Genomic DNA, 55,204 nt, shown 5'->3' on the forward strand with positions numbered 1-55,204 from the left:
CAGCAAGCGTTACACCACACTAAGGGACGCAACCAAACCCGCCCGCGGCGCATCACGAAAGACCAAGGTGGTCGGGCCGTATTCGGCGGTGTGTGCACCGGTTTCGGTGCCCGCTACGGCTACGATCCGGTGGCGGTGCGTATCGCGTTTGTGCTCACCGGGTTTATTTTCGGCGGTGGCATCTTCGCCTATCTGTTGTGCTGGTTGCTCATGCCGCGTCTTGGGGAGGACATGAGCCCGGGCCGGGCCATCTTTACCCGCAAGGATCAGCGCAGCCCCATCGAACAGAAAGAGTGCCGCACCGGCTGGCTGCTTCTGCTCGGGCTGATCATTTTCATCCCGGCGGCGGATGACGCGGGCGACAGCCGCGTGACCTACGGCGTGTTCGTCATGTTGCTGTTCATTTGGGTTTTCGCCTACGCCTCCAACCCGACGCCGCCCGCGCAATGGCGTGACGACGACCTCATCTGGCGCGACCAAAAACGCCGCCGCGGGTTCAGGCGCTAGCGGTAGCGCTTCGGCACATCCGGCGCGCCGAGCGTGAGCATGAGACGGTTGGCCCAGTTGAAGAAGGCTGACGAGTTGATCACGTCGATGATCGCCAGATCATCCAACCCGACCTCGCGCAATACCTCGACGTGCTCGGCACCGAATTCAAACGGGGTGCGGGTCAGCGCAACCGCAGCCTGGCGGATCGCGTCCCATTCGTCAGAGCCAAGGTCCGCCTCCACGCCTTCGTCCAGCAGGCGGTCGATCGCCTCCGCGTCGCCGCCTTCCTCCTTCGAACGTGCCTGGTGCACTGATGCGCAGTACTCGCAGCCGTTCAAACGGGACGCGACGGTAGCGGCAAGTTCGCGCTCGGCACGGCCCAGGCCACCTTCGGTGTTGTAGAAGATGTCCAGGTCGGTCAGGGTGCGCGCCTTCAATGCCTGCGGGTCGCGGGCGAGCAGACGGAAGTACTCCATGCCGATGCGTTCCGGCTTGATCAGAGCGTCGCGTTGCTCGTCGGTGAAGTCGGACTCTTCAAGCGGTGCCACCCACGGCTTCCAGCCCAGGGAGTGGTTGACAAACTTCTCGGGTGCAACAACCTCCGGCTGCAGGGTCGCCGCGGCCGGCTCCCAGCCGGGATCGGCGACGCCGGCGGGGCGCTCAACAGCAGCATCGCCAGCACCCGAACCACCCGAGGCAGCAGTACCGCCAGCCAGCACCTGCACACCGTGCACGACGCGCAGCTGGAACGCCACAAAGGAGATGAGTTGGCCGAGCGAGACGATCGCGTCCTCGGTGTAGCCAGCGGTCTGCAGGTGCCCGATCGCCGCCGGCGAAGCATCCTTCGGATGGAAGGTCAGCAGGTGGGCGAAGTCAAAGGCGGCGGCGAGCTGCCCCTCGCCGAAGGTGACAAAGTCCCCGCCCGCGTAGGGGCCGGCGGATACACCTGCGCGCACCGCGTCTTCGACCACGGCAACGAGCGCCTCGTCTTCGTCGACAAGCAAATCCGCGTAAAACTCCGCGGCGCGCTGCGCACCGGAAATGCCGGCGACGAAAGCGGCGACGGCGTAGCGGGTGGATACCGGCAGGGCCTCGATCAGCGCCGGGTTGGCGGGCTCAAACAGGGCTGCGAAGCTGCGCTGGGCGTTTTCTACGGCTTCGGGTCGGCGGCGGCGCAGTTCGGCAAGGTCGGCCGGGGTTTCTGCGAGCAGGTCGATAATGTCGTTAGACAACAAACTCTCCTAACTGTCGGGCACGGAAGACGGTGCCGGGGATGGCGTCGATAAGTTCACGGGTGACGTCGTGGCGCGGGTGTGAGAACACCTTGTCGGTGGGGCCATATTCCACTTGTTGGCCGCGGCTGAACACGCTCACCGTATCCGAAATCTGGCGCACCACCGCCAGGTCGTGGGAGATGAACACGTAGGTCAGCCCCAGTTCGCGCTGCAGGTTTTCCAGCAGTTCCAGGATCTGCGCCTGCACGGTCACATCGAGTGCGGAGACGGCCTCGTCAAGCACCACCAGTTCCGGCTCGACGATGAGCGCGCGTGCGATGGCGACGCGTTGGCGCTGCCCGCCGGACAGTTGCGCCGGGGTGCGCGTGGCGAACCGCTCCGGATCAAGCGCCACGCGCTCCAAGTACTCGTTGGCGCGCGCAAGGCTTTCGCGTTTCGACGCCCCCGCGAGGTTGCGCAGTGGCTCCGCCACAATCTCGCCGACCCGCATCTTCGGATCCAGCGAAGAAAACGGGTTTTGGTACACCATCTGGATGCGGTTGCGGAAGTTGCGCTTCTGCTTCGGGCTCAGCGTGGTCAGTTCCTCGCCGTCGAGGGTGATGCTGCCCTCAGCAGGCTGGTTAAACATGGCGATCGTGCGGCCTGTGGTGGTTTTGCCGGAGCCGGACCCGCCTACCAGCGCGTGCGTGGAGCCGCGCGCGACCTCGAAGGAGATATCGGATACGGCGGTGAAATCGCCGTAGCGCACGGCAAGGTTGTCTACGCGCAGGAGGGTGTCGGTGGTGACAGGGGGTCGTCGATACGCATTTGCCACGGACAGCGACGGCACGTTTGCCAGCAGGCGCTTGGAGTAGTCCTGTGTGGGGTTGGTCAGCACCGTGCTCACAGGACCGTGCTCGACGACGCGTCCGCGCTCCATGATGACCACGTCATCGGCGCGATCGCCCGCCACGGCAAGGTCGTGGGTGATGAAAATGACGCCCAGGCCCAACTCGGCACGCATCTCGTCGAGCAGGTCAAGGATGGTTTTTTGCACGGTCACGTCGAGTGCGGACGTGGGTTCGTCCGCAATGAGCACCTCGGGCTCGAGCGCCACCGCAGCCGCGATAAGCACGCGCTGCTTCATGCCGCCGGACAACTCGTGCGGGTACTGGTTGTAGCGCTTTTCAGGATCATCGATGCCGACGCGCTCAAGCAGGGCAATTGCTTGACGACGACGCGACGCCGCGTCCCCCACCCCATGAATCTCCAACCCATCCTCCACGGATGCGCCGATGGTTTTCAACGGGTTGAGCGAGTTGTTCGGATCCTGCGGAACCAAACCAATCTTTGCGCCGCGCATCTGACGCCACTCGGCAGCGCTCAGGCTGGCAAGGTCTTGGCCCTTGAACCGGATGGAGCCCGCGCGCACGTTGCCGGTGGGACCCAACAGGTCGAGCGCCGCCATGGCGGAGGTGGTCTTGCCGGAGCCGGACTCGCCGACGATCGCGGTCATCTTGCCGGCCTCGACAGCAAACGCGATGTTTTCCACGGTCGGCTCGGCATCACCGTACGCAACGGTAAGGCCGTCAACTTCAAGCAAAGGGGTACTCACTTCGCATCACCTTCTGTCTGAATGACCTGGGAGATGTGGTTGGTGGACATCACGGTGGCCACAATGGCCAGACCCGGCAGCAGGATCAGCCACCAGGCGGTGGACATGAAGTCGCGGCCTTCCGCGATCACCAGTCCCCACTCCGGCACTGGTGGCGGTGCGCCGTAGCCCAGGAAGCCGAGGATGGACAATTGCAGGATTGCGGTGCCGAACTGCAGCGCAGCCAGCGCCAACACTGGGGTCAGCGAGTTGGGCAGCACGTGGCGCAGCAGCACCTGGGTCTGGGTTGCGCCAGAGCCGTAGGCAGCCTCGACGAAGTCCGCACCGGCAATCTGGATCACCTGCGAACGGGCCAAACGAGCGAACGTGGCCACCGATGTCATACCAACAGCAAACGCCGCCTGCAGCGAACCGAAACCGGTGACGATGATGATGGACAGCGAAAGCAAAATGCCCGGGATAGCCAGCAGCACGTCCACGAACCGCATCAGCACGGTCTCTACCCAGCCACGCTGCGTACCTGCAACCAGGCCAATGAGCGTACCCAGGACCAGGCCGACCACCACGGCGATCAGCGCGCCGAGCAGCGATTGGCGTGCGCCGTAGACCACGCGGGAGTACACGTCGCGCCCCACGGCGTCGGTACCGAAGATGTGCTCACCGTTCGGCGCGAGCAGCGCCACATCCACGCCCTTGTACGGGTCGTAGGCGGCAAACACGCCCGGCAGCAACGCCCACAGGGCAGCGATGACCAGGACGATCAGCGACAGGATCGTCGCCGGCGAGCGCCACCGGCGGTTCTTGCGCGACTTCGCCCGCACGCCAGCGCGCGTATTCGCCCGCGCAACAGGATTCGTTGCTGCTTGTGTTGTTTGTGTTGTCATCGGGCGCCCTCCTTCACGGCAGCCTGAGCGGTGCTCTTCTTAGCCTTGTTGCTCTGTGGCCCCGCATCCCGCAGTCGCACATCAAGCACCGGGTAGAGCAAGTCGACGATGAGGTTGATCAGCACGTACGCGGTCGCGGCGATAAGCACCACGCCCAGCAGGACCGGCATGTCGCGGCTAGATACCGCGTTGACGGTCAGCGACCCCAACCCGGCGCGGCCGAAGACGGTTTCGGTCACCACTGCTCCGCCGACAAGTTCGCCGAACAGCAGGCCGGCCATGGTGATGGCGGGCAGCAGCGAGTTGCGCAGCACGTCGCGCCAGAAGATGCGGGCCTCGCTGGCACCGCGGGCGCGGATGACTTGGACGAATGGTTGGGCACGGACTTCGTCGATAGACCGGATGAGCACCTGCATCAGCGGTGCTGCCATGGGCACGGCCAGGGTGAGCGACGGCAGGATGAGCCCCTCGAGCGGGGTCGGGTCGACCACGTTGACCCAGCCGAGTTGGAAGGAGAAGAACTGCAGTAGCAGGATCGCGATCCAGAAACCTGGCAGCGACACCATGAACGACGGCAGCGCGCGGAAGAAATTACGCACCGCACCACCGCCCGGCAGCGTGGCCACATAGGCGGTGAGCAGCGCGACGATGATGGCAAGTCCTATCGAGGTCGCCGCAAGCGCAAACGTGTGTGGTGCGGCGTCGACGATGAGGTCGAACACCGGCGTGCCCGAGGCAACCGAGAACCCCAGGTTGCCGGTAAACAGCCCGGCAAGGGTGGCCAGGTACTGCTCGAACAGTGGTTTATCCACGCCCATCTGCTCGCGGATCTCTTCGATCTCTGCCTGGGCCAGCCCAAGCGCGGGGTCCGCATAGCGCGCGGCCACGCCGTCCGATGGCAGGGCGGAAAGCAGGAAGAACGCAAGCGTGTAGGCAAGCAGCAGCACGAGCAGCGCCTGCCCAACGCGTTTCAGCACAGTGTTACTCATTTAGTTGTCCTCCCCATCACGGTCGAAGTACACCGAGTAGAAACTCGGGCGGGCCACCGATTCGGTAACAAAGCCCTTCACGTGTGGCGCAAGTGCGTACACCTGCGGCTCCTCAAACAACGGCAGCACGTAGGCCTGTTCGGTGAGGTAGTCCTGCACCGCCTTCGACGCGGCCGCACGGCCCGCATCGTCCGGCGTGGAAACCACCTTTTGCAACAATTCCTCGAGTTTGGCATCCGCTGGGGTGCCATCTCCTGCGTTGTTCAGCAGCGAGTCGCGGCGGTTCACCGACAAGTGCGACTCAATCACGTCATAATCCGCACGCCCCACCATCGTGTGCAACAACTGCACTCGGTTGATGTCCTTTTGCGCCGCGTTCTGCGTGGCACGATCCCCGGCCACCATGTTCAGATCAATGCCCAGGTCACGCAGGTCGGACTGCACCATCGTGACAATCTCTTTCGAGCGCGGCTGCGGCAGCGCGTGGTTGACCGACAGGCTCAACCGCTGCCCGTCTTTCACGCGGGTGCCGTCGGGGCCGGGGGTCCAGCCGGCGTCGTCGAGAAGCGCACGCGCACGATCCGGATCAAACGTGTACGCGCCGGGCTGCTCCGCGTAGCCAAGTGCCGTCGAGGTCATCGACGACGTGGCCAGCGGGTAGGAATCCGACAGCAGAATGCGGATGATCTCTTCACGGTTGATGCCGTGGATAATCGCCTGCCGTACGCGGATGTCCTGCAGCAACGGGTGGTTAAACCGCATGGCCAATTGGTTGTTCATGCCGTTGGTGGCAGAGGCAACCACCTGCACACCCTGGTCTTTCAGGTGCCGCTCCACTGGCGGAGAGATCGTGCGCGCGGCGTCCGCTTGGCCGGACAGCAACGCGCCGGAGCGGACGGCTTCTTCGGCGGCCAGGGTGTAGTGGATGCCGTCGATACGCGCAGGTCCTTGGTGCTCGAGCGATGGTGGTGCCCAGTCGTAATCCTCGCGCGTTTTCAGCACGAGGTCAGTACCCAGCGTTTCACTATCGACGACAAAGGGGCCCGAACCGATCACATTCGCCGCCCCGCCTGGGCCGAAGTCCTCGTTGCGCAGCTGCAGGGAGGAATCCGCCAGCAGGCCCGCGTTGTACGAGGACGTAGCCTGCGCGAAGCCCGGAGAAGGTGCGGTGAAGTGGAAGCGAACCGTGTCCTCGTCGACGACTTCGCCGTAGTCGTAGTTGGAGATCTGCTCCGAGACGTTGAGCAGGCGATCCTTGTCGCCCTGGCCGTAGAGGTCGAAGTTGTCCACGATGTTCTGCGCCGTCATCGGTGTGCCGTCGGAGTAGGTCACATCCGTGCGGATATCGAAGGTGAACACGGTGGCATCCTCGTTGATCTCCGGCAGGTCGGTGGCAATCCACGGCTGGAGTTCGAGCGTTTCAGGGTCTTGGTAGAGCAACCTGTCTGTTAACTGATTGACCACACCGCCGTTGGGGTAAAACCCGGCAGCCGGCGGGTAGAGGCTGTTAAACCAGTTGGATTCCAAGTAGGTGAGCACATTGTCACCCTCTGCGTGAGATTCAGCGCCACCCCCTGCGGTGCAGCCGCTCAGCAGGGCAACTGCACCTACAAGTACAACTGGGGCCGCGACCGTTTTCTTCGGCACGTTATCGTCCTCTTTTCCCTTGTGGTTTTCGGCACCATACCACTTTTAGACAATTCGGTTCTTTCTTAATAGACTGCGCAGTCTATACACGTTATAAAGATTCATCGAAATCGTGGAGGTACATCGCTGTGGGAGCAGACATCGCCATCGTCGGAGCAGGACCGCGAGGCATCTCCATCACCGAGCGCATCGCAGCCTTCCTCAACGACCGTGGCGCCACACCACTGACGTTGCACATCATCGACGACGCCCAGCTCGGCGCCGGCCGCATCTGGGACACCGAACAAACCCGCACACTGTGCATGAACACCCTGGCTGGCGCGGTGACCCTGTTCACCGAGCCCGGCGCGACCGTCACCGCACCTGTGCTCGAAGGCCCCACCATGTTTGAGTGGATCCAGGCGCTTCGCGGCGAATTCGCGCATCCGCTTATCAGCGACCACCCGCCGGCCGTCCCCAGCACCTTCGACGCTGAAATCCGTGTGACACGGCCTGAATCTAATCCGTCGCGCGCGTTGTATGGCGAGTACCTGCGCTGGGTGTGGCAGGTTGCGCTGGCCGAGCTGCCGGACTCCGTCACCGTGGTTGAGCACCAGTCCCGCGCGATGTCGCTGTACAGCGACGGAGACCGCGACGCGATCTTGCTTGCAGATGGCACGCTGATCCACGCCGACGCCACCGTGGTCGCCTCCGGCTGGGTGTTGCCCGCCCCGACCCCGGCACAGCAGGCCTTTGCCAAATCTGGCCTGACCTACATTCCGCCCGGCAACCCGGTTGAGCAGGACGTGGAGCGCATCGGCGAGGGCGAGCGCCTGCTTGTGCGCGGTATGGGCATGGGCTTTTTCGACCTCATGGCGCTGACCACCATCAACCGTGGCGGCCGCTTCTTCGAAGACGACACGGCCCGCTCCGGTTTGCGTTACGACGCCACCGGCGAGGAACCCCACTTCATCGTTACCTCTGGCCGCGGCTACCCCTACCTGCCCAAGTCCGAGTACAACTCGCTGCCGCCAAAGGCCGATCTGTCACGCCTGCGCGCCGCTATCGATGCCAACCCTGCCGAGCCCGGCAGCGGCACTTTGTCGTTCGGCCGCACCCTGTGGCCAGCGCTCGCCCGCGATGCCTTCGCCGAGTACTACCGCACCCTCGCCCGCGTGCGCCCCGAGGCGCTGAAGGTGCCGCTCGAGGAGATCCTCACACTTATCGACGACACCGACCTGGCCGTCCACGCCTCCCCCGACGACATCCTGCCGGTCGCCCGCGCGCTGACTCAGGCACTCGAGGGCACGAGCACCGAGCCGTTCGACATGGCCGCCTGGGTCAACCCGCTCGCCGGCACGGAGGAACTCAGCCTGGACGAACTCCAGCGCGTGGTCACCGACGCCATGGCGGGCGACATCGCCGAGGCCGTCGCCGCCTGGGACTCCCCGCTCAAGGCCGGGCTATGGGCGATTTCCGCTGGCCGTAAACCCAGCGCCATCGCCACCGAAAACGGCAAAGGCGCCCCGGAAGTGGCCCGCTCGCAGTACATGGCGTTCGGTCAGATGGTCGGCTCCGGCCCGCCACTGTTCCGCACCCGTGAGCTGCTTGCACTTGCCGACGCTGGCCTGGTGACGTTCCTGGGCCCACAGCCGGTCGTCGATACGCAAGATGGCGCATTCACCGCAACCAGCCACGGGCGCAGCACCACCGCGACCGCACTCGCCGACGCATTCCTACCCGCCCCGGACATCCGCAACACCAAGGACCCACTGGTGCGCTCGCTTGTCGACGCCAACCGCGTCCGCCCCTTCGCCCCCACCGCCTCACCCGAAACCGACGATGCCACCCGCCGCGCCGTCCACCCCGACGGCACCCTGGATCCCCGCCTGCACATCGTGGGCATCCCCACCGGTAAGCAGTGGGCGGACACGACGATCTCACCGATGCCGGGCACGAACCCGCTCATGCTGCAAGAAACCGACAAAACTGCGTTGTCGCTGCTCACCCAGGCGCGCGTGCTCTAGGCCTGTTCTAGGCCGGCACCGGGTCGGCGCTACCCTAAGGCCGGGTCGTAACCGCTGCTGATACAACACGAAAAGAAAGGAACGAAATGAGCCTTGGACGCAGAATGCTGATCATTGCGTTGAGTACGAACATTGCCATGCTTTGTTTAGTGAGTGCTGTTCTCCAGATAGTTCTGCCGAACGATGCACCGCAGTGGCTCATCTTTGGAAATATTGTTGTCTTCGTAGCGTGTGTCTACTACACATACAAAGCAGTGACGGTGTGGCCGGATGAAGAAAAGGCAGCCACAATTAGTTGATTGCCAAATTTCCTGGAGCGCTACCCTAAGTCGCGCGCAACCGCCCACCGGGTCAACTGGTGGCGGTTCGACGTCTGCGTCTTGCGCAAAATGTTGGAGGCGTGCGTCTCCACCGTCTTCACCGAGATAAACAGCCGCTCGGCGATCTCCTTGTAGGTGTAACCACGCGCAAGCAGCCGCAGCACCTCAAGTTCACGCCGGGTCAGCGAGTCCACCGCCGGGTCGTCCTCCTCCACAACCGGACCGGAGGCAAACGCGTCGAGCACGAACCCGGCAAGCCGCGGCGAGAAGTACGCATCGCCGCCACGCACCCGCTCAATCGCCTCCGCAAGCTCCTCACCTGCGATGTTCTTGGTCACGTACCCGCGCGCCCCGGCACGGATCAGCGCGATGACGTCCTCGGCAGCGTCGGAGACACTCAGCGCCAAATACGCAGGCCCCGGCGCACGCTTGAGCACAGCCAACCCGCCGCCGTCGGGCATGTGCACGTCCAGCAACACCACATCCGGGCGCTCCTTTTCGATCCCGCGCACCGCCTCCGCAACCGTGCCCGCCTCCCCGACGATGTCCAGCTGGCCGTCGCCTGCGGCAGCCAGTTCGGCCTTCACTCCGGCCCGAAACACCGAGTGGTCGTCTACGAGAAACACGCGCGTCATAGGTCTAACGCTAGTTCGATCTCGGAGCCATTGCCTATCGACGACACCACGTTAACCTCTCCCCCAACCCGCTCAACCCGGCCCACGATGGAATCGCGCAGCCCGTGCCGGTCCGCCGGCACCGCATCCGGGTCGAAGCCAGCACCCCGGTCGCGCACGAATACCTCGAGCCTTCCCGCGAGGTGTTCAGCGTAGACGTCGATCGTGTCCACTCCCGCGTGCTTGGCGGCGTTAACCATCGCCTCCCGGGCGGCGAGCACGACCGCTTCGCTGCGCTCGTCGTAGGCGACATCCTCGCCCACCGTGACCGGTTGAATCACGACCCCATAGGCGTCCTCCACCTCGCCCGCGGCTTTCTGCAACGCGGCGAAGGTGGTGGTGTGGTTGGACACGGTGTCGTCGAAAAGCCATGCCCGAAGTTCGCGCTCCTGACCACGGGCAAGGCGCACCACCTCGTCCGGATGATCCGCCTGGCGCTGAATCAGCGCCAGGGTCTGCAGCACCGAATCGTGCAGGCGCGAGGCGATCTCCGCGCGCTGATCCGCCACCGCCTTCGCCTCACGCTCCGCAACAAGCGAGTTGGTCAACTTGGCAATCAGCGGCACCACAAGCACCCCGACGCCCAGCACCGTCACCAGCACAGAAACGACCACACCGGCGACCCCGGCGCTCTCCCCGAGGAGTGCCACAGCGAGCACCCCGCTCATGATCAGCAGCGCACCTAAGGACAGTGCGGCGATGTTGCCCCACGAATCCGTACCGCGGTCGTACGCCTGCAACGCAATCACCGCACCGACGATGAGCACGCCGATGATGAACACCACCGTGGCTCCCGCGCCGGAGGAAATCTGCAGCGACGTCAACGCACCAGCAAACCCTGCAATCACCAGGAAGATGTCGAGCGCACTCGGGCGCTGCCGCGGCGCGGCACCTTCAGCAACCGGGGTAAACACCCACAGACCTGCGTACAGCAGCACGCCGAAGCCACCGGCGAAGCTCGCCGCAACCAAAAACAGACGCACCCATTTCACGTCCACCCCGAGCAGGTCAGCCGCCCCGGACGCCACGCCAGCAATGACGCGGCGGGAACGATCACGGGTCAACCGGGGATACAACGCAGACATGTCCCCTATCGTTGCACGGCAACCCCCTCAGGCACATCGGGGTAAACCCTGAGATGAAAAATCAGGGTCGTTCCCGATACCGCGCTTGGCGTTGCCTCGCAACAATAGAAGCCATGGAAACCAACACACTCAAGCGCATGTGGGAGACCCGCCCGCCCCGCATCCCACAAGACCAGGGCGGCAAGGCCGTCGTCGGTGGTGTCTGCGAAGGCATCGGTGCCCGCTACCAAATCGACCCAACGCTCATCCGCGTCCTGTTCGTCGTATTGTCAATCGCCTTCGGCGGTGGCCTGTTCCTTTACCTGTTGTGCTGGATCAACATGCCCCGCTTCGGGCTGACCCGCACCCCAGCAACTTCGATCGCCACCCCGAAAGAGCAGCTGACCAAGGTAGAGCAGAAAGAGCGCGACACCGGCTGGCTGCTGCTTCTCGGTCTTGTCATCTTCTTCCCGTCCGTTGCTGTTGCCAGCGACCTGCGCGGTGTTTTGGTTACCTTCGCGCTCTTCGCGCTCGGCTGGTACCTTGCCTACCAGCGCCAGCCGGAGGCACCGGAGGGACTCGTGGTGGGCTTGGAGTCGCAGACGAGCAAAGGCCCTGTCGTAGACACCTCCCACCTGACCGTGCCGGAGGGCTACGAACACCCCGGGCAGAAACCACCGGCATGGGCCCCACTCGGCGCGGCACCTGGGCTGTGGCACCTGCCGGACCCAGTCGAGCCCGCTCCGGAGCGTGCGCAACCAAAGAAGCGCTACTGGCTGTGGATCCCCGTTACGCTGGTGCTGACAACGGCAACATTCTGGACAATGTCCGTGGTTAGCCAACTTCGCATCGGCTCAATCGGCAACTACGGCGTTGCAAATGTCTCCGCCTACTCCGCGGAGGCTATACCGGAATTTAAACACAACATCGGCGAAGCTCGGATCGACCTTACCAAGCTCGAGCCACTGAGCGAGCCGAAGACAATCAACATCAGCAACGGCGTCGGCAAGATCGACCTCAAGCTTCCCAATCACATCCCCGTCGACGTCAACTGCAAGGTCAACATCGGCGAAGCCGCATGCCCCGAAGAACGGCAAAACGCGGACACAGACAGCGCACTACTGACGATTAACGTGTCGCAGCGCGTCGGATCCGTGTCCGCGTACTACACCCGCGAGGACGCGGGCGAAGGAAACTGACTTACTCCCACTCGATGGTGGCCGGCGGCTTGGATGTCACGTCCAGCACCACGCGGTTGACATCGGCCACCTCGTTGGTGATGCGGGTGGAGATCACCTCAAGCGTCTCGTACGGGATGCGCACCCAGTCCGCGGTCATCGCGTCCTCGGAGGCCACCGGGCGCAGCACGATCGGGTGGCCGTAAGTGCGGCCATCGCCCTGCACACCAACCGAACGCACATCGGCCAACAGCACGACCGGGCACTGCCAGATCTGGTCATCCAGGCCAGCCTTGGTCAGTTCCTCGCGAGCAATCGCATCAGCAGCGCGCAGGGTTTCCAGGCGCTCCTCGGTGACCTCACCGATGATGCGGATACCCAGGCCCGGACCCGGGAACGGCTGGCGGTTCACAATCACCTCAGGCAGGCCAAGCTCGCGGCCAACCGCGCGGACCTCGTCCTTAAACAGCAGACGCAGTGGCTCGACGAGTTCGAACTCGACGTCGTCCGGCAGGCCGCCCACGTTGTGGTGGCTCTTGATGTTCGCAGTACCGGTGCCGCCGCCCGACTCCACAACATCCGGGTACAAGGTGCCCTGCACCAGGTAGTCCACCTTGTGATCCGACAGCACATCAGCCACGGCGCGCTCGAAGGAACGGATGAACTCCGCACCGATCGCCTTACGCTTGGCCTCCGGCTCGGTCACGCCGGCGAGCTTGTCCAGGAAGGCCTTGCGCTCATCCACAGTGACCAGCTTCGCGCCGGTCGCGGCGACGAAGTCCTTCTCCACCTGCTCGCGCTCACCCTGGCGCAGCAGACCGTGATCCACGAACACACAAGTCAAACGGTCACCAATAGCGCGCTGCACAAGCGCTGCCGCCACGGCAGAATCCACGCCGCCAGACAGGCCGCAGATGGCGTAGCCGTCGCCGACTTGGTTACGGACATCGTCGATAAGCTGCTGCGCAATATTCGACGCCGTCCAGTTCTGCTCCAGACCAGCAATCTCCGTGAGGAAGCGGGTCAGCACCTCCTGACCGTGCGGCGAGTGCATCACCTCCGGGTGGTACTGCACACCAGCAAACTTGCGCTCCGCGTTCTCAAACGCAGCAACCGGCGCACCCGGGGTCGAGGCAGTGACCTCAAAGCCCTCCGGCGCCTGCGTCACAGAATCGCCGTGGGACATCCACACCGGGTGCTCATCCAGGCCAGCGTGCAGCACGCCACCCTTGACAGCCATCGCTGTGCGGCCGTACTCGCGGGCACCGGTCTCCTCGACCTTGCCGCCGAGCGCCTGCGTCATCACCTGGAAGCCATAGCAAATACCAAAGATCGGCAGCCCCAGCTCAAAGATCTCCGGATCGAGCTGCGGGGCACCCTCCGCGTACACCGACGACGGCCCACCGGAGAGCACCAACGCCTGCGGGTTCTTCTCACGAACCTCCGCAGCCGTAATAGTCGACGGCACAACCTCCGAGAACACATGCGCCTCGCGCACACGGCGGGCGATCAACTGCGCGTATTGCGCACCAAAATCAACGACAAGAACAGGGCGTTTCTGAGCGGTAGTCACGGCCCAAATACTAGCTGATGGCATATAAATCCGAATATATTGTCCATTCTTCGACGTTTCGCCCCAGAATGATCTGCATGACATTGCGTGCCCCCTCCCCGGTTGAACCCAATGCCGACCGCACCGCCGTGTTGTGCATCCTTGGGTCCTGCCTGTTTCTGCAGCTTGGCGCAGCTCTTGCCACGCAGCTTTTCCCCCATGCCGGAACCTGGGCGACGAGTTCATTCCGACTACTCATCGCCTCCGTCATCCTGCTTGCAATCTCACGGCCAGCGTTTTGGCGCTGGACTCCCGAACAATGGGGTGCAGCGATCGTGCTCGGAGTGTCGCTAGGCTGCATGAACGGCTTCTACTACGCCGGTATTGCAACTGTGCCACTCGCATCCGCGGTAACCATCCAATTCCTCGGCCCGCTGCTGCTCGCCGCGGTGTTGTCCCGTTCGGTACGCGACGGCATCTCCGTCGGGCTTGCGCTTACAGGTATGGCGCTGCTTGGCGTTGATTCGCTCTCCGGTGAGCCGCTCGACCGCCTCGGCGTGTTCTACATCCTGATCGCAGGCGCTGCCTGGGCGGTGTACATCCTTGCCAACAAGCGCACTGGCCGCCTCATCGCCGGCCAAGGTGGGCTCGCGGTTGCCCTTGCAGTTGGTGGTTTGGTGACGTTGCCCTTCGGTTTCGAAGGCGCACTCGTTATCGTTTCCGATACCAATCTGCTGCTCCTCGCAATTGGTACCGCAATCTTGGCGTCGCTGCTCCCAACATCACTGGAACTGATTGCTATGCGACGACTCCGCCCCCAGGTATTTTCCATCCTCATCTCGTTCGAGCCTGCATTTGCAGCACTCGTCGGATGGCTTGTGCTCAGCCAGGGCCCCTCCCCGCTGAAGCTTGCGGCGATTGCCTTGGTTATCGGTGCTTCCGTCAACCAGACACTCGCCGGCAAGCGACTCCGACGTCAGGTTTAACGGACCGCAGCGCTGAGGCTGTCCAGAGCCTCGCGCACCTTCTCCGTCGAAGGTGCCTATGCGAGGCGCTCAGCTGAGCGGTGCAGCTGGTTAATCGAGGCATCAGCAGCAGCCATTGCCTTGTTCACCTGCTCCACCAGCGGTGCGACCTCTTCGCCCATGTCGTTGGTGTTCTCAGACCAACGACGAATCATCTCGAGCGGAATCTTGGTCAGCTCCGTAATGGAGTTAACCTTCAGCTCCACGCGGCGACGGAACGACGAGTGCAAGAACACGGCGTCATCCATGTGCTTGACGTCAGCCTCGAGTGCGTCGACGAGAAGCTGCATCGACTCCTGCACGTTAGCCTCCGTGGAGAACTGTGCGGTCTGTGCGGTGTGCAGACGAGCCAGGGCAATCGCCATACGTGCGTTGGACGTCTTGGCGTAGAGCTCCTGAGCGGTCTCCTCGAGGGTCCTCGCGTTCTCGTCGATAATGCCACGCATCGTCGCCCACACCTGCAGCGGTGCGAGCAGCAGCGTACGCGATGCACCCTCGGTGACCACGTTTTCCATCTCGGCCTTCACGTTGTTGGTCACTGCGTTTTCCTCGACCAGCGTCGCACTGGCCTTGCGCAGCTCCTCAGCAGCGTCCTTAATGGCGGTCTGCACCGTCATGAACTCGTCGAGTTCACGGTAGAGCGTCACAGCAGCATCGTAGATGTCGCCGGAGCCTTCCGGAAGCGTAAAGCCTGCATCCTCACGTGCCTGGACCTCAGCAGGAAGGACTTCGCGCAGGAATGCGTCGTAGTCCGGCAGCAGCTCCGTAACCTTCTCCGCGCCCATCACTGCACGCTCGCGGCGGCCAACACCGTTGGCCTTCGCCTCGTGCTCAACGATGTTTGCTTCTTGGTAAATACCAGCGGCTGCTTCGAAGTTCTCCGTCATCGGACGGGTACGCACCGACAGGTAACCGCCGTTTGGCAGCGGCGTAACAGTGGCAAACACGTCGTACGCGGAGCCGCTCTTCGCCTTATTACGCACATACGCGGCGAAAGGACGGCCCTCCTCGATGGTGTCCCACATGAGTTTGAACGCCGCACCAGGCATCTCCTCATGACGGATGAGGTTGTGCGGCTTACCGATCATCTCTTCGGCGGAGTACTGCGCGTACTTGATGAACACATCGTTCACATGCGTCATCACACCTTTGGCGTCAGTCACCGAAAAGAAGATGTCGTTCACATCAACTTCGTGGAATGGGCCCTCAGGGGCGTCGCGAAGAATCGTTACACGGCTAGACATAGGTCGATTTCATCCAGTTCTTAGTTACGGATTGCCAAATCGGCTTTCTGGAAAGCTTTGATCCCAGTATAGCCACATTTCGCCATAATTCTTTTCAGTCCACCAATGAGATTCATCGCACCCCAAGGATCGCTCGATGGACCGAAGAGCACTACCTCCAGTGGCGCCGAAGAAGTGAAGTCAGGTTCCTTCCGCACGCTACCTCGCGGAAAACGTGGGTGAGCTGTCTGAGCTTCCCAATACACGCCACCGGCAGCAGCCTCAGTTGCCTTCGTCAATGGGTTGCCAAGCATGACAGCATCTGCACCACAAGCGATGGCTGCAGCAATCTCGCCTGCCCCCCAAATAGTGGTATCCGCAAGAATGTGGACATAACGTCCACCAGTCTCATCGAGGTAATCCCGACGTGCTGCCGCGACATCTGCGATAGCGGTAGCCATCGGGACATTCACCACCGTGTCGGCATCGCCCGAACCGACAATGACACCAGCAACGCCAGCGCGCATCAGGTGGGTCGCGGTCGTGTAGTCATACACACCACCGGCAATGACCGGCACGTCGAGCGAACCGACGAACTCTTTCAAGTTCAACGGTTCCCCACCTTTTTGCACGTGCTCTGCAGACACGATCGACCCCTGAATGAAGAGGATTTCTGCACCTGCGGCGATAACTACAGGCGCCAATTCGCGCACGTTCTGCGGGCTCACGCGCACCGCAACAGTCACACCAGAGTCACGCACCTGGGCGATACGTTCCGAAAGCAAGTCGTGATCAAGTTCTGCGGCGTGCAACTCCTGCAAGGTGCGCACGGCACGCTCACCTGCCTCGACAAACTCCTGGTACTTCTCAGCCGTATCGACGTTAAAGGGGTCCTCGCATGAGTCCACCACCTTCTTCACCGCAGCCTCCAGATCAGCGTGTCGGCCCCACAGGCCTTCCGCGTCAATCACACCGAGGCCACCCTGCTTGCCCATCTCGATAACAAACTCAGGGCTTGCCAACGCGTCCGTCGGGTGGGACGCAAGCGGGATATCGAACGTGTAGGCATCAATATGCCAGGAGGTGTCCACATCCTGCGAGGAGCGGGTGCGTCGTTTCGGAACGATCGACAAATCACTCAAGCCGTAAGCCTTGCGGGCTTCGCGCCCAATGCCGATTTCCACGTAGTCACGCATGTTGTGCTGGTTCTCCTACTGGCGGTAGTTCGGTGCCTCGACGGTCTGCGTGATGTCGTGCGGGTGGGACTCACGCAGGCCCGCGGTGGTGATCTGGACGAACTGCTTGGTCTGCAGCTCCTCGATAGTGGATGCGCCTGTGTAGCCCATCGCAGCGCGCAGACCGCCAACGATCTGGTGGGTGATGGAATCCAGGTCACCGCGGAACGGCACGCGCCCCTCAATGCCTTCCGGCACGAGCTTGTCCTCGCTTGCCACATCCGCCTGGAAGTAACGGTCCTTGGAGAAGGAACGCTTCTCACCAGTCAGTCCACGGCCCTGCATTGCACCCATGGAGCCCATGCCGCGGTAACGCTTGTACTGCTTGCCGCCGACAACAACAATGTCGCCTGGCGCTTCCGCCGTGCCCGCCAACATGGAGCCGAGCATGACGGTGGATGCGCCGGCAGCCAATGCCTTAGCCACGTCGCCAGAGAACTGCATGCCACCGTCGGCAATGATCGGCACACCTGCAGCCTTCGCCGGCACGGCCGCCTCGAGGATGGAGGTAATCTGCGGTGCACCAACACCTGCAACCACGCGGGTGGTGCAGATAGAGCCCGGACCGATACCGACCTTGATGGCGTCTGCGCCAGCGTCGATCATGGCCTTCGCAGCGCTACGGGTAGCCAAGTTGCCACCGACAACGTCGACGCGGTCGCCGAATTCCTTCTTCACACGAGAGACCATCTCAAGTACACGGTTGTTGTGTGCGTGCGCGGAGTCGACAACGAGCGCGTCTACGCCCGCCTCAACGAGCAGACCAGCGCGCTCAAATGCGTCCTCACCGGTACCGACGCCAGCAGCGACAAGTAGACGGCCGTTCTCATCCTTCGAGGCGTTCGGGTACTGCTCACTCTTGACAAAGTCCTTCACCGTGATCAGACCGGCAAGCTTGCCTTCGGAGGTCACAATCGGAAGTTTCTCCACCTTGTTGGCGGATAGCAGATCGAGCGCTTCCTTCTTGTCCACACCCTCCTGCGCTACAACCAGCGGCATCGGGGTCATGACCTCTGCAACCTTGCGCTGAGCATCCGGCTCGAAGCGCATGTCGCGGTTGGTGATGATGCCAACAAGACGGTCAGAACCGTCAACTACAGGAAGGCCTGAGATGCGGAAACGGGCGCACAGTGCATCGACGTCGGCGATGGTCATATCGGGGGTGGCGGTAACCGGGTTAGTCACCATGCCGGATTCCGAGCGCTTGACCACATCGACGTGCTCCGCCTGGTCCTGAGCGCTCAAGTTACGGTGCAGCACACCGATACCGCCCTGGCGCGCCATCGCGATCGCCATACGGGATTCGGTCACTGTGTCCATCGCCGCCGAAATAATCGGCATGCCGAGACGGATATTGCGGGTGAACTGGGCTTCGGTGCTCACCTCAGATGGAACAATGTGGGACTCCGCCGGAAGCAGCAGCACGTCATCAAACGTCAGCCCCCTCAGCGCCACCTTGTTCGGATCGTCGCCACCCGTCCATACTCGTGCCTCAGACATCGACATGTTCTCCTCTCCCGCGCGATTGTTTTCAGCAATGATATAACGCCGCGCAAGCTCTGGGGCTATGCGGGGATGACGCCCTGATTGGCCTAGCAAGCGGCCACTTAATAGGCTGGGCACCGTGAATTACGACGACATGATGCCGCTGGACCCGTTCGCGGACGACCCAAACGATCCGGCGTCGTTCATCGAAGACGATGAGATCGTGGAGCCCCTCTCCCCTGAGGAGCGCGTCGCCGTCATCCAGGACCTTGCACACGTACGCGACGCACAACGAATGCTGAAGCCGCGCGGAATTTTGGGCATCCATTTCCTGTGCGAGGACTGCGACCAAATGCACTACTACGACTGGGAGATCATGGAACAAAACATGATCGCCACCCTCAACGGGGAACTTCCCCCGGTGCATGAGCCCAGCGCGCAACCGAACGTCACTGCGTACGTTCCGTGGGATTACGCGATGGGCTACCTCGATGGTCTCGAGGCACGCTAGCTAGAAATTTTCCGACGAGCCCGCTCCGCCCGGCACTACCGGCGCGGGCGTTGCTGCGTACCGCGATGCAGAATCAACTGGGTTCGACGAGACATTATCGCGGACCGTCGGCCGTGCTGGCGGCTGATCTCCTGGGATCGGAGTTTGCTCGCGCGAATCGGACGGCTCCACCACCGTCGGTCGCGGTTGCTCCTGCGGCTGGCGCGGCGGCAAGCTCCCGTTCGAAGGCGCCACGGCATCCGACCCCGGCGCCGGTGCCCCAGCCGTCGGCTGCGCATTTTCCGGAGCAGGCACAGGGTTCTGCTCCGGCGCCGGCGCAGGCTGCTGCACGCTCGGCGGAACTTCAACTTCATGGACCTCCACCACAGTCGTGGTTTCAGTAACCGTGCGTGGCGCTGGCTGCACTACGTCTTCACCGTTGCGCGCCTCACGCATCTTGATACCTGCCATAAGCCCCCTAGCCTGCTCAAGCAGGCTTCGGGCGGCCTCCATATCCCCGCTTTGGTTCGCTGCCTCCAGCTCGTCGAGCGTGGTTGCCAACTCCACCATCGTGGTTTCGTTCGCGGAGCTCTGCGTGCCATACACCGCAGCGCCAGTGCCGACGATAGCCACAGACGCAGCTGCAGCACCGACCACACCTGCGACCCATGGGTTGGCGGTCCGGCGGCGCGCGCGGGCGTCGTCAAGCGATGCAACCGGCGCAACCGGCGCAACCGGGATCACCGTGGGAGCCGCTGGCATCGGGCGATCGACGTCCTGCTTTAGTCCAAGCAGCGCCGCAGCCAGTGGGTCACTGCCGTCACTGGGGTCTACACCACTCGAAAGCGCATCAAGAAACGCATCGTCGCGAACGCACTCTTCTCCAAAGTCGCCGCCACCAAAATCACGCGTCATGGCCTGAATGGTCTCCTTCCAACTGCTCACGCAACTTGGACAGCGCCCTATGCTGCGCGACACGCACCGCACCTGGAGTACTGCCCACTACCTCTGCCGTTTCTTCCGCCGAGAGGCCCACAAACACTCTCAGAATCACAATGTCGCGAGCCTTATCACTTAATGAATCGAGTAATGCGCGAACTTCGTTACTTCCGTCTGCAACAACGGCTGCATCCTCCGGCGTGAACGCAACAACCTCCTGGTCAGGGACATCTTCAGTAGGCGTTGTCTTGTCACGCACCAGGCTGCGGTGCGCATCGGCGACCTTGTTAAACGCAATGCCGTACACAAACGCCATGAACGGCCGCCCGGTATCCACGTAGCGGTCAATGGACGTCGCTACCGCCAAGCAGATCTCCTGAGCGACGTCCTCCGCAGTCGGCATGCGCCCGCCTCCAATGCGCGCCCTGGCGTAGCGCAGCACCCGTGGATGGACGATGGCAATCACACGCTGGAGAGCACGCGCATCCCCTTCGGCGGCACGTGGAACGAGGGTGACAAGTTCATCTTCCTCGTCACCCGCTGTCGCGCCGGTATTGCCAATCACAAGCAAACACTATAAACACTCATTCCCCCGCCATATGAGTTACCGACGCGTATTCAAGAATTCACCAACCTTTAACTCTTGCCATTTTCCCTACTAATTGCGCTTTTATTCACAAGAACGTCCGAGAAACACCCGTGCCGTAACCGCGCGGCAACCCTTTGTTCACCCACCGCCGGAACACTGCACTGCTGGTTGTGTACATCGCGTTTTCCACGGCAAAGGAGATCTCACACCATGACGTTGCCACAGCAACTCCCCGGCCCCAATGCAGACTTTTGGGATTGGCAGCTTCACGGCGCCTGCCGAGGCGAAGCCTCGGAAATCTTCTACCACCCCGAGGGTGAGCGGGGCCGCGCCCGCACGCAGCGTGAGAATCGAGCGAAGGCTATTTGCTTCAACTGCCCGGTGCTTACCCAGTGCCGCGAGCATGCCCTGCGCGTGGCCGAGCCCTATGGCATCTGGGGCGGCATGAGTGAATCTGAGCGCTCCACTGCCCTGCGCCGCGGCCTTGGCAGCGTGAAGTACGTCGCCGCCGTCAAGTAAGCGCACGACAGAAGAATCACGCCAAAAGAAAAACAGTGCCCTACCGAAGTGGGGCACTGTTTTAGCGTATCGACGACACCCTAGTGGGCGTGTGCGTGACCTTCCTCGCCCTCTTCGGCCGGCTTGGTCACCACGGATACCTCCGTGGTCAGCACCATGCGAGCCACGGATGCGGCGTTGACCACAGCGTTGTGGGTCACCTTCACCGGGTCGATGATGCCCTGGTCGATGAGGTTGCCGTACTCGAGCGTGGCGGCGTTGAAGCCCTCGCCGTTGTTCATCTCGGCAACCTTGGACACGACGACAGCGCCGTCGAGGCCCGCGTTGTCAGCGATCCAGAATGCCGGCTTGGACAGTGCACGTGCCACTGCCAGCACACCGGTCTTCTGCTCGCCTTCGAAGCCTTCAGCAAACTCCTCGAGCTGCTTGGCAATCTGCACCAGTGCGGAGCCGCCGCCGGCGATGATGCCTTCCTCTGCTGCCGCGCGGGCAGCGTTGATGGCGTCCTCGACGCGGAGCTTGCGCTCGTTTTGTTCGGTCTCGGTCGCTGCACCGACGCGCAGCACCGCGACACCACCGGAAAGCTTGGCCAAGCGCTCCTCGGCCTTTTCCTTGTCCCAGGTGGAATCCGTGGTTTCGATCTCGCGGCGGATCTGCTCGCGGCGCTCCTCGACTGCCTCTGCCGTGCCGGCACCGTCGACGATGACCGTGTCGTCCTTCGTCGTGGTTACGCGGCGTGCGGAGCCAAGGTGGTCCAGGGTGGCGTCCTTGAGGTTGATGCCAACCTCTGGGTCGATGACGGTCGCGTCGGTGACAACAGCAAGGTCATCCATGAACGCCTTGCGGCGCTCGCCGAAGTACGGCGACTTCACAGCAACGACCTTGATCACCTTGCGGATCGCGTTGACAACGAGCGCCTGCAGCGCCTCGCCTTCGATGTCCTCGGCCACGACGAACAGCGGCACCGACTCCGATGCAACCTGCTCAAGCAGCGGGAGGAAATCCGGCAGAGAGGAGATCTTGCCGCGTACGAGCAGCACGCGGGCGTCCTCAAGCACGGCCTGGCCGGCATCCGGATCGGTCATGAAGTACGGGGAGAGGAAGCCCTTGTCAAAGGAAATACCCTCAGTCAGATCCACGTAGGAATCGATGGACTGAGACTCCTCGACGGTAAGCACACCGTCCTTGCCCACCTTCTCCATGGCACCTGCGATCATCTCACCAACCTCAGGGTCGCGAGAGGACACGGTGGCCACGTTGGCGATCTCAGCGGACGACTTCACGTCGGTCGCGCGAGCCTTGAGCTCCTCGACGACCTTGTCGGCTGCCGCCTTGATGCCCTTATTCAGCTCGATCGGGTTCGCACCAGCAGCCACGTTGCGCAGCCCTTCGGCGACGAGCGCCTGGGCGAGCAGCGTTGCGGTGGTGGTGCCGTCACCTGCAATGTCGTTGGTCTTGACTGCGACGGACTTCACCAGCTGCGCACCGAGGTTCTCAAACGGATCCTCAAGGTCAATGTCGCGGGCGATGGTCACGCCGTCGTTGGTGACGGTCGGGCCGCCCCAGGACTTTGCAAGCACAACGTTGCGGCCACGGGGACCGAGGGTGACCTTCACCGCGTCGGCGAGCGTGTTCACGCCGCGCTGGATGCCCTCGCGAGCTTCCTGATCAAATGCGATGAGTTTTGCCATAGCGTTTTACTTACTTCTCGACGACGGCCAGCAGGTCACGAGCGGACAGCAGGAGGAACTCCTCGCCGCCGTACTTCAGCTCAGTGCCGCCGTACTTGGAGAAGATAACCGTGTCGCCTTCCTTCACGTCCACGGCGATGCGGTTGCCATTGTCGTCGAGACGACCCGGGCCAACAGCGATGACGACGGCTTCCTGCGGCTTCTCCGCAGCGGAATCCGGAATAACCAGGCCGGAGGCAGTGGTGGTTTCAGCCTCAGCGATCTGGACGAGGACCTTGTCCTCCAGCGGCTTGATGTTGACGTTTGCCATGATCAAAAACCTTTCATTGGTGAATGATTCAATAGTTCAGGTCTCACGAGGCGCAGCCGTCGTCGCGGGTGAACAACTGTGCTTCACACAACCTGTCTTAGCACTCTACCTATGAGAGTGCCAGCCAACAACACTGGTGGCGTTTAGCGGTTTTTCACCGCGTTACGCCACAGCTCGAACTCTTCCGGGTTATCGGTGCGGAAGTTTTCCACCGCACGGATCGCGTTGACAACCTCTTCGAGCGTGCCCTCGCTGATACTGCCGCCCCCGCGCGCGGCGAAAATCACCGGTCCACAGATCGACCGGGTGGGGTCCGTAAGAAACTCCGGGGTGTCCGTCTCTGCAGTGTTACGCGCGAGGGACGCGACAGGGTTCGGCTCCGCTCCGACAATTCCAGCGTCAACCCGGTAGATCGCGTGGAACCGGTTGCCGTCGCGGTCAAACGCCACTTCCACAACTCCATCGGTTCCGCCACCGAGCATCTCGCGCGCAGAGTCCTCATCGAACACGATGCGACGGTACGTCAGATCTGGGTTGACGAGCAGCCCGAAGCGTTCGCGTTCGGCCTGCTCTTGGCTAAATTGCTCGGTGGTCACGGAGGATTTCCTTTCACGGGATACAGTTCAGGTGCTCAATGTAGCCCCTCCCTGGTGACCTCGCTCGGCGAGCGATTACACGAGCGGAACCTCTACCTCGAGCGACGTGTCCGTGCCTACACCCAAATCAGACGGCGTGGCCCCTTCGTGGATGAGCTGACCCGCAAGCGCTGCGATCATCACACCGTTGTCGGTGCAGAGTTTGAACCGTGGCACACGCAGTTCGATGCCGCGGTCGTCGCAACGCTGCTGCGCGAGTTCACGAAGACGACTGTTGGCCGCCACACCCCCGCCGAGCAGCAGGGTGTTCGCGCCGGTGTCCTCGCAGGCCATGATCGCCTTGGCGGTAAGCACGTCGCAGACTGCCTCCTGGAAGGACGCGCACACGTCCTCCAGCGAGATCACGCGGCCCTCACGCTCGGCGGCCTCAACGTGGCGCGCGACCGCGGTCTTCAGCCCAGAAAACGAGAAGTTGTAACGGTGTTCGCCGCGCAGATCCTCCGCACGCGACAGCGCCCGCGGAAAACGCACCGCATTCGGATCCCCCTGCGCAGCTAACTTGTCGACGACCGGACCACCCGGGTAGCCCAACCCCAGAAGCCGGGCCACCTTGTCGTAGGCCTCACCAGCAGCGTCGTCGAGTGTGGTGCCGAGTTCCTTCATCGGCTTGCCCACCGCGTCAACCTCGAGCAGCTGCGTGTGCCCGCCAGAGACCAACAGCGCAATCGAGTGCGGCAAGCTTTCCCCCTCGAGGTTGGCCACAGCGACGTGACCGCCAAGGTGGTTCACGCCGTAAAAGGGCACGCCCCAGGCGGCGGCGTATGCCTTCGCGGCGGAAGCGCCAACCAGCAGTGCGCCTGCAAGACCGGGCCCGATCGTGGCTGCTACGGCATCTGGCTTCTCAATACCAGCGTCCGCCAGCGCCTTTTCCATCACCTGCGGCATCGCCTCAAGGTGTGCACGGGAGGCGATCTCCGGCACCACACCACCAAAGCGGGCGTGCTGTTCCATCGAGGACGCGACGACGTCGGCAAGGATTTCCATCGTGCCGTCGTCATGAAGGTTGATGATGCCTACGCCAGTCTCGTCGCAGGAGGACTCGATACCGAGGACAATCATTGCTTACACCCTTTCGCTCTTGCGCGGGCGCGTCATGGTGTACGCGTCCATGCCGGAGGCCTGATAGTAGTTCTTCCGCACGCCGGCGGTGAAAAACTCGAAACGTTTATACAGCGCGATCGCGGGCTCGTTATCCACCCGCACCTCAAGATAGACCGGACCATCCATGAGGTCAGCGGTGTGCATCATCTGGTCCATCAACGCCCGGCCCAGGCCGCGGCGCTGCTGTTCGGGGTCCACCCCGATGGTGTGGATTTCAAACTCTGGGTCGTCGCGCGGGCCCAGCATTGCAAGCCCCGCGTAACCAAGCATCCGGTCTGCTTCAAACGCACCGAGGTAAAACGTGTGGGGCGCAGCAATCTCTGAACGAAATGCTGCCTCCGACCACGGGTTATCCCCGGCGAACAGGACAGCCTCTATCGCTGCCGCCGCGGCCGCATCGCCGACTGTCAGTTCACGGAACTCCATCACGGCAGCGCGGGCGACTTCGGAGCTTGCTTCGGTGGCACCGCATCCGGCCGACGCAAATACAGCGGGACGAGAGGCTCCGGGGTGGCGCTCAGATCCGCCACAGCAACCAACCCAGCCGGGGCCGGCGCATGGTACGCAATAGTGCCTGCTACGACCGTGACCTGCTCTGCAAGGTTGTCGGGCACGCTCAGCACGTCCACCTGCTCCACTGGCAGATCCGCCGGCTTACATACCTCGGGGCCTGCAACACGGGCACCGTCGTTGTACCGGGCCCAGTACACCTCGCGGCGGCGGGCGTCGGTCACCACAAGCACATCGCCTTGGCGGTCTACCGCTACCGCATCGTGGGTGCATACCCCATGCACCGGAATGCCAAGCGCCTGGCCAAGCGCAGAGGCGGTGGCCATCCCGACACGCAAACCGGTAAACGGGCCCGGCCCGCAACCGACAACGATGGCGTCGAGGTCGGCGAAGGTGAGCGAGGCTTCGTCGAGAAGCACCTGCACTGTCGGCACAAGCTGCTCGTTGTGCGCACGCGTAGCAACGGTTGCCTCAGCAAGCGTTTTCGCCGCCTCGGTATCCACGACACCTGCGACCAAATCCGTAGTCGCCGTGTCGAGGGCGAGCACCAGCATTACTGGCCCATCCCCAGAGCCCACTGGCCCTTCGTGTTGTAGAACGGCATTGCGGTGTTCAGCGGGAAAGTCTCCGACTGCGGAACAGTGCAGATGTCGACCTTCTTCAACTCAACCGGGTCGATCAGGGCAGTCTCACCCTCCGCTGGGATCAGCAGCACGTAACCCATCTCGCCGTTGAGGTCCACATCCTCATCCGTCAGCGCGAAGGCTTCCTTCTTCGCCTTCACCAGCTCCTCCGGCTCGCCTGGGCACAGCGTGGTGTACCCCATGTACTCGTTTGCGTCGTACACCCTGGACGGGTCAACGAGCTGCGCGGCAACCATGTCACCGCCCGGACGAGTCTGCGCCAGCGCACGCGTCAGCGAATTCGTCGGCTTCACCTCATCCACTGCGTTCGAACCGCGGGACTGCGGGATGAAGATGATCCCGATCAGGATCACCAACCACAGCACCGCCGCGAGAATGATCCAACCACGGGCTTTGCTACTCGTTTTCAGCATGCGTGTAAGCCTACATCCCCTCCACGACACGCCAGGAAACTATCCTGCCCTCAGTCTCCGCGAGAGTCTCCCGATCCAACTGCACCAAGATGTGGCGCGCCCCCAACTGCTCCATCAAACCGCCGCCCCATTCTGCGACCACCACGGCATCTTCCAACTCGGTATCCAGGTCGAGCGCATCGAGCTCACCCAGCGGATCGTCGCCGAGACGGTAGGCATCCACATGCACCAACGCGGGCCCGCCCACAGTGGAAGCGTGCTGGCGCGCGATGACAAACGTCGGGCTGGTTACGCGTCCCTTCACCTGCATGCCACGCGCAATACCTTGTGTGAACGTGGTCTTGCCGGCGCCGAGCGGGCCATCCAGGATCACTAGATCCCCCGCCTCAAGTGCTGCGCCGAGCTCCTCACCAAGCTGTTGCGTATCGACGACCCCCTCACACACCCGCTTTCCTTCACACGCAAACGTGTCCTTCACTTACTCCTCCCCTACATAGGTGCGAAGCGTTCGGCCCTCCGGCGCGCACACAACCTCATAGTTGATCGTGCCGGCGGCCTTAGCCAGATCAGTTGCGCTGCGACCACCCGCACCGAAGATGATTGCCTCGTCGCCTGCCTGGACGTTGTCCTCGTTTGCGCCGAGCCACACCACAATCTGGTCCATGCTCACACGCCCAACCTGGGTGTAGGTCTGGCCATTGATGGCGATCTCCAACGCACCCTGCCAGCTACGGTGCACGCCGTCTGCGTAACCGGCCGGAATCACTGCGGTGTAGCCGTCCTCGGGCGCTTCCCAGGTGCGTGCGTAACTGGTTGCTTCGCCCTGCTTCATCGGCTTAACCGCGATGACCTGGCCCACCCACGTCATCGCCGGCTTCAGGTCGTGGTCAAGTCCCGCCACCGGCTCGAGCCCGTACAGGCTCACGCCCGGGCGCACCATGTCAAAGTGCAAATCTTTGCGCGTCCAAGTCGCTGGCGAGTTCGCCATGTGGTTTCGCTCCACACGCAATCCGGCCGCACGCGCCGCCTCGATCGCCTTGCGGAAGTTCTCCGCCTGGAAATCCGTGTAGGGGTCGACCGGGTTGTCGGCGCACGCCAGGTGCGTCATCAAACCAGCAACCTCAATCTTGCCGGCCTGCTCCGCCTCAAACGCCATCTTGAACGCCGCTTCCCATTCTGGTTCGTCGATACCGGAGCGGTGCATGCCCGTATCCACCATGAGGTAGACGGTGCGGTGCGTGGGTTCGTCGATAAGCAACTGCAAATGGGCAACACTCGGCGCGCCAAGATCGATACCCTCCGGCAACTCCTCGTGGATACTCCACAACCAGGCGAGCACAGGCTTCTGCGTGACCTCACGGACACGACGAGCCTCAGCCAACGTGGCCACACCGAACGCATCTGCGCCATTGCGATCCATCACCGGAACACACTTTTCGACGCCATGGTTATAGGCGTCCGCCTTCACCACACACATGAGTTTCGCCTCGCCTGCCTGCTCTTTCAGACGGCGAGTGTTGTGCGCAATCGCACCTAGATCAATCGTTGTACGGAGCGGAAACATACGCCCCATTGTGCACCACCTACAGCAGGTGCACGACACCCAGCACAGTCAGCATTACTGCCACAGCCCACGTCGCGGCTGCCGTCACCTGCTGCGGGTGGCTGCGCGCCCACGCAAACCCCCTGCCTGCGAGACTTTCAGGACGAGCGCGCACCAGCCCGACCAGCAGCGCACACAGCGTTGGCAGCGACAACGCCACCGAGGCGTACAGCGGAATCGCCGCGTAACGCACCTGCGCGTCAATACCCGAGGCAGACAGCAACGCAAGCCCGCCGAAAAACGGTCCCGAGGTTGCGGACTGCACCACTCCCAAGACAAAACCCGTAAGCACGGTCAGCGGACCGGGTGTGTGCAGGTGCTGCATGATCTTCTGCGTCAGCGCCTGGTTGTCACCGCCACGCATGGCAAGCACCGCCGTCAGCAGTCCCGTTGCGATCAGCAGCACACCGAAGACAGGGCCGTTGACAAAACGTTCAACGGCGGAGCCCAACCCGTCGAAAATGACAAGCATCAGCAGCGCAAGCCCCGCCACCCCCAGCCAGTCACCGGCAATTAGCAACGATGTCGTCTTGGCGTAGCGGCCGTTTCCCCGCGGCACCGCAATACCTACTGCAACGATGACCCCGATGAGCAGAAGGTTCACCGAATCGACGAATGCGAGCTGTAACGCGCCGAGCATCCTGCCTCCTGAGTAACCCCGCCTGCAACGATGGACTCACCCTAGTCCAGACAAGGATGCAGTAGGATCGTCGGCGTGTCTGCGAAGCTAAAGAAACTCTCTGACCTGTCCAAGCGTGGCCCCCACCGCGTCCTTGAAGGCGACTTGGGCTACACGGGCCTGCCCGGCAAGGTGTACACCCCTGCCGAGGGCAAGAACCTGCCCGCTGTCGCGTTCGGCCACGACTGGACGAAAGACGTCGACGACTACCACGGCACACTGCGCCACCTGGCCAGCTGGGGCATCGCAGTCGCAGCACCCAACACTGAAACCGGGTTTAGACCAGATCACCGTGGCTTTGCTGCAGACCTGGAGACGAGCCTGCAGATCCTCGCCGGCGTGCGACTGGGCAACGGCAACATCTCTGTCTCCCCAGGCAAACTCGGCATCGTTGGCCACGGCATGGGTGGTGGCGCCGCAGTGCTTGCGGCGGTAGACAACCCGAAGGTGAAGGCTGTTGCGACGGTGTACCCGGCAAACGTCGCACCGTCCGCGGTGGAAGCAGCCCGTGCACTTTTCGCCCCCGGCATGGTCATCGGCCCCGGTGAGGACGGCGATTCCTTGTTCGACCCGGGCAACCCCGCAAAGCTTGCCTACAACTGGGCGGGCGATGTGGTCTACCGCGCACCGAAGAAGGGCGATCAGCAGTCCTTCTCCGAAGACGGCATGATCAAGCGCATCCTCGGCCTGGGTAAGTCCGACCGCGCACTGCAAGAAACCGTGCGCGGCTTGCTCGTGGGCTACTTGCTTCACGTGCTAAACGACGAGAAGGCCTACGCCGGCTACGCGGAAGCCGACGCCGAAGGCTCTGGCGTGGTCTCCCTTTCTGGCGAGAAGCTCGCCAAGGCCGCGGGGCTGGCCCGCGACAACGCCGGTTTCTCCCTGTTCTAGGGCGGCGCGCTTCCGCGAGGTTCTCACTCGCGGGTTAGGCCTCTTCGCCCACGCCGGGCTGCTCCGGCGGAGTCCCCCGGGCCTGGCTTTGCAGCACCGCATGCACCTGCGCCCTTCTTGCGCGACGCGCCGCAGACACACGCGAGCGTTCCAAGGTGTAATCCCCACGCGGCGCGACCGGCTTCGGCCGTTCCATCGTCTCGCGCGCTCTGGCGTAGTGCTTCGCAGTTTGTTCCATCTTGTTCTGGTGCTCGCGCATCATGGCCTCAAAATCAGCCATGCGTTTTTGCGTCCTACGTTGGAACTGGAGCACAAACAACTCGTAATCCATTGGTTACCACTCCCCCGTTTTCTTCATTGCCCACGGATCCTGCCCGCCCTGAGCGCCTGATTGTGCCCCGTCTGCGCCACCTACGGAAGCAGCCGTTGTATCGACGTGCTGTGCCTTCTTCGGCGGTGGTGGCGGCTCTTGCACCTGCGACAGTTCTGGCGGTGGGGCGATAACCCCATCCTTAGTCGGTGTCGGTGCAGGTGCAGGCGGTGGTGGTGGCGGTGGCGCTGGTGCCGGTGCTGGAGCAGGTTTCGGTGCTGGTTTCGCCGGTGGTTCAGGCTCCGGCTTCGGTGCTTCCTCCGGCGGGCATTCCACCTCGCCCTGTGCCAGGTCGAGCTCAACGCCCAGCTTCAGCCCCACATCGACCGAGATATTCACGCCGGCGGCCACAGTGCCGACCGAGGAGCTTGCAACCGTGTCGCATGGTTTCTCCACCGCAGGCTCTGGCTGGGTTTGCGCCGCCTCACCGGTGCACTCGGCAATGCTGTCGAGGCACTCCCGGATCACCCCATTTCGGTCCGTGGTCGTTGCTGTTGCACACCGCAGCGCTTCGATGATCACCTCGACGGCGATCTCCACAATCTGAGTGATGCCGCAACGCTGCGCGATTTCGAACACACGGCGCGCAGGTTCCAAGATCGCACGAATCGCCATATCAGCTGAGCGCACGATCGCTTCTATCGCTGAAGAGCACTCTCCAATACGCTGGCCTACCTGCTTGACGTGTTCAAAGTGGTCGGTCTCGCGGGCTTCATTTCGGCACTCCCGATCCCGGATACCCACCTCCTCAAACCATCCGCTGTTATCCGCCGTGCACGTGCGCGCTGGCGTATCCGGACGCTCACAACTCAACGCCAATTGCAGGCCGATCTGTGCGAACACCGAAAGGTCGAGCCCGTTGATGCATGAGGACTCGGACATCAACTCACCGGCAAGGCCTCGCACGGCATTGCGCTGGTGCTCTGGCACCTCAGGTGCAACCTCGACTGCTTCGACGAGGGTACGGACATCATCTTGCACTGTCGGCATCATGGCTGCTCCACCCCCTCAAGCACCTCGGCGGCGAGTGCATCGGCGGCCACGATGTCGTCGGTAAGCGCGAGCACCTGCTCCCAGTTCTCGCTGCGGACCTCTAAAAACCGCTTCGACGTACTGTGAAGCGCCTCAAGTGCCTCAGCAACACGCTGGCCTTGCTCCGCGAAGCCATCGCCGAAAGCTGACGGGTCCACCGTGATGCGCCTCGCGTCGAGGTCGTGCGCCGCAGCACGGTACGCGTTAATCGCGGCACCATACTGCGTTCGAACATTGTCAACGTCAACGTCGACAGCACTGACATGTCGTGTCATTTCCCACCCCTGAAAAGATTCAGTCCAACTATTTCTACTTAGTTAGACTCCCCCAACGCCCCGGCGGTTCCCTGCCGGGGCAAAAAACTTCTTACTCAGAAGTTACACGGCTGCGACGACCGCCGCGAGCTGTCCGGCGACCTTTCGTGCCTGTTCTTCCTCAGCTGCTTCCACCATCACGCGGAACAGCTCCTCGGTACCCGACGGACGCAGCAAGACACGGCCGGTATCGCCCAGCTCCGCTTCAGCTTCGCGGATCGCGGCGGTAACGGATTCGTCGTCAAGAATGCGCGACTTGTCTGAGACCGGAACGTTGATCAGCGTCTGCGGCAGCACGGTCATCACACTCGCCAACTCAGCGAGCGACTTCCCGGTTTCAGCCATGCGTGCCATGAGCATCAAACCGGACAGCACGCCATCGCCGGTGGTCGCATGCTCCGGAACCACAATGTGGCCGGACTGCTCGCCGCCCAAGGAGAAGTCGCCGCGGTTGAGCTCTTCGAGGACATAACGGTCGCCCACTTTGGTCTCCCGCATCTCGATGCCCTCGCGCTTCATTGCCTGCTTCAGCCCCAGGTTGCTCATCACCGTGGCCACCAGCGTGTTGGAGCGCAACGAGTTGTTGTCGCGCATCGCGGTTGCCAGTACAGCCATGATCTGGTCGCCGTCGACAACATTGCCCTCGGCGTCCACAGCCAAGCAACGATCCGCATCACCATCGTGCGCCAAACCAAGGTCCGCGCCATGCTCAACTACCGCGCGCTGAATCTGCTCCATGTGCGTGGAGCCTGCGCCGTCGTTGATGTTGTAGGCGTCGGGCTTGTTAAAGATCGCGGTCACGTCAGCTCCCGCTGCCGCATACGCCTTCGGGGCTACCTCGAACGCTGCACCGTTCGCGCAGTCCACCACAACCTTGATACCTGACAGGTCGGTGCTTACCGCATCAGCCAGGTGTGCCAGGTAGCGGCTCTGCGCATCTGGGGCCTCCTCGATCACACGGCCGATGCTGGTGCCGGTCGGGCCGGTTTCCTCCAGCTCGTCCATGGCGCGCTCAATCTCGTCTTCAATATCGTCGGGCAGCTTGTGACCACCAGCGGAGAAGAACTTGATGCCGTTATCCGGCATCGGGTTGTGGGAGGCGGAAATCATTACACCGATGTCGGCTCCGTAGTCGTCCGTAAGAAACGCCAAGCCAGGCGTCGGAATCACACCGACACGCAGCACGTCCACGCCCTTCGACGCCATGCCGGCTGCCATCGCTGCCGCCAGCATCTCACCGGAGACGCGCGGGTCGCGCCCAATGAGCGCTACTGGGCGACGCTTCCCGGAGCGACGGTCCTTCGTCAGCACCGTTGCCGCAGCTGCGCCGAGCTTCAACGCCAACGGCGCTGTCAACGCCTCGTTGGCCAAGCCGCGAACACCATCAGTTCCAAACAATCGAGTCATGCCCACAATTATGCATGCTTGCTGCAATTGCTTATCGACGAACCCTCGCAACCGGTCCGCTCACCAACAATGACAGAAGAAACGGCAAACGCCGCCACCCGAAACCGGGCGACGGCGTGTGGAGTAAGCCAGCGATTAACGCTTGGAGTACTGCGGTGCGCGACGGGCCTTGTGCAGACCAGCCTTCTTGCGCTCCACGGCACGAGCGTCACGGGTGAGCAGGCCGGCCTTCTTCAGGGTCGGGCGCTCAGCCGGGTTGTAGATGTTCAGTGCGCGGGCAATAGCCAGACGCAGAGCACCGGACTGGCCGGTCGGGCCACCACCGGAGATGTTGGCCTTGATGTCGAACTGGCCCTCGCGCTCGAGCAGCGTCAGCGGGGTCAGGATGTCCTGCTGGTGCAGCTTGTTCGGGAAGTACTCCTCGAACTCACGGCCGTTGACTGTGATCTTGCCTTCGCCCTCGACGACGGTCACGCGAGCGATTGCGCGCTTACGACGACCAACAGTCTGGATCGGGCCCTCGTGCAGCGGTGCGACCTCAACGGTCTCCTCAGCAGCGTCAGCCTCCGGCGCAATTGCGTCACCGATGGTGTAGTTGAACTCCTCGGTTGCTGCGGTTGCGGCATCGATGTCGGTGTCGGCAGCGAGGTTGTCGTAGTTGTTCGGCTCGGTCATTACTGTGCCACCTGCTTAAACTCGTAGGTTTCCGGCTTCTGAGCAGCGTACGGGTGCTCGGAGCCGACGAAGACGTGCAGCTTCTTGATGGACTGGCGGGAGAGCTTGTTGTGCGGCATCATGCCCTTCACAGCTTCCTCGATCACGCGGTCCGGACGCTCGTCCAGTGCGCGGCCCAGGGTCATGGACTTCAGACCACCCGGGTAGCCGGAGTGGCGGTAACGCATCTCGCGATCGCGCTTGTTGGAGGAGATGTGGATCTTGTCGGCGTTGATCACGATGACGTGATCGCCGGTGTCAACGTTCGGTGCGAACTGCGGCTTGTGCTTACCGCGCAGCAGGTCTGCTGCGGTGGAAGCAAGCTTGCCCAGCACCACGTCGGTTGCGTCGATGACGTACCAGTTACGGGTCACGTCACCGCTCTTCGGGTGGTAAGTAGACATGCATGACTCCTTAAAGTCTGTCTAGATTGCTGCCGGCCATACTTCGCATGTTCCTCGACGGTTCCGGCGGCCGGTGGAGACCCGAAACGCGCGTCAGGCGGGACACACAGGGGTTAAACACTACGGCAATCTGGCCACAAAACAAAAACGCCGCCGCAGGTGTTCCCCATAGTCACCTGCGGCGGCGTTTCCCCCGAGTCCCCCTTTTTTCTTTTGTGGATGCGCCGGGGACGGGTCTGCCGCGCCCTATCCCCCGATGGTCGGCGTTGTCGCCCCGACGCAAGTCTGTTGGTTAGCCCCAGCTGTTCGCTGCAGCGTTGTTGACGGCCAACATGGTGGAGTTGCCATCTTCAACGGTCTGCGCGATCTGGGTGAGGATCTGGTTGAGGTCCTCTGCTGCCTGGTCCCACTTGGCTTGGTGTGCCTGGTAGGCGGTGGCGGCGGTACCTTCCCAGGTCTGGACCATGGGCTGGAGCATCTGCTTCAGTTCGGCCAGGTCGCCGTTGATGCGGGATGCGGATGCGCGCATATCTTCGGATGCGCCGGCGATCTGAGCGAAGTCGTATTTGATCTGCATGGTGGTTCCCCCTTGTGGTTAGAGTGCGAGTCCGCCAGCGAGCTGACGGAGGCTGTCGGTGTTGGTTGCGTCGGTGGACTCGTAGTGCTTCGCGTTGTCGCGAATGTTCGCGGAGATCGCGGTCAACGCCTCCGACAAACGCTTTTGAGCGTCGTCGTAGCGCATCATCAGGTCGTCGAAACTGCGCTGCGCGTTGCCCACCCAGTAGTTGCGAGTGGATTCGACTACCTGTTGGATGCGATCGATTTCACGGTTGACGTTTGCGTTGGTGTCGTCGGTACGGTCTGCGGCGGCGCGCATGACCTCCGCTTCAGTGGCGAACAGCTCCATGGTTTCCCCCTTGTGTGTTTAGGTTGGATGAACGGTGTGTGTTTGCCGTTCATATATCTGACTGACATTTGGTGCTTTCGGTTCCATCGAATTCAAAAGTTTTTCATGTCCGCATGTCAGCCCCCTTAAATTCAGCGGTTTCCATGGCCATTCGACACGTTGCGCGTTGCACTGTGGTGGGTTCATGGCGCGTGTGGCAGCCCACGAAAAGCTGGGTGGTGCCGTGCGGCCAGGTCTTCCAGAGCGCCTGCGATCCATCCGCGGCGCGCTCCAGGTAGGTCACCGAGGTGCCGTCCGTGTCCACAAGTTCTGTTTGCGGGTCCGCCTCAACATCGGCGAGGAGTTGCTCGGCCATAGTCTTGGCCGGTAGTTGGTACAGCCTCTCGACGGCGATGTGGAGGCGGAAATTCGGATCATCGCCGGTTGCGCGCCACGTGCCATCGTCGGCCTCAAGCGCGAACCCGGCAGGCAGTTCCACTTGAAGGCCGTCTTGTTCAAGCAGGACGGTCTGCGGTGCTTCTTCGCGTATCGACGACTCCACCGCCACAGACGGCGTTGCCCCCGCCGCAGCTTCAGTAGCCGTCGGTGTCGCAATTGAACTGTCCGTGTTCGCTGCACTGCTGACGCTGCCGGCACTGCCAACGCTGCCTTTCCAGACAACGTTGAAGATGACCACCGCACACACGACTGCGACCACCGCGACGACTGCGGCGATGATCCAGACGCCGATGTTTGACGAGCGGTTGTCCGCAATTGCCGCGAACGTGTCTGTCGGCGGGTCCCGTGGCGGATCCCACGGCGCAGGTGGCGCGGAGGGTGCGTTGAGCGAACGTGGCACGTCTGCCGGATCGGGACCAAGGAGTTCGGTGGTTAAGTCAATGTCGTAGTCCGCCAGGGCGTACTCGAGCTCGCGTAGGCGCGTGTCGTCTGCGGTGATGTGCACGTGTGCCCCGTCTGGGTTCGGCCCCAGCACAGTGCGGATCGTGTTCGCGATTTCACGGCTGCTTGGCGCGTCGAAGCGGTGGACGTCGGCTGCACCGGTGAACACGGTCGACGCATCGGTCGCGGTAATGCGCAGGTCTGTCATTTAGTCCTCCATATTCAGCATCGGCAGTTGGATCATGCCCTTCGGCTCGCCCTGTACGAGCGTTGCGCGCCCTGGTGGCTGCGGTGCCGGTCGGACGCCGAAGAGTGCGCCTTCGTCCTTGGTGCCGTCCAGAATCAGCACGTCTGGGTGAAGGTCTTTCACAGCGGCGAGGAACGGGCCAAACATGGCACGCCCAACACCGCCGAACTTGCGTGCCACCACGATGTGCAAGCCGATGTCACGCGCGTGGGGCAACAAGTCGATGATTGGGCGCAGTGGTTCGTCGCCGACCAGGTCGAGATCGTCGATAAGCAAGTAGAGCTCTGGGCCTGCCCACCAGGACCTGTCTGCCAGTTGGGCGGGCGTGACGTCGCTGCCCGGCAGTCGCGAGGTCAGCGTGGTGGCCAGCGAGCGCACCGCATCGGTGAGCGCACTCGAGGAAGCTGCGTACGCCGCGACCATGTCGCTGTCCGCATGAGCCAGGTGTGCCCGGCGCGGGTCGCAGATCACCATGCGGGCTTGTTCGCGTGGCATCGCTGAAATAGCCGCAATCGTGCTGGCGATGAAGGCGGATTTGCCCGCGCCGCCTGCACCGATGGCCAGGATGTGGCCGGTGGAGTACAGCGGTGCAAGGTCCGCTCCGCCAATGCCGAGTGGGATGCGGGTGCCGTCGATAAGCGGTTGCGCGTCGACTCTTGCTGGCAGCACGCGCAGGCGTGGCACCGGCGTCTGGCTCGCCGCCTGGGCTGCGATGTGTGCGATGTCTTCGGCGCTGGTCAGCGCGACATGCATGACTTTGCCGTCCGGGGTGAGCGCACGTCCCGGCACGGCGGCGAGACGTTCTTGGGCCTTGCGGTCGATCAGCGAATCCATCGGCTCGGTCAGGCGCATCTCGATGCGGGTGCCGATGAGGTCGCGCACATTCGCGCGCACCGCGTTCCACCGCTGTGCAGTAATCAGCAGGTGCACGCCTGCCGCAGGGCCTTCGGAGGCGATTCGTGCCAAAGGATCACGCAGGTCTTCGAGTTTGGAATCGTTGGCCAGCAACGCATGCCAACCATCGACAACGAGCAGTGTCGCGCGCGAGGCAGGCACATCCAGAAGTCCGGTGACCTCGTCGATAACACGACGCGTGCGTTCTTCATCCTTCGCGTTCGCCACACCCGCGACGTGCGGCAGGGACTCGATGTCGCTGTAGTCGCCGCCGCCAGCGTTGATGATGTAAATCGCCACCTCATCGGTTGTGCGACACAGCGCTTGCTTGGCGACGATCGACCGCACCGCCATCGACTTCCCCGTCTGCGGCGCACCAGCAATGGCGGCATGCCCACCGGCACGGGAAAAGTCCACGGCGAAGGGGACTTGGAGTTGGCGATAGGGCTCGTCGACGAGGGCGATGGTGTCGTCGACAAGCGAAGAAAGCGCGAGAGTATCCGGCAACGGTGGCAGCCAGACCTGGTGGGCGCGCATGCTCCGGGTGGCGGCGACGTCGCGGGCTTTCTCCACAACGGCGTCGAACAGGGTTGTCGAATAGTCGGTATCGGTCACGGTTTGCGGAGCGATTTCTATCTCATCGCCGGTAAACACCCGCACTGTCGGGGTGTCGTCGGAGTGCGACAGCACCTGGCGGGTCAGCGGGCCGGAGACGTAAGAACCCCTAAAGCGAGTGAGTTCCATACCTGACTTGAGGTAACCCGAGCCCGGCTCACTGGGCAGTTCATAGGCATCCGGCACGCCGAGGACTTGGCGCGACTCCCCTGCGGAAAACGTCTTCAACCCGATGCGATACGACAAGTGGGAATCGAGCCCGCGCAGCTTTCCTTCCTCGAGCCGCTGCGAGGCGAGCAACAAGTGCACACCAAGTGAGCGGCCCAGGCGGCCCACCGCGACGAAAAGGTCCGCGAAGTGCGGGTGTTGCGAGAGCAATTCTGAAAACTCGTCGACGATGATCACCAGCGACGGCAGTGTGTGCCCGGCGCGGGTGTAGTCGGTGATGTTGGCAAAGTTGCCTGCGGCACGCAGCAGTTCCTGGCGGCGGTTCAACTCGCCGGAGATGGCATCAAACATGCGCTCGACCAGCACGGCCTCGTCTTCAAGGTTGGTGATCACCGCACTGGTGTGGGGCAGGTCCTCGCAGCCGAGGAAGGTTGCGCCGCCCTTGAAGTCCACAAGCACCAAGTTGAGCTCGTCCGGCGAGTGCGTTGCGGCAAGCGCAACAACGATTTCCTTAAGCAGTTCGGACTTACCACTACCGGTAGCTCCGATGCAGAGCCCGTGTGGGCCCATGCCACCGAGCGCTGATTCTTTGAAGTCCAGGTACACCGGCTGCCCATCGGGGGTCGCGCCGATGGGCACGACAAGCTTGTTGCGCATCCCCGGCCACATTGTGGTGGCATCGAGTGCATCCAGGTCCGTAATCCCCAGCATGGCAAGCAGATCGCCCGTGTCTTCACTCGCACCTTCTGGGCGTCGGTAGAACCCGAGGTGGCGAGCGATGAACTCGGCCTGCGCGTCAGTGAACGAGTCCGGAAGGCCGAGTTGCTCCATGCCCTGTTCGGTGACCGCAGCGAGCGTATCGGTGCACACGAGGTGGAAGGCATCCGGGTCCACAAAGTAGTGCTCGTCCGGGTGGACGACAATCACACAGTCGGCGTCGGGGGCGTGGAGGTGCTCCACGGTGGCGTCGATAAGCACCACGCGAAAACGTGCATGTTCCGCGCGAGCGTGCGGCAGCCACTTCGCCCACGCGAATGGCGCGTCGATGCTGACCAACTCGGGCCCATGAAAAAACGCGAGTTGGCACACGATGGAACGCGCCACCTCATGCGCACCGGGACCAGCCAGGGTGACCGCGGGAAATGCATCGAGCTGCACAACAATCGGCATGCCAGGCACGGTGCTTACGGCAGCGACAGTGCGACGAAGACTCACCGCGCACACCGGGTCAAGGTCCTCTGGGCTTCCCGGATCCTCTACATCGACAGGCGTGCACAGCGCACCGCTGCCAGTCCCCAACCGGACGGTCAACGCCAGCGGTGACGCCGCAGTGCGCTCCCAAACCCGCTCCACCGGTGTCGCAGCAACAAGATCTGCCGGAGCCGGGTGCAACCCTGTCGCGTGCGCGCGCTGTTGCGCTGCGTTCGCGCGCGCCTTCCGGGTCAACGCATCCAGGTGGCGCAGGTACACCCGGCGCGTTTCGTTGATATCTCCCTGCCGATCTTGCGGATTGATCATGCCCAACAGTCCGAAAAGCATCATCAGCGGGAAGATCAACATCATTGGGCTCACAGTGCGTCCAGATGTCATCATCAGCGCCATCACCGCACCAACGGCAACCACCATCACAATTGGCAGCAAGATTTTGATCACCGGCTGCGTCTGCGGCTTTTGCGCTGTTGGGACTGGCTCTGCACGCAGTTGTCCTGTTGGCAGTGCCGGCACGTCAGGTGTGCCCGCAGTTGGTGCGAGCACAGCATCGTGGTCTAACCCGAGCATTCGTGGATCCCCCCTTTTCACCCCATGTGGCCACAGTTCCCCCGAACTGTGTTGGGCATAGTGTTGAGCGCAGTGTAGACCATTTGCCCGCCAAAGGGGTACGAAAAGCTGGACTGCAGCGTAACGGTGCGCCATACTGGCCCAAGTTGCGTGGCAAATGGGGGCCACGCGTTGAGACTTCCGGGGGAAGAGTTTTGGTTGCTACTTCGGCGCACCACATTGTGCGCGTAACCGTACGTGTTTCTGTTGCGGCGTTTCACCGCGATATCGATGTCACACTGCCGACATCCTCAACGTTTGCAGAGGTGCTGCCCGAATTGGCGCGTCTTGTGGAACTGCCGCAGATCCACCGCCCGTGGGAAATCTCCACAGCAGGCGGGCGCCCACTCGACATGCACACGCCGTTGTACGCGCTCAAGCTTCACGACGGCGCCGTGATCGCCCTGCGCCCCAAAGAACCCATCGCACCTCCCGTGGTACGCGACGCCGCCGACGCCCTCGCGCACGCAGGCCGCAATGCCCGCAGCGTGCGCGGCCTCGACGCCGCCGCAACCCTCGTAGGGTTAGCGTGCATTGCGTTGCTGCTCAGCATGTTTACCCCACCTCCCGCGACCTTCGCCGTCACCGGGTTATGCGCGCTCACCCTCGCTGCTGTTGCGAAATCGCACGCCGTGTTTGCTGCAGCGCCGTTGTGCCTCGGCTGGGCCGCCGCCACATGGGTCATCGGTGGCACAGAACCGAACCTACACAGCACAGACGTTGCTCTTGGCGCCCTCGCAGGCGTCGTCACAGCCTTCATCACCGTCGGCATTGGAGTGGCTCTGCGCCTTGCAGGCCCTGCATTGGTGGCGTTTGCTGTCACGGTTGGTGTGCTCAGCGGCATCGGCACGTTAGGCACCTGGCTGCCCGCCGCAAACGCGCCTGCCGCATTATCCGCCCTCACCGGCCTGTTTACGGTTGCCGCCACACCCGGCATCGCCACCCGTGCTGCAGGCCTTGCCGTGGCGCACGTGCCCACCGCCGGCGAAGAATTCGATCGCGCCGACGAATACCAACCAGACGTCGACGCACGCAGCCGAGTCGCCACCACCATCGCCAGCGCAGTCACCGCCGGAATTGCCACAGTGAGCATCCCTGCGCTCCTCCAGATCGGCAGCAGCGGCGGTGCATGGAACTTCGTGTTCTGCACCTGCATCGCCGGCGCACTCGTCGTCTACGCATCGCGCCACCACTGGGCTGCAACCCGCATTGCGCTGATGGCGATAGCACTCGCGGCAGTCATTGCTTCCGCCATCAGCATCGTGCGTATCGACGACCCGCATCCCGCCCTCATCACCATCGCCGTCCTCACCGCACTGGCTGCTACAACCACCGTGCTGTGGGCCCGGCGCGTACCCGACCTAGAACCGACAACCGTTGTCTGGTTCGAACGTGCCGAAATCGCCGCCCTCATCGCCGTCATCCCACTCGCGGTACACCTCACCGGGGTCTTCGACCTGATTCGAGGGCTGTAACAATGCGCACACGTTCCCTGCCCGCTTCCGCACTGTTGCCACTGATGCTCGCCATGCCTGTACTTTGCGCACCTGCAGCACTCGCGCCGGGCTCGCTTACCTACGCCTCCGCCCAAGACATCGCCTGCGCCGTGCCTTCGGCAGCACAACCACCAGGTGAGACACCTGCGGAGCTCCACGAGCTCCGTCGCTTCGCCACCGGAGCCGGCGTGCGCGTCGCCGTCATCGACACTGGCGTCGCTCCACACCCGGAACTTAATCACCTGCGCCCCGGAGCCGACTTTGTCGGCGACAACGCGCTTGCGGACTGCGACAGCCACGGCACCGTCGTCGCCGGCGTCATCGCTGGGCGCACGCTCGGCATCGCACCAGATGCGGAGATCCTGGCGGTGCGTCAAACGTCAGCCCATTACCGCGGTGGCCGCGGCCAATCTGTCGCGGGGGACCTTGAGACGCTCGCTTCTGCAATCAACAACGCGCTCGACGAAGGTGCGCGCGTGCTCAACGTCTCTGTCGTGTCCTGTGTGGACCCGGGGCTTGCCTCACGCATTGATCTCAATGGACTGCGCGGCGCGTTGCACCGTGCCGAGGCCGACGGCGCAGTCGTCGTCGCCGCATCCGGCAACACCAGCGCCGATTGTGAACCAGGCTTTAGCGTGATCCCAGCTCTGTTTCCCACGGTGCTTGCTGTGGGGGCTCGCGAGGACACCCACACGCTCGCGTCATACTCCTTGCCAGCGGAAATCTCCGCAGCCGGTCTTGTCCCACACGCGCTCGCATCCAGCGGCAACGGCTGGGCCGACGGCACGCTCACCCGTGACGGGTCACGCCCCTACGTTGGAACCAGCTTCGCCGCACCGGTAGTCAGTGGTGCGGCCGCGTTGCTCATGCAGCGCTACCCCGGCATCACGCCGGACCACGTGCGCACGCTCATCACCGCCGCAGCACAACACGGCGGCGGCGCAATCACCCCGCACAACGTGATCAGCCAACTCACGCCGGACGACATCGCGCCCCGAGACACCGTCACCGTGGCCCCAACAGAGCGCACCGCCTCCTTGGCCGCGAAACGGTTCAGCAGTGTCGGCCTCGGCGCAGTTGTGTTCGCTCTGCTGGGTGTCCTTGTACTGTGTGCTGTTAGTACGTGGCGGTCAAAGCCGCAGCCCGGGTCAGCTCCTCACCCTCCGGCAAGAGGCTGACAATCTCCCAAGGCACGCGCTCGACATGCACCGCACCCACCGTGGCAAGTGTTTCCGCATCGGGTGCACGGTGGCGCAACCCGTTGCTCGCCACGACGTGGAAGCCATGTCCGGAATCCACACCGATCGAGCCATCCGCAAGCCCCACAAAGTGTGTCGCCACCGACGTCCCAGACAACGCAATCGCCGAAGTATCACCGGATCGCACTGCACCGTACCGTGCTGCACCAGGGTGTTCTGTACCGTCGTGTTTTGTACCGTCGTGTTTTGTACCGTCGTGTTCTGTACCGGACTGCACCGCGCCACCACGGTCCTGGTCCACGCATACCGTCTGCTGCACCGGGTCAACCCACTGCGGGCGACGCTCTGGAATCGTCAGCCCTAAGTCCCCGTCCTGATACGTGGCTAACTGTTCGCGGCCGATGCTGCGTTGCTTCGCGCCAGCATCCAACAGCACTGCCTGCTGCACCTCACTGAGCGGCTCGATTCTCCCGTTGAACAGCGCCCACGCACCGCTCTCAGCGACCAATACTTCTGGCAGCCGGTCGGGCGCAGGTACTGATACCGGTGGCAATTCCTTCAGCGCCGTCATCACCTGCAACGGTGGCTCCCACATCGGAGTGGTGTGCCCGACCCCCAACGCACGGCGCACAATACGCCCCTGCGGGGACGCCGCATCAGGCAGCAACTGTCTGCCCTCACCAGTCACCAGCCATTGGCGGGTGCCGTCGGTGGCCAGCACGGTATCGTCGCCAAGCAAAGGCTCCGGACGCTGCCCCGCAACCACCGTCACACGGCCCGGCACCGCACACACCGACCATGCAGCATCAACCGCACCCTCCGGCGCAAACATCGCCGGCGCAGCCACAATACCCACCGGAACGCCACGTGGCATCGCCGCCAAATGCTCATCACCCACCCGCGACGGATCAGCCGCCGCACCAGCAATCAAGCGTGCAGAAGAAAGATTGGTCACCGGATGAACAGTGTCATCAACACGCACATACAGCGTGCCGTCCGACGCCCGCAGAATCGGGGCATCCCCCGGATCTGCATTCGGACGCATCCACGCAAACAACCCCATCACCCCGGCGATCATCACCACCGCAGCAACACCAAACACCGTGGCGCGATGGCGCGCCGACAACGGGTCATGAATCATCCGGATATCCCCGAACAACAACCCATGCTCCATACGACGGCGCATGAACTGGTGGCCCGAAACCTGGGCACGTGTAGTAGGCAAAAGTTTCGCCATAATTCCCCCTCCCCCGAGTAAGTACTCAACAGGCTACAGCCTTAGCACCCCGCGCGCATCTACCAGGCGGCTACACCGGCATCTTCAAGCTCGAATAGCTCATCCGAGCCGTGGTCCTGTCCGTCTTTGCGCATCGCCCGCAACTGGGCGGTGGAGAACTCGCTGTTGACCGCAAACACCGACGTCGTGCCCTTGCGATACACCGGCGTCACCCCGTTTGACGCCCAGAACGCCCGCAGCATCGGATACTGCGGTTTCTGGTCCGCCCAAAACGACCCCGGGCTGAGCACAAAGAACCGTACGTTCAAGTCCTTCAGCGCCTGCTCCACCACTTCGCCGTTGTCTTCTCCGATGAAGTCCGCGTGCTGGAAAATTGTGTCGTGCGCTGAGCCAATCCCGCCGGTCGGCCATAGGTAGTGCCGGGAAACCGACGGCAACCCGTTGTAGGCATACATCCACGAATATCCATCCGCAGGATCACCCATGATCGTGCCTTCCCACGCTGCGTCCTGGGTCGCCAACCAGTCAAACACCTGGAGGTCATCCGCGCTTACCATCCGTCCGCTTTGGCGCGGGGTAGCAAACGCGTCCTGTGCACCAGCCTCAGTGTGGTTGCGTACCTGTGGCACCGCCGCAGACCCGGCGATCACCGCCACCGCGATCGACGCCAGCACCGTGGCTCGCTGCCCCGTACCGGTTCGTGCTGCGAGTGGAGCGAAGGTGACAAGGCGGATAATCACAGCAATGCCGATGGCGGCCGCTGCCCACACGCACATCACCACCGGCATGATCAGCCGGTGCCCCGTGCTGTAGTGCAGGTTGCCCACCATGGCCAGTACATCGCCCCACGCGTTATCGAATGGTGTGAGCGCATTTGCGGTCACCGCAAGCGAAACCACATACAACAGCACAGGCCACACCTGGCCGCGCCACAGCACCAACGCCAGCGCGCCTGCACCGGCGAGCCACAGCATCACCGTCGGGTCGAAGTCCGGGAAAAACTGAGAGACGTGCCGGGTGTCCATCCGAAACGCACTCCCCCACGCGCCGCCGCGGCCCAGTTTCTCCTGCGGCGCCCACGAGGCAACCTCACTCGCCTGGTCCGACCCCGCCAGCACTTGGGGCAAAAACACAAGCGTTGCCGCGGCTGCCGGGAGTGCCATCCACACCGTATCGCTACGACGCGAGCGCACCGGGCGAACCAGCAGCGACGTCGCCCACGCAAAGATGACGCCGAGTACCACCACGGTCACCGCAGCCGGGTGTGTGCACAACACGCCAAGGAACCCGATCGCAGCAGGCAGCGCACCCGCATGCCGTGCCGGAACTTCAAGGAACTGCCAAACCACGATGCCGGTCAGGGTCATCGCAAACAGGTACGGCCACATCCCCACGTAGTCGGGCACCCACAGCAGCTGCGGGGCCGCGTACGCCATGATCGCGGCAAACGCGGCGGCAATCTGCGCGGTGAGCCCAGTCGAGCGCATAAACGCGAACACCAGACACACCATGGTCAGCGGCAGTGCCACCGCTGGCAGCACCGTCGACGCGATGTTGACCGCCCGAATCGGCTCAAGACCAGCAGCCTCCGCAAAGAGAGCAACACCCGCGTGGAATCCCGATGGGTAGAACAGCCGCGCGTGCGTTTCGAAGTTCTGCAGCTCGCCCATGCGTGTCGACGACGCCACGCCCGTCTCCATCACAAACCGCACCGCATTCGCATGCCACTGCGAATCCCACCCCTGGACGATGTTGTCCGCACCGTTGGGCATCTGAGCCAACCACGACAGCCGGTCCGTAACTGCCATCCACGCCGCGACCGCTACCCCGACAAACGGAATGCCCCAGTGCGTCCACTCCACCTTGCCGGGAAAAAGCGCACGGTGCCACGGCACATCACCACCGCGGCGGGCCTTGCGTGCAAACGCATAGCGCCACCCGCCAGCCACCGCGAGGGCAAGCACCATGCTCACCCCGAACGTCCACAGGTTAAACGGCGCACTAGTCACGCCCCACATCCACGACGACACTCCGATAACACCGAAGGTCACCGGCAGCGCCGTGGTCACCGCTGCAGGAACTCGGAGGCCTGCAACCCACGCCACCAGGAATCCGGGAAGCAGGAAAAACACAACTGCAAACCATGCTGCGGCTGCTGTGGTCATCGCACCTCCCAGATTGTCAGTAACCCAAGCATGCTACATCTCGCGACGCGCGCGGGTAGCTTCGGCGCGGGCAGCTAACTCAGAATCAGCGGGATACTCGACGCCGACCAACGTCAGGCCACGAGCGGGAGCGAGTGGGACTTCGGGCGCGCGTTCGTCGCGAAGCAAGAGCTCCTTTGGCCAGTCACTCCCCCGGCGGCCCTCCCCGACGGTTAAACACGTCGCGGTCAGCGCGCGAACCATATTCCAGCAAAACGCATCCGCAACAATGCGCGCTTCGTACACGGTGTCCTCGACCTGCGACCACTCGAAAGAATGCACGTCGCGGATCGTGGTGGCATGCTCCTTCGGGCGGCAAAACGCCGCAAAGTTGTTCAAGCCCACAAGCGCATCGGCACACGCCTGTGTCGTCTCAAGGTTGATAGGTTTTGGCCACACCGCCGTATCGCGCGCCCGTGTTGGCAACGCACCTGCCGGATGCGTAGTCACCCGATATACGTAGGTGCGGGCCAACGCCGAGAAACGCGCGTCAAACCCCTCTGGCGCTTCCTCGACATTAAATACGCGGACGTCTTCCGGGAGCAGTTTTGCTAATCGACGAACCAACCGTCCCGGGTCCCCCTCAATCGAACGCTGATCAAGGCTGCTGCGAGGAATATCCACATGGGCGGTCTGTCCCGAGGCATGGACTCCTGCGTCGGTGCGTCCAGCGACGGTAAGGGAGACGCTACTACGCAGCACCAGGCTCAACGCCTCTTCGATGGTCTGTTGGACTGTGCGGATGCCGCTTTTCTGGCGCGCCCAACCGTGAAAATCGGTGCCATCGTAGGCGATATCCAATCGCAGCCGCATCGTCTCATCCATGGCGATCAATCTTAACTGGGCAATACAAAACGCCCAGCTACACGGGGTAGCTGGGCGTTACGCGAGGAAGGAAGTAAGTTTACTTCTCTTCCTCAGCAGCGGTCTCCTCTGCCGGAGCCTCGGTGGTCTCCTCTGCCGGAGCCTCCTCAGCCTTGGCCTCCTCGGCCTGGCGGGATGCAGCTGCACGTGCAGCGCGGGTTGCCTCGGTGGTAACGGTCTCCTCGAGCACCAGGGAAATCTGGGTCATCGGAGCGTTGTCACCGGAGCGGTTCGGGAGCTTGATGGAGCGGGTGTAGCCGCCCTCACGGTTCTCGAACTTCGGCGCGAGCTCGTTGAACAGGTAGTTAACAACCTGCTTGTTCGGCAGCTCAGCGAGGACTGCGCGGCGGTCAGCCACAGTGCCCTTCTTCGCCTTGGTGATCAGCTTCTCAGCGTACGGACGCACGGCGCGTGCCTTAGCGTCCGTCGTCTTGATAGCGCCGTTCTCGAAGAGGGACTGCGCCAGGTTGGCCAGAATGTGCTTCTGGTGCGAGGCGGACCCTCCGAGGCGGGCACCCTTCTTGGGGGTAGGCATATTCGAACTCCTCGTATGCGGTTAGTTGAGCGCGTGCTCTGTTGTGTTACTCGGTCTCGTCCGCGCCGTCGTCCACGAAATCGCCAGTTTCGGCGTCGTAGCCTTCGAGCTGGGTCGGGTCGAAATCTTCCGGAGCGTCCTTCAAGGTCAGGCCCAGGTTAGCGAGCTTGATCTTGACCTCGTTGATCGACTTCTGGCCGAAGTTGCGGATGTCCAGCAGGTCGGTCTCGCTGTACTCAGCAAGCTCGCCCACGGTGTGGATCTCCTGACGCTTCAGGCAGTTGTAGGAACGAACAGAGAAGTTCAGGTCCTCGATCGGCGTGGAGTACGCAGCGATGTACTCGGACTCCTGAGCCGACGGGCCGATCTCGATGCCCTCTGCAGCGGTGTTGAGCTCACGAGCCAGGCCGAAGAGCTCCACCAGGGTGGAACCAGCCGACGCGAGCGCGTCACGTGCGGTCATCGAGTTCTTCGTCTCAACGTCGATGATGAGCTTGTCAAAGTCGGTGCGCTGCTCAACACGAGTTGCCTCAACCTTGTAAGCAACACGGGTCACCGGCGAGTAAATCTGGTCGACCGGGATACGGCCGGCCTCTCCACCGGAGTTCGGCATAGCCGGGACGTAGCCACGGCCGCGCTCGACAACAAGCTCCATCTCCAGGCGTGCCTGCTCGTTAAGGGAGGCGATGTGCAGATCCGGGTTGTGGATCTCCACGCCTGCCGGTGGCTCGATGTCACCTGCGGTGACGTCGCCCGGCCCCTCGACTGCAAGCTGCATGACTACCGGCTCGTCAAAGTCGGAAGACAGCACGAGGTCCTTGATGTTGAGGATGATCTCGGAGACATTCTCCTTGACACCGTTGATCGTGGTGAATTCGTGGAGCACACCGTCGATCTTGATGGACGTCACGGCTGCGCCCGGGATGGACGACAGCAGCGTGCGACGCAGGGAGTTGCCCAGGGTGTAACCGAAACCAGGCTCGAGCGGCTCGATGACGAACTTCGAGCGGTTGGTATCGATGTACTCCTCGGTCAATTCAGGACGCTGAGAGATGAGCATGAACTTCTCCTTTGGCTCCCGCTATATGAAGCCGGTAGGGACTGATATGGAAGATTCCGTGCACCGTGGACGGCGCGCGGGGTGAAGCAAACGTGTGAAAGTTTACTTCGAGTAAAGCTCGACGATGAGCTGCTCCTGCAGCGGCACCTCGATCTGAGCGCGCTCGGGCAACTGGTGCACGAGGATGCGCAGGGTGTCCGGAACGACCTGCAGCCAAGCCGGAACGACAGCGTCCAGGAGGTTGTCCTGAGCCTCTTCGAACCACAGCATGTTGCGGGACTTCTCACGGACGTCGATGATGTCGTACTGCGTTACCGCGAACGACGGAACGTCGATGCTCTTGCCGTTGACCGTGAAGTGGCCGTGGGACACGAGCTGACGTGCCTGACGGCGGGTCTTAGCCAGACCAGCACGGTAGACAACGTTGTCCAGACGGGACTCCAGCAGGATGAGCAGGTTGTCGCCGGTCTTGCCCGGACGACGGTTCGCTTCTTCGTAGTAGCGACGGAACTGCTTCTCCATCACGCCGTAGGTGAAGCGAGCCTTCTGCTTCTCCTGCAGCTGGAGCAGGTACTCGGATTCCTTGATGCGAGCGCGACCAGCCTGCCCCGGAGGGTACGGGCGACGCTCGAAGGACATGTCGCCGCCGACGAGGTCGACGCGGAGGCGACGGGACTTACGGGTAGCAGGGCCGGTGTAACGAGCCATGTCTCTTTACCTCTTTTCCTTTCAGCCTTAAACGCGACGACGCTTCGGCGGACGGCAGCCGTTGAACGGCTGAGGCGTCACGTCGGAGATCGAAGACACCTCCAGGCCGGCAGCCTGGAGCGAACGGATAGCGGTCTCGCGGCCGGAGCCCGGACCCTTGACGAAAACGTCGACCTTCTTCATGCCATGGTCCATTGCCTTGCGGGCAGCGTTCTCTGCAGCCATCTGCGCAGCGAACGGCGTGGACTTACGGGAGCCCTTGAAGCCAACGTGGCCGGAGGACGCCCAGGAGATGACGTTGCCCTGCGGGTCCGTGATGGACACGATGGTGTTGTTGAAGGTGGACTTGATGTATGCGTGGCCTGCGGCCACGTTCTTCTTGACGATGCGACGTCCGCGACGTGCACCGGAACGAGTCTGAGTAGCCATAGGTTACTTCTTCTTTCCTGCGATGGTCTTCTTCGGGCCCTTGCGGGTACGCGCATTGGTCTTGGTGCGCTGGCCGCGGACAGGCAGGCCACGACGGTGGCGCATGCCCTGGTAGGAGCCGATTTCGATCTTGCGGCGGATGTCTGCCTGAACCTCGCGGCGCAGGTCGCCCTCGACGGTGTAGGAGGACTCAATCGCGTCACGCAGAGCGGAGAGCTGGTCATCGCTCAGATCGTCCGTGCGCAGGTCCGGAGAAATGCCCGTCTTCTCGAGCAGTTCCTTGGATCGGGTTGCACCGATGCCATAGATGTAGGTGAGAGCGATCTCCATGCGCTTATTGCGCGGGAGATCAACACCAGCTAGACGTGCCATGAGGTACGTACCTTTCGGGTTGTTACGGTGGTTTTCTCCCCACCCGTCCACGTCAACCAACGCTTTATCCGGACCGTGCCGGAGGATGGGTTGGGATTACACGCGGCTCCAGCCACCGTGGCCGGAGGTAAACGACCCACTATGAGCAGGTCTGGGTGAGGAGGCTGAAATGCTTACTTGTAGCGGTAAGTGATACGCCCGCGTTCCAGGTCGTAGGGAGAGAGCTCCACCACGACACGGTCCTCAGGGAGGATGCGGATGTAGTGCTGGCGCATCTTGCCACTGATGTGGGCGAGAACCTCGTGCCCATTGTCGAGTTCGACACGGAACATGGCGTTCTTCAGGGGCTCGACGATGCGGCCCTCAACCTCGATTGCGCCTTCTTTTGCCATACACTCCACTTCCTACACTGCCCGCAAATGTGCAGGCAGAAACGTTTTCTTACCGTGACAGTCGGTACCTGCCAACACTTCGTGGCAGCACCGCTGGACTACTTTATCCGCTCACCTGCGAAAACGCAAAAGGCCCCAGCATTTCGCCGGGGCCAATATGCAACAAAGATGTCTAGTAGACGTAGACCTTGTCACCGATCTGCAGATCACTGAAGTAGCGCTGTGCATCACCGCGGTACATGCGGATGCAGCCGTGGGACAGGATGCTCGGGTCCCCTTCGTGGAACGCGATGCCGTTGTAGGTGAAGTACGTGGCGTACGGCATCGGTGCGTTGCCGAACTCCCAGGAGATCTCGTCCTTGACCTTACGGTTGACGTAGAAGGTACCGCGCGGCGTCTCGTAGCCCGGTCGGCCCGGACCAATCAGGCCCGACTGGTAGTACATGACACCGTTGTTCTGCAGCCAGGAACGACGACCATCAATGTCAATGCAGGCCTTGGCATCGGCCGGGCACGGACCGTAGTCAAAGCCAGCACGCGGGTTCGGAGCCGGCGCCGGAGCAGGAGCTGGTGCCGGAGCGGGAGCCGGCTTCGGTGCAGGCTTCGGCTTCGGAGTCTTCTCGGCGATGAGTCCGGGGAAGAAAACCTCCACAATCTCGTCGATACGCTGCTTCGCCTTCGCCGGCAGATCCGGGCTGATATTCGCCAACCCGTCTGCCTGCAAGCGCAGGTTGTTGCGAAGATCCCAAGCTGCATCCCGTGCAGACTTATCCAGGTTTGCAAACGCGGTGTTTGCCGACGAGGACAGCGCATCAAGGCTGGAGGTTGCAACCGGATTCGGGGCCGGAGCAGGCGCTGCCTGCGCAGTCACAGGTGCGGCGAGCGTAGCGACGACACCAAAACCGGCGGCAAACGTAATTGCACGTCGCTTCAACGGCGACTGCTTTGCATGGCGAGGACGGTAAGACATGCCGGAAGTATAACCGTATAGCTATGAATCACGCATCGACGCGCCAGCCGTTTATACGCGCGGAGTAAGAATTCGTGGTCCCTGAGCGGTCGCTGCCACGGTGTGTTCCCAGTGTGCTGCCGGTGAACCATCGAGGGTGGTAACCGTCCATTCGTCGTCAAGTACGCGTGTGTCGTAGCCACCACCCAGGATCAACATCGGCTCGATCGCCAACACCGAACCTTCCTGAATCACAGGACCCCGATTCGGCTTGCCCTCATTAGCCAGGTACGGGTCTTCGTGCATCGTGCGGCCAATGCCGTGCCCGCCGTAGCCATCCACAATGCCGAGCTCAACGCCGAAACTCTCCTCGGCGGCGTAGGTTGCCAACTCCAACGCGTGAGACACGTCAGTGAGCTTGTTGCCCGGAACCATGGCTTTCAGGCCTTCTGCGAGCACCCACTCGGTTGCGCGGTTGAGCGCGTCCACATCCGGTGCAAGTTCACCGATACCGAACGACCAGGCACTGTCCCCTACCCAACCGTTAAACGTCGCGCCGCAGTCGATGGAAACCAGGTCCCCTTCATTGAGCACCACGTCGGCGGATGGAATGCCATGGACCACCACATCGTTGACCGACGCACAAATCGACCCAGTAAAACCGTGGTATCCGAGGAAGGTCGGCACCGCGCCATGGTCGCGAATGACGGTTTCCGCCACCTTGTCAAGGTCAAGCGTGCTGACACCCGGCTTTGCCGCAGCACGGACCTCCTGCAGCGCGACACCGACAATGCGGCCGGCTGCCTCCATCGCATCGAGTTCGTCGGGGGTTTTGGCGGCAATCTTGCGTTTGCGGAATGCCATAGCGGGGTGCTCCTTTGTGGTGGTCGTCGATAAGCAAAAGCGAAAGGCCGGTGCGAACACCGGCCTTGAGCGTATTCGGGCTACTTGCCCAGCTGCGCCATGGCGCGCTGGTTGATCTCGTCGACGTCGCCCACAGCGTCGATAGAAATGATCTCCTCACCGTAGTGATCGATCAGCGGTGCGGTCTCATCGCGGTACACGGCGAGACGGGTGCGGATGGTCTCCTCGTTGTCGTCTGCACGACCACGGGCGAGCATGCGCTCCACGACAACGTCCTCATCAACAACGAAGTTGAGCACGCCGTCGAGCTTCTCGCCCTTCTTCGCCAGTAGGTCGGTCAGGATCTCAGCCTGCTCCACCGTGCGCGGGAAGCCGTCCAGCAGGAAGCCGTCCTTCGCGTCGTCCTGGTTCAGGCGATCCTCAACCATGCGTGCGGTGACATCGGTCGGCACAAGCTTGCCGGCGTCGATGTAGCTCTTTGCCTCAACACCGAGCGGGGTGCCCTCGCCAATGTTGGCGCGGAACAGATCACCGGTGGAGATGTGCGGAACACCGAGCTTTTCGGAAAGGATAGCGGCTTGGGTGCCCTTGCCGGCACCGGGAGGGCCAAGGAGAACGAGACGCATTATCGCAGAAGTCCTTCGTAGTTGGATTGCAGAAGCTGGGATTCAATTTGCTTAACCGTGGTCAAAGCCACGGAAACCATAATCAGGATGGCCGTACCGCCAAACGCGCTCATACCCATCCGGCCGGAGCCGGTGATACCGGCGTCCATTGCCAGGTTCGGCAGCACTGCGATCAGCGCGAGGTAAATCGCGCCGACGAACAGCAGGCGGTTCATGACGAACGCGAGGTATTCAGCAGTCGGACGGCCCGGACGGATACCCGGGATAAAGCCACCGTACTTCTTCATGTTCTCTGCCTGATCGACCGGGTCGTACTGGATCGACACATAGAAGTAGGAGAAGAAGATGATCATCACGACGTAGGTGAGGATGTACTGCCACGAACCCGGGTTCTGCAGCCATGCCATCACGTGGTTCATCCACCAGTTGTCCGGCGGAGTCGGGTTATTCATGGTCACGATCTGTGTGATCAGAACCGGCACGTACATCAGCGACGAGGCGAAGATGACTGGGATAACGCCAGCCTGGTTGACCTTCAGCGGCAAGTAGGTGGAAGAACCACCGTACTGGCGACGGCCCACCATGCGCTTGGCGTACTGCACCGGGATACGACGCTGGCCCTGCTCAATGAAGACAATGCCGACGACCAGCGCAATAAGCGCAAGGATGACGAGGATCAGCGTCAAGGCACCGGAGTTCTGGAGGATGAACGCACCCTCGGACGGGATCTGGGTTGCGATACCCGCGAAGATGAGCAGGGACATACCGTTGCCCACGCCCTTTTCAGTGATGATCTCGCCGAGCCACATGATGAGCACCGCACCGGAGGTCATCACAAGGATCATCATGATCAAGGTCCAGACATTGCGGTCTTCCACCAGCACCGGCATTCCCTGGCCGAGCAGCTGCTCGCGGTCTGCCAGCGCGACGATACCTGCGGACTGCAGCAACGCCAGCGCGACCGTGAGGTAGCGCGTGTACTGCGTCATCTTCGCCTGGCCGGACTGGCCTTCCTTCTTCAGCTCCTCGAACTTCGGGATCACGACAGTGAGCAGCTGCACGATAATCGACGCCGTAATGTACGGCATGATGCCGATCGCGAAGATCGACAACTGCAGCAGTGCACCACCGGAGAACAGGCCAATGATGGAGAACATCGTGGCACGGTCACCCTGGGCAACCTCTTCGAGTCGCTGGTTGATCAACGCGTAATCAACGCCCGGGGACGGGATCTGGGCACCTACGCGGTACAGAATCATCAGCGCAAGGGTGATCAAGATCTTCTTGCGAAGGTCAGGATCCTTAAACGCCTGAGCAATTGCGGACACATAGCCTCCTGGCTTCCACCTGAACCGCGGCGGAAGGTAGTGGATAGTGCAGCGCCGACTCGTGCATGAAGGCACACAAAACGGGCCGTCGCCGTGTTTGACCCCACTACCCTAGCAGCTGTGCTTAAAAAGTTGATACTCACGGTCGACTTTACCGCTACAGCACAGCGAAAACCCCCACACCGGACAGTGATTGTCCAGTATGGGGGTTATCTCAAGCGCGGAAAGCGTTACGCTTTCGGCTCTTTACGCGTCCTTCGGAGCGCGCTTGGAGAACTCGACGACGGTGGCGGAGCCGCCAGCAGCCTTGAGCTTCTCCTCAGCGGACTTGGAGAACTTGTTTGCGGTGACGTTGAGTGCGACGTTGATGTCGCCCTCTGCCAGCACCTTCACCGGCTGCTTCGGGCGAACGAGGCCCTTAGCGACGATGTCGGCAACTGCAATGTCGCCACCCTGCGGGAATGCTTCCGCGAGGTCCGCGACGTTGACCACCTGGTACTCGACGCGGTTCGGGTTCTTGAAGCCCTTGAGCTTCGGCAGACGCATGTGCAGCGGCATCTGGCCACCCTCGAAAGCAGCGGAAACCTGCTTACGAGCCTTGGTGCCCTTGGTACCGCGGCCAGCGGTCTTGCCCTTGGAGGCCTCACCGCGACCAACGCGGGTCTTGGCCTTGTTGGCGCCCTCTGCCGGGCGCAGATCATGGAGCTTGATGATGTCAGCCATGTTTTATCTACTCCCCTGCAACTTCTTCGACGGTGACGAGGTGACGCACCTTGAGGATCTGGCCGCGGGTAGCAGCGTTGTCCTTCTTCACCACGGACTGACCGATCTTGCGCAGACCGAGAGCCTCGAGGTTCTTGCGGGTCACCGGCTTCTCACCGATCTTGCCGTGGTGCAACGTAATCTTCAGTGCCATTGTTCTTAGGCCTCCTGTCCTGCGCGAGCGCGCAGCATACGTGCCGGGGCAACGTCCTCGACAGCCTTACCGCGCTTCGCTGCGACCTCTTCCGGACGCACGAGCTGCTTCAGGCCGGCAACGGTGGCCTGAACCACGTTGAGGGCGTTGTCGGAACCGAGGGACTTAGCCAGGATGTCCTGGACACCAGCGGCCTCGAGCACCGGACGGACTGCGCCACCGGCGATCACACCGGTACCCGGAGCAGCCGGGCGGAGCATGACGATACCGGCGGCTTCTTCGGCCTGAACCGGGTGAGGAATGGTGCCACCGATCATCGGGACGCGGAAGAAGTTCTTGCGAGCCTCTTCTGCACCCTTCTGAATTGCGGCGGGAACTTCCTTCGCCTTGCCGTAGCCAACGCCGACCATGCCTTCACCGTCGCCGACGACGACGAGAGCGGTGAAGGACATGTTGCGGCCACCCTTAACGGTTTTGGCAACACGGTTGATGGTGATGACGCGCTCGATGTACTTATCGCGCTCGTCGTTCTGGTTGCGACGGTCGTCGCGACGGCCACGGCCGCCGCGGTTACCGCGGTCGTTGTTGTTCTGGTTGTCGGCGGAGCGCCCGCCGTCACGC

Annotated in this window: 59 protein-coding genes (1 of these 59 cut by a window edge); 10 read left to right on the plus strand and 49 right to left on the minus strand. The window is 62.5% G+C overall.

Going from position 1 to position 55,204, the window contains the following annotated elements; genetic code table 11:
* On the plus strand, positions 1-507 hold a 507-nt coding region (locus HMPREF3048_RS01820), incomplete at its 5' end, for a PspC domain-containing protein (protein ID WP_141758821.1).
* On the opposite strand, the gene HMPREF3048_RS01825 is transcribed toward HMPREF3048_RS01820, so the two are convergent.
* Genes HMPREF3048_RS01825 through HMPREF3048_RS01845 form a run of 5 tightly spaced genes read right to left on the minus strand, consistent with a single transcriptional unit; the run spans position 504 to position 6,838 of the window.
* Complete coding sequence (locus HMPREF3048_RS01825) at positions 504-1,721, minus strand: alkylhydroperoxidase domain protein (protein ID WP_070771051.1); 1,218 nt, start codon at positions 1,719-1,721, stop codon at positions 504-506. The genes HMPREF3048_RS01820 and HMPREF3048_RS01825 overlap by 4 nt on opposite strands.
* The gene (locus tag HMPREF3048_RS01830) at positions 1,714-3,318 is read right to left on the minus strand and encodes a dipeptide ABC transporter ATP-binding protein (protein ID WP_070771052.1); all 1,605 of its coding nucleotides are present in this window, start codon (positions 3,316-3,318) and stop codon (positions 1,714-1,716) included. Before HMPREF3048_RS01830 ends, HMPREF3048_RS01825 begins: the two co-directional genes overlap by 8 nt.
* Positions 3,315-4,202, minus strand: a complete 888-nt coding sequence (locus tag HMPREF3048_RS01835; protein ID WP_070771053.1) for an ABC transporter permease — start codon at positions 4,200-4,202, stop codon at positions 3,315-3,317. The genes HMPREF3048_RS01830 and HMPREF3048_RS01835 overlap by 4 nt, the downstream gene beginning before the upstream one ends.
* A complete protein-coding gene (locus tag HMPREF3048_RS01840) occupies positions 4,199-5,191 on the minus strand; it encodes an ABC transporter permease (protein ID WP_070771054.1) in 993 nt (330 codons plus the stop codon). Before HMPREF3048_RS01840 ends, HMPREF3048_RS01835 begins: the two co-directional genes overlap by 4 nt.
* Positions 5,192-6,838 carry a TIGR04028 family ABC transporter substrate-binding protein gene (locus tag HMPREF3048_RS01845; RefSeq protein ID WP_070771055.1) on the minus strand — a complete coding sequence of 549 codons (1,647 nt, stop codon included), beginning with the start codon at positions 6,836-6,838 and terminating at the stop codon, positions 5,192-5,194.
* 128 nt (positions 6,839-6,966) lie between these two features.
* Between HMPREF3048_RS01845 and HMPREF3048_RS01850 the strand changes: the two genes are divergently transcribed.
* Together HMPREF3048_RS01850 and HMPREF3048_RS01855 are read left to right on the plus strand one after the other, a co-directional pair.
* A complete protein-coding gene (locus tag HMPREF3048_RS01850; protein WP_371326160.1) occupies positions 6,967-8,844 on the plus strand; it encodes an FAD/NAD(P)-binding protein in 1,878 nt (625 codons plus the stop codon).
* An 86-nt stretch (positions 8,845-8,930) separates the two neighbouring features.
* Positions 8,931-9,143 carry a hypothetical protein gene (locus HMPREF3048_RS01855; protein WP_224213060.1) on the plus strand — a complete coding sequence of 71 codons (213 nt, stop codon included), beginning with the start codon at positions 8,931-8,933 and terminating at the stop codon, positions 9,141-9,143.
* Between the two features lie 20 nt (positions 9,144-9,163).
* On the opposite strand, the gene HMPREF3048_RS01860 is transcribed toward HMPREF3048_RS01855, so the two are convergent.
* Together HMPREF3048_RS01860 and HMPREF3048_RS01865 are read right to left on the minus strand one after the other, a co-directional pair.
* The gene (locus tag HMPREF3048_RS01860) at positions 9,164-9,799 is read right to left on the minus strand and encodes a LuxR C-terminal-related transcriptional regulator (protein WP_070771057.1); all 636 of its coding nucleotides are present in this window, start codon (positions 9,797-9,799) and stop codon (positions 9,164-9,166) included.
* Positions 9,796-10,923, minus strand: coding sequence for an ATP-binding protein (locus HMPREF3048_RS01865; protein ID WP_070771058.1), 1,128 nt, complete (start codon positions 10,921-10,923; stop codon positions 9,796-9,798). Before HMPREF3048_RS01865 ends, HMPREF3048_RS01860 begins: the two co-directional genes overlap by 4 nt.
* 113 nt (positions 10,924-11,036) lie before the next feature.
* Between HMPREF3048_RS01865 and HMPREF3048_RS01870 the strand changes: the two genes are divergently transcribed.
* The gene (locus HMPREF3048_RS01870) at positions 11,037-12,101 is read left to right on the plus strand and encodes a PspC domain-containing protein (protein ID WP_070771059.1); all 1,065 of its coding nucleotides are present in this window, start codon (positions 11,037-11,039) and stop codon (positions 12,099-12,101) included.
* 1 nt (position 12,102) lies between these two features.
* Here the strand turns inward: HMPREF3048_RS01870 and guaA are convergent, their stop codons facing one another.
* Positions 12,103-13,677, minus strand: coding sequence for a glutamine-hydrolyzing GMP synthase (gene guaA, locus HMPREF3048_RS01875; RefSeq protein ID WP_141758822.1), 1,575 nt, complete (start codon positions 13,675-13,677; stop codon positions 12,103-12,105).
* Between the two features lie 53 nt (positions 13,678-13,730).
* Between guaA and HMPREF3048_RS01880 the strand changes: the two genes are divergently transcribed.
* Entirely contained in the window at positions 13,731-14,618 is an 888-nt protein-coding gene (locus HMPREF3048_RS01880) for an EamA family transporter (protein ID WP_070482460.1), read from the plus strand.
* 56 nt (positions 14,619-14,674) lie between these two features.
* Here the strand turns inward: HMPREF3048_RS01880 and HMPREF3048_RS01885 are convergent, their stop codons facing one another.
* The 3 genes from HMPREF3048_RS01885 to guaB are packed head-to-tail and all read right to left on the minus strand — an operon-like array spanning position 14,675 to position 18,615.
* Positions 14,675-15,901, minus strand: coding sequence for a PAS domain-containing protein (locus HMPREF3048_RS01885; RefSeq protein ID WP_070771060.1), 1,227 nt, complete (start codon positions 15,899-15,901; stop codon positions 14,675-14,677).
* 20 nt (positions 15,902-15,921) lie between these two features.
* Positions 15,922-17,076, minus strand: a complete 1,155-nt coding sequence (locus HMPREF3048_RS12380) for a GuaB3 family IMP dehydrogenase-related protein (protein WP_070570589.1) — start codon at positions 17,074-17,076, stop codon at positions 15,922-15,924.
* Positions 17,077-17,091: 15 nt separating this feature from the next.
* On the minus strand, positions 17,092-18,615 hold the full coding sequence (guaB, locus tag HMPREF3048_RS12385) for an IMP dehydrogenase (protein ID WP_070422775.1): 1,524 nt from the start codon (positions 18,613-18,615) through the stop codon (positions 17,092-17,094).
* 124 nt (positions 18,616-18,739) lie between these two features.
* On the opposite strand from guaB, the gene HMPREF3048_RS01900 reads away from it, so the two are divergent.
* The gene (locus tag HMPREF3048_RS01900) at positions 18,740-19,111 is read left to right on the plus strand and encodes a DUF5319 domain-containing protein (protein WP_070422774.1); all 372 of its coding nucleotides are present in this window, start codon (positions 18,740-18,742) and stop codon (positions 19,109-19,111) included.
* On the opposite strand, the gene HMPREF3048_RS01905 is transcribed toward HMPREF3048_RS01900, so the two are convergent.
* On the minus strand, positions 19,112-20,005 hold the full coding sequence (locus HMPREF3048_RS01905; RefSeq protein WP_070771061.1) for a hypothetical protein: 894 nt from the start codon (positions 20,003-20,005) through the stop codon (positions 19,112-19,114).
* Positions 19,995-20,594 (minus strand): sigma-70 family RNA polymerase sigma factor, encoded by a 600-nt coding sequence (locus tag HMPREF3048_RS01910; protein WP_224213064.1) that lies wholly within the window; start codon positions 20,592-20,594, stop codon positions 19,995-19,997. The genes HMPREF3048_RS01905 and HMPREF3048_RS01910 overlap by 11 nt, the downstream gene beginning before the upstream one ends.
* Positions 20,595-20,828: 234 nt before the next feature.
* On the opposite strand from HMPREF3048_RS01910, the gene HMPREF3048_RS01915 reads away from it, so the two are divergent.
* Positions 20,829-21,137, plus strand: coding sequence for a WhiB family transcriptional regulator (locus HMPREF3048_RS01915; RefSeq protein WP_070422772.1), 309 nt, complete (start codon positions 20,829-20,831; stop codon positions 21,135-21,137).
* Positions 21,138-21,217: 80 nt separating this feature from the next.
* Here HMPREF3048_RS01915 and groL read toward each other — a convergent pair whose 3' ends face one another.
* The 10 genes from groL to HMPREF3048_RS01965 form a co-directional block, all read right to left on the minus strand.
* Positions 21,218-22,828, minus strand: coding sequence for a chaperonin GroEL (groL, locus tag HMPREF3048_RS01920; protein WP_070771062.1), 1,611 nt, complete (start codon positions 22,826-22,828; stop codon positions 21,218-21,220).
* 10 nt (positions 22,829-22,838) lie between these two features.
* Positions 22,839-23,138, minus strand: a complete 300-nt coding sequence (groES, locus tag HMPREF3048_RS01925; protein ID WP_070422770.1) for a co-chaperone GroES — start codon at positions 23,136-23,138, stop codon at positions 22,839-22,841.
* A gap of 143 nt (positions 23,139-23,281) precedes the next feature.
* Positions 23,282-23,734: a hypothetical protein gene (locus HMPREF3048_RS01930; protein WP_070771063.1), complete on the minus strand. Its 453-nt coding sequence runs from the start codon at positions 23,732-23,734 to the stop codon at positions 23,282-23,284.
* Between the two features lie 75 nt (positions 23,735-23,809).
* Complete coding sequence (tsaD, locus tag HMPREF3048_RS01935) at positions 23,810-24,853, minus strand: tRNA (adenosine(37)-N6)-threonylcarbamoyltransferase complex transferase subunit TsaD (protein ID WP_070422768.1); 1,044 nt, start codon at positions 24,851-24,853, stop codon at positions 23,810-23,812.
* Between the two features lie 3 nt (positions 24,854-24,856).
* Positions 24,857-25,321 (minus strand): ribosomal protein S18-alanine N-acetyltransferase, encoded by a 465-nt coding sequence (rimI, locus tag HMPREF3048_RS01940; protein ID WP_070771064.1) that lies wholly within the window; start codon positions 25,319-25,321, stop codon positions 24,857-24,859.
* Positions 25,321-25,959, minus strand: coding sequence for a tRNA (adenosine(37)-N6)-threonylcarbamoyltransferase complex dimerization subunit type 1 TsaB (gene tsaB, locus HMPREF3048_RS01945; RefSeq protein WP_070422766.1), 639 nt, complete (start codon positions 25,957-25,959; stop codon positions 25,321-25,323). Before tsaB ends, rimI begins: the two co-directional genes overlap by 1 nt.
* Positions 25,959-26,462, minus strand: a complete 504-nt coding sequence (locus tag HMPREF3048_RS01950) for a hypothetical protein (RefSeq protein ID WP_070482475.1) — start codon at positions 26,460-26,462, stop codon at positions 25,959-25,961. The genes tsaB and HMPREF3048_RS01950 overlap by 1 nt, the downstream gene beginning before the upstream one ends.
* 10 nt (positions 26,463-26,472) lie before the next feature.
* The gene (gene tsaE / locus HMPREF3048_RS01955; protein ID WP_083284743.1) at positions 26,473-26,940 is read right to left on the minus strand and encodes a tRNA (adenosine(37)-N6)-threonylcarbamoyltransferase complex ATPase subunit type 1 TsaE; all 468 of its coding nucleotides are present in this window, start codon (positions 26,938-26,940) and stop codon (positions 26,473-26,475) included.
* A complete protein-coding gene (gene alr, locus HMPREF3048_RS01960) occupies positions 26,941-28,026 on the minus strand; it encodes an alanine racemase (RefSeq protein ID WP_070771086.1) in 1,086 nt (361 codons plus the stop codon).
* Between the two features lie 19 nt (positions 28,027-28,045).
* Positions 28,046-28,705, minus strand: coding sequence for a hypothetical protein (locus tag HMPREF3048_RS01965; RefSeq protein WP_070570601.1), 660 nt, complete (start codon positions 28,703-28,705; stop codon positions 28,046-28,048).
* Positions 28,706-28,780: 75 nt separating this feature from the next.
* Here HMPREF3048_RS01965 and HMPREF3048_RS01970 point away from each other — a divergent pair, with 75 nt between their 5' ends.
* Positions 28,781-29,635 (plus strand): dienelactone hydrolase family protein, encoded by an 855-nt coding sequence (locus HMPREF3048_RS01970; RefSeq protein WP_070482476.1) that lies wholly within the window; start codon positions 28,781-28,783, stop codon positions 29,633-29,635.
* A 34-nt stretch (positions 29,636-29,669) separates the two neighbouring features.
* On the opposite strand, the gene HMPREF3048_RS01975 is transcribed toward HMPREF3048_RS01970, so the two are convergent.
* From HMPREF3048_RS01975 to eccCb, 10 genes are all read right to left on the minus strand, one after another.
* Complete coding sequence (locus HMPREF3048_RS01975) at positions 29,670-29,915, minus strand: hypothetical protein (protein WP_141739346.1); 246 nt, start codon at positions 29,913-29,915, stop codon at positions 29,670-29,672.
* A 54-nt stretch (positions 29,916-29,969) separates the two neighbouring features.
* The gene (locus HMPREF3048_RS01980; protein ID WP_141758823.1) at positions 29,970-30,998 is read right to left on the minus strand and encodes a hypothetical protein; all 1,029 of its coding nucleotides are present in this window, start codon (positions 30,996-30,998) and stop codon (positions 29,970-29,972) included.
* Positions 30,995-31,312 carry a hypothetical protein gene (locus HMPREF3048_RS01985; protein WP_070771066.1) on the minus strand — a complete coding sequence of 106 codons (318 nt, stop codon included), beginning with the start codon at positions 31,310-31,312 and terminating at the stop codon, positions 30,995-30,997. The genes HMPREF3048_RS01980 and HMPREF3048_RS01985 overlap by 4 nt, the downstream gene beginning before the upstream one ends.
* A 102-nt stretch (positions 31,313-31,414) precedes the next feature.
* The gene (gene glmM / locus HMPREF3048_RS01990) at positions 31,415-32,758 is read right to left on the minus strand and encodes a phosphoglucosamine mutase (RefSeq protein ID WP_070482481.1); all 1,344 of its coding nucleotides are present in this window, start codon (positions 32,756-32,758) and stop codon (positions 31,415-31,417) included.
* Positions 32,759-32,893: 135 nt separating this feature from the next.
* Positions 32,894-33,433, minus strand: coding sequence for a 30S ribosomal protein S9 (gene rpsI, locus HMPREF3048_RS01995; protein WP_070422757.1), 540 nt, complete (start codon positions 33,431-33,433; stop codon positions 32,894-32,896).
* Complete coding sequence (gene rplM / locus HMPREF3048_RS02000) at positions 33,433-33,876, minus strand: 50S ribosomal protein L13 (protein WP_070422756.1); 444 nt, start codon at positions 33,874-33,876, stop codon at positions 33,433-33,435. Before rplM ends, rpsI begins: the two co-directional genes overlap by 1 nt.
* A gap of 292 nt (positions 33,877-34,168) precedes the next feature.
* The gene (locus HMPREF3048_RS02005) at positions 34,169-34,453 is read right to left on the minus strand and encodes a WXG100 family type VII secretion target (RefSeq protein ID WP_070422755.1); all 285 of its coding nucleotides are present in this window, start codon (positions 34,451-34,453) and stop codon (positions 34,169-34,171) included.
* Positions 34,454-34,471: 18 nt separating this feature from the next.
* Positions 34,472-34,783, minus strand: a complete 312-nt coding sequence (locus tag HMPREF3048_RS02010) for a WXG100 family type VII secretion target (RefSeq protein WP_070422754.1) — start codon at positions 34,781-34,783, stop codon at positions 34,472-34,474.
* 103 nt (positions 34,784-34,886) lie between these two features.
* On the minus strand, positions 34,887-35,870 hold the full coding sequence (locus HMPREF3048_RS02015) for a type VII secretion-associated protein (RefSeq protein WP_070771067.1): 984 nt from the start codon (positions 35,868-35,870) through the stop codon (positions 34,887-34,889).
* Positions 35,871-39,365 (minus strand): type VII secretion protein EccCb, encoded by a 3,495-nt coding sequence (eccCb, locus tag HMPREF3048_RS02020; protein ID WP_070771068.1) that lies wholly within the window; start codon positions 39,363-39,365, stop codon positions 35,871-35,873.
* A gap of 221 nt (positions 39,366-39,586) precedes the next feature.
* On the opposite strand from eccCb, the gene eccD reads away from it, so the two are divergent.
* Together eccD and HMPREF3048_RS02030 are read left to right on the plus strand one after the other, a co-directional pair.
* Positions 39,587-40,879: a type VII secretion integral membrane protein EccD gene (eccD, locus tag HMPREF3048_RS02025; protein WP_168167331.1), complete on the plus strand. Its 1,293-nt coding sequence runs from the start codon at positions 39,587-39,589 to the stop codon at positions 40,877-40,879.
* Between the two features lie 2 nt (positions 40,880-40,881).
* A complete protein-coding gene (locus HMPREF3048_RS02030; protein ID WP_141758824.1) occupies positions 40,882-42,078 on the plus strand; it encodes a S8 family serine peptidase in 1,197 nt (398 codons plus the stop codon).
* On the opposite strand, the gene eccB is transcribed toward HMPREF3048_RS02030, so the two are convergent.
* The 16 genes from eccB to rpsE all read right to left on the minus strand — a co-directional run.
* Entirely contained in the window at positions 42,017-43,336 is a 1,320-nt protein-coding gene (eccB, locus tag HMPREF3048_RS02035; RefSeq protein WP_070771070.1) for a type VII secretion protein EccB, read from the minus strand. The genes HMPREF3048_RS02030 and eccB overlap by 62 nt on opposite strands.
* 59 nt (positions 43,337-43,395) lie before the next feature.
* Positions 43,396-45,501, minus strand: coding sequence for a DUF6541 family protein (locus HMPREF3048_RS02040; RefSeq protein WP_070771071.1), 2,106 nt, complete (start codon positions 45,499-45,501; stop codon positions 43,396-43,398).
* A gap of 33 nt (positions 45,502-45,534) precedes the next feature.
* A complete protein-coding gene (truA, locus tag HMPREF3048_RS02045) occupies positions 45,535-46,365 on the minus strand; it encodes a tRNA pseudouridine(38-40) synthase TruA (RefSeq protein WP_070771072.1) in 831 nt (276 codons plus the stop codon).
* Between the two features lie 79 nt (positions 46,366-46,444).
* A complete protein-coding gene (gene rplQ, locus HMPREF3048_RS02050; RefSeq protein ID WP_070422747.1) occupies positions 46,445-46,939 on the minus strand; it encodes a 50S ribosomal protein L17 in 495 nt (164 codons plus the stop codon).
* Between the two features lie 46 nt (positions 46,940-46,985).
* A complete protein-coding gene (locus tag HMPREF3048_RS02055) occupies positions 46,986-47,999 on the minus strand; it encodes a DNA-directed RNA polymerase subunit alpha (protein WP_070422746.1) in 1,014 nt (337 codons plus the stop codon).
* A gap of 102 nt (positions 48,000-48,101) precedes the next feature.
* On the minus strand, positions 48,102-48,707 hold the full coding sequence (rpsD, locus tag HMPREF3048_RS02060; protein ID WP_070422745.1) for a 30S ribosomal protein S4: 606 nt from the start codon (positions 48,705-48,707) through the stop codon (positions 48,102-48,104).
* Positions 48,708-48,734: 27 nt separating this feature from the next.
* The gene (gene rpsK, locus HMPREF3048_RS02065; protein ID WP_070422744.1) at positions 48,735-49,136 is read right to left on the minus strand and encodes a 30S ribosomal protein S11; all 402 of its coding nucleotides are present in this window, start codon (positions 49,134-49,136) and stop codon (positions 48,735-48,737) included.
* A gap of 3 nt (positions 49,137-49,139) precedes the next feature.
* Positions 49,140-49,508: a 30S ribosomal protein S13 gene (gene rpsM / locus HMPREF3048_RS02070; RefSeq protein ID WP_070422743.1), complete on the minus strand. Its 369-nt coding sequence runs from the start codon at positions 49,506-49,508 to the stop codon at positions 49,140-49,142.
* A 173-nt stretch (positions 49,509-49,681) separates the two neighbouring features.
* Positions 49,682-49,900 (minus strand): translation initiation factor IF-1, encoded by a 219-nt coding sequence (infA, locus tag HMPREF3048_RS02075; protein ID WP_070422742.1) that lies wholly within the window; start codon positions 49,898-49,900, stop codon positions 49,682-49,684.
* A 172-nt stretch (positions 49,901-50,072) separates the two neighbouring features.
* Positions 50,073-50,870, minus strand: coding sequence for a L,D-transpeptidase (locus HMPREF3048_RS02080; protein WP_070422741.1), 798 nt, complete (start codon positions 50,868-50,870; stop codon positions 50,073-50,075).
* A 51-nt stretch (positions 50,871-50,921) separates the two neighbouring features.
* Positions 50,922-51,713 carry a type I methionyl aminopeptidase gene (gene map / locus HMPREF3048_RS02085; protein ID WP_070570614.1) on the minus strand — a complete coding sequence of 264 codons (792 nt, stop codon included), beginning with the start codon at positions 51,711-51,713 and terminating at the stop codon, positions 50,922-50,924.
* Between the two features lie 80 nt (positions 51,714-51,793).
* Positions 51,794-52,339: an adenylate kinase gene (locus tag HMPREF3048_RS02090; RefSeq protein ID WP_070422739.1), complete on the minus strand. Its 546-nt coding sequence runs from the start codon at positions 52,337-52,339 to the stop codon at positions 51,794-51,796.
* A complete protein-coding gene (gene secY / locus HMPREF3048_RS02095) occupies positions 52,339-53,667 on the minus strand; it encodes a preprotein translocase subunit SecY (RefSeq protein ID WP_070482501.1) in 1,329 nt (442 codons plus the stop codon). Before secY ends, HMPREF3048_RS02090 begins: the two co-directional genes overlap by 1 nt.
* 246 nt (positions 53,668-53,913) lie before the next feature.
* Positions 53,914-54,390 carry a 50S ribosomal protein L15 gene (gene rplO, locus HMPREF3048_RS02100; protein ID WP_070422737.1) on the minus strand — a complete coding sequence of 159 codons (477 nt, stop codon included), beginning with the start codon at positions 54,388-54,390 and terminating at the stop codon, positions 53,914-53,916.
* A gap of 7 nt (positions 54,391-54,397) precedes the next feature.
* Positions 54,398-54,583: a 50S ribosomal protein L30 gene (gene rpmD, locus HMPREF3048_RS02105; RefSeq protein WP_034997282.1), complete on the minus strand. Its 186-nt coding sequence runs from the start codon at positions 54,581-54,583 to the stop codon at positions 54,398-54,400.
* Positions 54,584-54,588: 5 nt separating this feature from the next.
* Positions 54,589-55,204 carry the 3' portion of a 30S ribosomal protein S5 gene (gene rpsE, locus HMPREF3048_RS02110; RefSeq protein WP_070422736.1) on the minus strand. It continues 17 nt past the right edge of the window, so only the last 616 of its 633 coding nucleotides appear in the window; the start codon falls outside the window, past its right edge; the stop codon is at positions 54,589-54,591.

Source organism: Corynebacterium sp. HMSC075D04, assembly GCF_001815635.1.
GTDB lineage: Bacteria > Actinomycetota > Actinomycetes > Mycobacteriales > Mycobacteriaceae > Corynebacterium > Corynebacterium coyleae.

Excerpts from the sequence above, each read along its gene's own strand:
- HMPREF3048_RS01860 (WP_070771057.1), bottom strand. The coding sequence starts at position 9,799 with ATGACGCGCGTGTTTCTCGTAGACGACCACTCGGTGTTTCGGGCCGGA.
- HMPREF3048_RS02090 (WP_070422739.1), bottom strand. The coding sequence starts at position 52,339 with ATGCGTCTCGTTCTCCTTGGCCCTCCCGGTGCCGGCAAGGGCACCCAA.
- HMPREF3048_RS02055 (WP_070422746.1), bottom strand. The coding sequence starts at position 47,999 with ATGCTCATCTCTCAGCGTCCTGAATTGACCGAGGAGTACATCGATACC.
- HMPREF3048_RS01965 (WP_070570601.1), bottom strand. The coding sequence starts at position 28,705 with ATGCTCGGCGCGTTACAGCTCGCATTCGTCGATTCGGTGAACCTTCTG.
- HMPREF3048_RS01975 (WP_141739346.1), bottom strand. The coding sequence starts at position 29,915 with ATGGCTGATTTTGAGGCCATGATGCGCGAGCACCAGAACAAGATGGAA.
- HMPREF3048_RS01915 (WP_070422772.1), top strand. The coding sequence starts at position 20,829 with ATGACGTTGCCACAGCAACTCCCCGGCCCCAATGCAGACTTTTGGGAT.
- glmM (WP_070482481.1), bottom strand. The coding sequence starts at position 32,758 with ATGACTCGATTGTTTGGAACTGATGGTGTTCGCGGCTTGGCCAACGAG.
- HMPREF3048_RS02080 (WP_070422741.1), bottom strand. The coding sequence starts at position 50,870 with ATGTCTTACCGTCCTCGCCATGCAAAGCAGTCGCCGTTGAAGCGACGT.
- HMPREF3048_RS01950 (WP_070482475.1), bottom strand. The coding sequence starts at position 26,462 with ATGCTGAAAACGAGTAGCAAAGCCCGTGGTTGGATCATTCTCGCGGCG.
- HMPREF3048_RS01835 (WP_070771053.1), bottom strand. The coding sequence starts at position 4,202 with ATGACAACACAAACAACACAAGCAGCAACGAATCCTGTTGCGCGGGCG.
- rpmD (WP_034997282.1), bottom strand. The coding sequence starts at position 54,583 with ATGGCACTGAAGATTACGTTGCACCACGGCAAGATCGGTGAGAAGCCG.
- HMPREF3048_RS01980 (WP_141758823.1), bottom strand. The coding sequence starts at position 30,998 with ATGATGCCGACAGTGCAAGATGATGTCCGTACCCTCGTCGAAGCAGTC.
- HMPREF3048_RS02040 (WP_070771071.1), bottom strand. The coding sequence starts at position 45,501 with ATGACCACAGCAGCCGCAGCATGGTTTGCAGTTGTGTTTTTCCTGCTT.
- rplQ (WP_070422747.1), bottom strand. The coding sequence starts at position 46,939 with ATGCCTACCCCCAAGAAGGGTGCCCGCCTCGGAGGGTCCGCCTCGCAC.
- tsaB (WP_070422766.1), bottom strand. The coding sequence starts at position 25,959 with ATGCTGGTGCTCGCCCTCGACACGGCGACTACGGATTTGGTCGCAGGT.
- map (WP_070570614.1), bottom strand. The coding sequence starts at position 51,713 with ATGGCATTCCGCAAACGCAAGATTGCCGCCAAAACCCCCGACGAACTC.
- eccB (WP_070771070.1), bottom strand. The coding sequence starts at position 43,336 with ATGGCGAAACTTTTGCCTACTACACGTGCCCAGGTTTCGGGCCACCAG.
- guaA (WP_141758822.1), bottom strand. The coding sequence starts at position 13,677 with ATGCCATCAGCTAGTATTTGGGCCGTGACTACCGCTCAGAAACGCCCT.
- rpsK (WP_070422744.1), bottom strand. The coding sequence starts at position 49,136 with ATGGCTACTCAGACTCGTTCCGGTGCACGTCGCGGACGTCGCATCGTC.
- alr (WP_070771086.1), bottom strand. The coding sequence starts at position 28,026 with ATGTTTCCGCTCCGTACAACGATTGATCTAGGTGCGATTGCGCACAAC.
- HMPREF3048_RS01870 (WP_070771059.1), top strand. The coding sequence starts at position 11,037 with ATGGAAACCAACACACTCAAGCGCATGTGGGAGACCCGCCCGCCCCGC.
- infA (WP_070422742.1), bottom strand. The coding sequence starts at position 49,900 with ATGGCAAAAGAAGGCGCAATCGAGGTTGAGGGCCGCATCGTCGAGCCC.
- HMPREF3048_RS01985 (WP_070771066.1), bottom strand. The coding sequence starts at position 31,312 with ATGACACGACATGTCAGTGCTGTCGACGTTGACGTTGACAATGTTCGA.
- eccCb (WP_070771068.1), bottom strand. The coding sequence starts at position 39,365 with ATGCTCGGGTTAGACCACGATGCTGTGCTCGCACCAACTGCGGGCACA.
- rpsM (WP_070422743.1), bottom strand. The coding sequence starts at position 49,508 with ATGGCACGTCTAGCTGGTGTTGATCTCCCGCGCAATAAGCGCATGGAG.
- rplO (WP_070422737.1), bottom strand. The coding sequence starts at position 54,390 with ATGGCTGACATCATCAAGCTCCATGATCTGCGCCCGGCAGAGGGCGCC.
- HMPREF3048_RS02005 (WP_070422755.1), bottom strand. The coding sequence starts at position 34,453 with ATGCAGATCAAATACGACTTCGCTCAGATCGCCGGCGCATCCGAAGAT.
- HMPREF3048_RS01855 (WP_224213060.1), top strand. The coding sequence starts at position 8,931 with ATGAGCCTTGGACGCAGAATGCTGATCATTGCGTTGAGTACGAACATT.
- guaB (WP_070422775.1), bottom strand. The coding sequence starts at position 18,615 with ATGTCTGAGGCACGAGTATGGACGGGTGGCGACGATCCGAACAAGGTG.
- rplM (WP_070422756.1), bottom strand. The coding sequence starts at position 33,876 with ATGTCTACTTACCACCCGAAGAGCGGTGACGTGACCCGTAACTGGTAC.
- rpsI (WP_070422757.1), bottom strand. The coding sequence starts at position 33,433 with ATGACCGAGCCGAACAACTACGACAACCTCGCTGCCGACACCGACATC.
- HMPREF3048_RS02030 (WP_141758824.1), top strand. The coding sequence starts at position 40,882 with ATGCGCACACGTTCCCTGCCCGCTTCCGCACTGTTGCCACTGATGCTC.
- groL (WP_070771062.1), bottom strand. The coding sequence starts at position 22,828 with ATGGCAAAACTCATCGCATTTGATCAGGAAGCTCGCGAGGGCATCCAG.
- HMPREF3048_RS01885 (WP_070771060.1), bottom strand. The coding sequence starts at position 15,901 with ATGTCTAGCCGTGTAACGATTCTTCGCGACGCCCCTGAGGGCCCATTC.
- rimI (WP_070771064.1), bottom strand. The coding sequence starts at position 25,321 with ATGGAGTTCCGTGAACTGACAGTCGGCGATGCGGCCGCGGCGGCAGCG.
- tsaD (WP_070422768.1), bottom strand. The coding sequence starts at position 24,853 with ATGATTGTCCTCGGTATCGAGTCCTCCTGCGACGAGACTGGCGTAGGC.
- HMPREF3048_RS12380 (WP_070570589.1), bottom strand. The coding sequence starts at position 17,076 with ATGCGTGACTACGTGGAAATCGGCATTGGGCGCGAAGCCCGCAAGGCT.
- HMPREF3048_RS01905 (WP_070771061.1), bottom strand. The coding sequence starts at position 20,005 with ATGACGCGTGATTTTGGTGGCGGCGACTTTGGAGAAGAGTGCGTTCGC.
- HMPREF3048_RS01865 (WP_070771058.1), bottom strand. The coding sequence starts at position 10,923 with ATGTCTGCGTTGTATCCCCGGTTGACCCGTGATCGTTCCCGCCGCGTC.
- HMPREF3048_RS01840 (WP_070771054.1), bottom strand. The coding sequence starts at position 5,191 with ATGAGTAACACTGTGCTGAAACGCGTTGGGCAGGCGCTGCTCGTGCTG.
- HMPREF3048_RS02010 (WP_070422754.1), bottom strand. The coding sequence starts at position 34,783 with ATGGAGCTGTTCGCCACTGAAGCGGAGGTCATGCGCGCCGCCGCAGAC.
- HMPREF3048_RS02015 (WP_070771067.1), bottom strand. The coding sequence starts at position 35,870 with ATGACAGACCTGCGCATTACCGCGACCGATGCGTCGACCGTGTTCACC.
- rpsD (WP_070422745.1), bottom strand. The coding sequence starts at position 48,707 with ATGGCTCGTTACACCGGCCCTGCTACCCGTAAGTCCCGTCGCCTCCGC.
- groES (WP_070422770.1), bottom strand. The coding sequence starts at position 23,138 with ATGGCAAACGTCAACATCAAGCCGCTGGAGGACAAGGTCCTCGTCCAG.
- truA (WP_070771072.1), bottom strand. The coding sequence starts at position 46,365 with ATGGATGAGACGATGCGGCTGCGATTGGATATCGCCTACGATGGCACC.
- HMPREF3048_RS01880 (WP_070482460.1), top strand. The coding sequence starts at position 13,731 with ATGACATTGCGTGCCCCCTCCCCGGTTGAACCCAATGCCGACCGCACC.